Source organism: Thalassovita mangrovi (assembly GCF_009857745.1).
GTDB lineage: Bacteria > Pseudomonadota > Alphaproteobacteria > Rhodobacterales > Rhodobacteraceae > Thalassobius > Thalassobius mangrovi.
In genome coordinates, this window is the sequence record NZ_WWEN01000002.1 from 903327 (window position 1) to 958987 (window position 55661).

The following is a 55661-nucleotide window of genomic DNA, read 5'->3' on the forward strand; positions in this document are numbered from 1 at the left end:
ACCCTGCCGGTGATCCCGATGGAACAGACCGAAAAGGCCCAGCTGCTGCATACGCTGGGGCTGAGCGCGGTGAAACAGGGCGACATCCAGACCGCCAAGAGCCTGCTGCATGAAGCGATCGAAACCCATCCGCAGCATTTCGAGGCCGCCGTCCGCAGCCTGCAGGCACTGGAAAGCTGACGCCGCTCATGTCAATGCTGTCCTCCATCGCCCCGGCGCTGCAGATGCCGCAATCGGTGGCGCTCTGGCTGTTCCTTGCCAGCCTGCCCGCCTGTCTGTGGTCTGCCTGGAGCGATCTGAGCGCGATGAAGATCCGCAACAATGCGGTGCTGCTGCTGGCCGGGGTCTTCGTGATCGCCGCACCCTTCCTGATGCCGCTGGAACAGGTCGGATGGCAATTGCTGCAACTGATCGTGGTGCTGCTTGTCGGCATGGTGATGAACGGCGCCGGGCTGATCGGGGCGGGCGACGCGAAATTCACCGCCGCCGCCGCGCCCTACGTGATGCTGGGCGACTGGAAACTGGTGGTGATGCTGTTTGCCACGGTGACGCTGGCCGCGGTCGCATCGCACCGGCTGGCCGGTGTGACGCCGCTGCGCAAGCTGGCGCCGGAATGGGAAAGCTGGACCCGCAAGGGCGATTTCCCGATGGGCCTGCCGCTGGGGATCACCCTGTCGCTCTACCTGCTGATCGGGGCGGTCTACGGCGGCTAATGTAGCCGCCTTTAATTCAAATCGGCCCGATCCCGCGCGGTTTTCTCCCTTTTTTCGCCAAACTCTGCCGCCAATATCGCTGCGAACGCCTTCAGAGGCCGCACCGATGACATTGGCAGGACAGGACATGAATATTCAGGCTCAGCCCCAAACCGGCGTCACCCCGCCGCCGCCGCCCAGCAGTCTGGAAGACATGCGTCTACCGATCCCGATGATGCGGGATATCCTGCTGAAAACCCTGTTCCGCAAATCCGTGACCAACGTCACCGACACCGCCGCCGCGATCTGCCTGCCGCGGATGGTCACGCAGGAACTGATCGACATCGCCCGCGAACAGAAGCTGCTGGAAGCGACCGGCACGCTGAACGCCAATGCGGGCAATGAAATGGGTTACCAGCTGACCGATGCGGGCAAGGCGCGCGCGCTCGACGCGCTGGCGCAGTCGGAATATTACGGTGCGATGCCGGTGCCGCTGGACGTCTACCGCGAACAGATCAAGCGGCAGTCGATCCGCGACATTCAGATCACCCGGCAGCAGCTGACCGACGCGATGGGCCATCTGGTGCTGCCGCAGGACCTGCTGTCGAACCTCGGCCCCGCGGTCAGCTCGGGCCGGTCGATCCTGATGTACGGCCCGCCGGGCAACGGTAAATCCTCGATCTCCAACGGCATCCGCGACGCGATGGGCGACAAGATCTATGTCCCCCGCGCCATCGAATATTCCGGCCAGGTGATCACCGTCTACGACCCGATCGTCCATTCCAAGGCCGAAGCGGTCGAAGACGACCCGCATTCGCTGCGCCGAAAGAAGGGCTTCGACAGCCGCTATGTTCGCTGCGACCGCCCGACGGTGATCACCGGGGGCGAACTGACGCTCGACATGCTGGACCTGAAATACAACCCCACCGCCCGCACCTATCAGGCGCCCTTGCAGCTAAAGGCGACGGGCGGCATCTTCATCGTCGACGACCTTGGCCGCCAGTCGGAACCGCCGCAATCGCTGGTCAACCGCTGGATCGTGCCGCTGGAGGAAAACAAGGACATCCTGGCGCTGCAATCGGGCGAAAAATTCGAGGTGCCCTTCGACACGCTGGTGATCTTTTCCACCAACTTCCACCCGAACGAAATCTTCGACCAGGCCGCGCTGCGCCGGATCTTCTATAAGATCAAGATCGACGGGCCCTGCCAGGAAGATTACCTGAAAATCTTCGCCCTGGTGGCGCGCAAGAAGGGCATGCCGCTGGACGAGGACGCGCTGATCCACCTGATCCACGAAAAATACCCGACCATCGACAACATCTATGCCAATTACCAGCCGGTGTTCCTGATCGACCAGATGATTTCGATCTGCGACTTCGAAGGCATCCCCTATCAGATGTCGCCCGAACTGATCGACCGCGCCTGGTCGAACATGTTCGTGAAGGACGAAGTGATCGTGAAGTGATGCACCCGGTCAAGTTCCTCACCTCCCTGGTCTTGATCCTCACGCCCCAGACACTTGCCGCCGCGTCCCCGCAAAGGGACCTGGCCGCGCAGGTGGAGGCCGCCGGTTTCAACGACTTTGAAGACAGACGGCACGAAATCAGGATCGACCACTGCACGATGACCACCTTCGTCTACGAAGATTGGGACGAACACCCCAAGGTGCTGTGGTCTTCATTCGAGCTGAACCTCAAGGATCTGATCCTGCCGGACAGGCAGAAAGATGGTCTGCGCGTGTTCTGGCTTCCGAAATTCAAGGGCGATCGAGGAGCGGCCATGCTGACCTTCGAGATGGTTAAAGGCGCCACCGCCCGCCATGAAATGGCGATGCGCCGGAATCCGAAACCGCCGTTTGAACCGTCACCGCGCGAAGGCGTCGATGGCTATGTGTATAAGGAAAGTAAGAGCTTCTTCATCCTTCACGCGGGCCTTGAAGGCCCCGATCAAGGAGAACTTTTCATCAATCTGCTGGAACAATACAGATTGGAATACTGCTATCCTCTCGGTTGATGCAAACCGGCGGCAAGGCCCTGCCGGAAAAGTTGAGCCGCCGCGAACAGCTCCCTTGCACCGCCATCATGCCCGCCCGGCAGGGGCGCGGCGCGCAAAAGACCGCTGACGCGCGTAACCGACCGTCGCAGGGCCGATTCAGGGCTGGTCAATCCGCGAAAAACGCGCACGATGGGATTGTTGGAAACTACGGGCCATGTCCTTGAATATAACATGAACACCTATTCGCTGACCCTTTCTGGCGTGAAATTGGAAGCCTTGGAATCGGGGGCGCTATACTGGCCCGATCAGAAACTGCTTTGCGTTTCCGATCTGCACCTTGGCAAATCCGAACGGATCGTCCGGCAGGGGGGCGCCTTCCTGCCGCCGCACGACACCCGCGAAACGCTGGGGCGGCTGGAAAAGGACCTGCTGAGGACGGCGGCGAATTCGGTGATCTGCCTGGGCGACAGTTTCGATGCGTCCGCATCGTCGCGCGGGATCAGCGAACCCGAATTCATGTGGATCAGCCGGATGCAGGCGGGCCGACGCTGGGTCTGGATCGAAGGCAGCCACGATCCCGGCCCGCTGGCCATCGGCGGCACCCACCTGGCCGAATTGCCGCTGCCGCCGCTGCATTTTCGCCATATCGCGCGGCGCGGCGCCAGCGGCGAAATATCGGGGCATTTCCATCCCAGGGCGCGGGTCGACAGGGGCGGTCAGGCGGTCAGCCTGCCCTGTTTCCTGGTCGACAGCGACCGCATCATCATGCCTGCCTATGGCAGCCAGAGCGGCGGGTTGCACAGTTCGCACAAGGTGCTGACGCGGCTGATGCGCCCCGAGGCGCAGGCGATCCTGACGGGTCCGAAAATGCAGGCCATCCCGATGCCGCGGGATTGAGGCCGGGGCTCACAGCAGGCCCGCGGCCTCCAGCTCGGGGCGGAAGGTGCGGCTGACCGGAACCTCGGTCCCGTTGCTCAGCACCAGATACAGCTTGCCGCCGCCGCGCTTCGGCTCGCGGACCGCGTCCGCCGCGATCCAATGCGACCGGTGGGTGATATACCCCTCGACCCCGTCCATTTCCGCCACCGCGTCGGCAAAGCGCATCCGCAGGCTGTAAAGCGCGCTGCCGGTTTCGACGTCGACGAAATGATCGCGGGCGCTCAGATGCAGGATCGGGTCGCTGATTTCCGGCGGCAGGCGCAGGCGCAGACGGCACTCTTGTGCCGCCTCTTCGGCGTTGTCGGCCCCCTCCTCCGGCGGCGCGGCCGCCTCTTCGCTGGCCGCCATGAAGATGCTGCCGCTGCCCTCCTGCCCTGCTTCGGTCAATTGATGGAACCGGTGAATGCGCCGGATTGTGGTGATCAGGGCAGAGGTCAGCAGAACGAAACGCCCAATGCGCCAGAAATCGGGGTGCGTGCCCTGGATATTCGCCATCATGATCGAAGACAGGCCGAAGACGAACGGCGTCAGAACCAGCGTCATCACCATGATCGCCGCCACATCGAACCGCCAGCTGGTGTTGTCGTGGATATAGCGGCTGACCGTTCCGCGGACCAGTTGCGACAGGAAGACCGAACAGCCGCAGATCGTGAACCAATAGCACGTGCGCGGCACCCAGTCGTAATTGGAATAGGTGCCAAACGGCCCCATCACCGACGCCCCCACCGCGACCAGCACCCAGACCGCGACCGTCGGGTAGGAAAAGGTGTGTTTGGCCGCTTGGGTCACGAGGCTGATCATTCGGTTACCTGAAAATGGCTGGGATATATAAAATCTTGGCTGTCCAGTGGTTTACTTTGCATAATGCCATGTAACAACACCAAGCCGTCAATACGACCCTTTGGACGGCGGTGTTTACCTACGAAGTGATAAAAGCATGATGATAGACGACAGAATCAAGTCCAGTTTCGAAGCACAGGCGATGATGCAGACGCTCGGCGCGCGGCTGATTTCGGCGGGCGGCGGCGAATGCGTGATCGAAGCACCGATTCTGCCCGGATCGCGGCAGCAGCACGGCTACGGCCATGCCGGGCTGACCTTCGCGATCGGCGACAGCGCCGCGGGATATGCCGCGCTGTCGGTGATGCCCGAAGGTCACGAGGTCCTGACCTCGGAAATCAAGATCAACCTGCTGGCCCCGGCCAAGGGCGATCTGCTGATCGCGCGGGGCAAGGTGATCAAACCGGGGCGGCGGCTGATCGTTGTCACGTCCGAGGTGTTCGCCCGCGACGGCGGCGAGGAAAAGCAGATCGCGCTGATGCAGGGCACGATGGTGCCGGTGCAGGTCTGACACGCCCGCGAAATGAAAGAGCAGCCTTGCGGCTGCTCTTGAAGTCTCAGGCGGTCAGGCCCTCGGGTTCGGCCAGCCCGTGCGCCCGGCAGCAGGCGGTGACCGTGTTGGCCAGCAGGCAGGCGATGGTCATCGGCCCGACCCCGCCCGGCACCGGGGTGATCGCGCCGGCCACCTCGGCGGCGGTGTCGAAATCCACGTCGCCCACCAGACGGGTCTTGCCTTCGCCCTTTTCCGGCGCGTCGATGCGGTTGATGCCCACGTCGATCACCGTCGCGCCCGGCTTGATCCAGTCGCCCGGCACCATCTGAGGCCGGCCCACGGCGGCGACCACGATATCGGCGCGGCGTACCACTTCGGCCAGGTCCTTGGTCCGCGAATGGGCAATGGTCACCGTGCAACTGTCGCCCAGCAGCAATTGTGCCATCGGCTTGCCGACGATGTTGGACCGGCCGATGACGACCGCGTCCATCCCCGACAGCGACCCGTGATAATCGCGCAGCATCATCAGGCAGCCCAGCGGCGTGCAGGGCACCATCGCCTTCTGCCCGGTGCCCAGAAGGCCCACGTTGGAAATATGGAACCCGTCCACGTCCTTGGCCGGGTCGATGGTGTTGATCACCAGGTCTTCGTTCAGGTGCTTGGGCAGCGGCAGCTGCACCAGGATGCCATGCACGTCCGGATCGTTGTTCAGCCGGTCGATCAGCGCCAGCAGGTCCTCTTCGCTGGTCTCGGCGGGCAGCTTGTGCTCGTAGGAATTCATCCCCACCTCGACGGTCTGCTTGCCCTTGGAGCGGACATAGACCTGGCTGGCCGGATCTTCGCCCACCAGCACCACGGCAAGGCCAGGGGTGATCCCGTGCTCTTCCTTCAGCCGCGCCACATGGCCCGCCACCTTTTCCCGCACAGTGGCCGCAAAGGCCTTCCCGTCGATGATCTTCGCCGTCATGTATCGACCTTTCCTGATCCCGAACCGGGCCCGCACCCGGCCTGTCATACTGTTGTGATCTATTGCAGTGCTCTAACGCCCCGCCGCGGCAAACGCCAGACGGGCAAATCCGAAAAACGCCGTTTTGCGCCCGGCCCGGTTTCCCATCCGCACCAACGGCACCGCAACGGAAACCTGCTCAGAACAGCCCCTCGACCTCCCCGGCCTCGTTAAGCATGATCGCCTCGGCGCTCGGGTGGCGCGGCAGGCCGGGCATGGTCATGATCTCGCCGCAGATCACCACGATGAAGCCCGCGCCCGCGCTCAGCCGCACCTCGCGCACCGGCACTGAATGCCCCGTCGGCGCGCCGCGCAGGTTCGGATCGGTGGAAAAGCTGTATTGCGTCTTGGCCATGCAGATCGGCAGATGGCCGTAGCCTGCCTTTTCCCATTCGCGCAACTGGTCGCGGATCTTCTTGTCGGCCAGCACCTCGTCGGCGTGGTAAATCCGCTTGGCGATGGTTTCGACCTTTTCGAACAGCGGCATGTCATCGGGGTAAAGCGGCGCGAAATGCGACCAGCCGCCATCGGCCAGTTCCGCCACCCGCGTCGCCAGTTCCTCCGCGCCTTCGCCGCCCTTTTCCCAGTGCCGGCACAGGATCGCCTCGCTGCCCTGGCTGGCGACATAGTCCTTCACCGCCTGAATTTCGGCCTCGGTATCGGTGACGAAATGGTTGATCGCCACCACCACCGGCACGCCGAAGCCTTTGACGTTGGCGATATGGCGGCCGAGGTTCGGGCAGCCCTTTTGCACCGCCTCGACGTTTTCCGGACCAAGGTCGGCCTTGGCGACGCCGCCGTTCATCTTCATCGCCCGCACCGTGGCGACGATCACCACCGCGTCGGGCGCGATCCCGGCCTTCCGGCATTTGATATCGAAGAACTTCTCGGCCCCCAGATCGGCGCCGAAGCCCGCCTCGGTCACCACGTAATCGGCCAGTTTCAGCGCCGTCTTGGTGGCGATCACCGAATTGCAGCCATGGGCGATATTGGCGAACGGGCCGCCATGCACGAAGGCGGGGTTGTTTTCCAGCGTCTGCACCAGGTTGGGCTGCATCGCGTCCTTCAGCAGCACCGTCATCGCGCCGTCGGCCTTGATGTCGCGGGCATAGATCGGGGTCCGGTCGCGGCGATAGGCGACGATGATATCGCCCAGCCGCTTGCGCAGGTCGTCCAGGTCATCTGCCAGGCACAGGATCGCCATCACTTCCGACGCCACGGTGATGTCGAACCCACCCTGACGCGGGAAACCGTTGGCGACGCCGCCAAGGCTCACCACGATATCGCGCAGCGCCCGGTCGTTCATGTCCATTACCCGGCGCCAGACGATGCGGCGCTCATCGATTTCCAGCTCGTTGCCCCAATAGATATGGTTGTCGATCATCGCCGACAGCAGGTTATGGGCGCTGGTGATGGCGTGAAAATCGCCGGTGAAATGCAGGTTCATCTCCTCCATCGGCACCACCTGGGCGTAACCGCCTCCGGCCGCCCCGCCCTTCATCCCGAAACAGGGACCAAGCGAAGCCTCGCGGATGCAGATCGCGGCGTTCTTGCCGATCCGGTTCAGCCCGTCGCCCAGACCCACCGTGGTGGTGGTCTTGCCCTCGCCCGCAGGGGTCGGGTTGATCGCGGTCACCAGGATCAGCTTGCCGTTTTCGTGCCCGTTCAGCCCGGCGATGAAATCCTGTGAAACCTTGGCCTTGTCATGGCCATAGGGCAGCAGGTGATCGGCCCCGATGCCAAGCCGCGCGCCAATCTCCTGGATCGGTTTCTTATTGGCCTCGCGGGCGATCTCGATATCGGATTTATAGCTCATGGCACCCCTCCCCGGGTTCGCTGAAAACAGCTCTTATTCCGCCTTAACGCATACAGCCGCATACAAGGTGCCGCAAATCCGACATTTCCGCCCCGCGAAACGTCGCGTGCCCGGATTTGTCCGCCCCTGGCGCCTGCGCCACGGTCAGCCCCGCGCGGCGTCCAGATGCGCCCAGACAGGTTGGTCGGGCACATGCAGGGTCAGCGTGTCGCCCAGCTTCACCACGCCTTCGCGTTCGACCCAGGCGGTGACGCCGCGCTTGCCCCTGGCGGCCTGTTTGAACTTCTTGCCCGCCTCCGGCAGGTCCTCGGAAATCACCGGCGCAGGCAGGTGACAGGGCCGGTTTTCCATGTCGATCACCAAGGTCGCGCCCGACGGCGCCTGCAGCCGCGACGAGGGCGGCACATGGGTGAAATCGGGAATGCCCTCGATCACCATCGAGGCGCCGACCCAAGCGGGATCGAACCGCTCCGCCCCGATCGCCTGCGCGATCTTGGCCAGTTCTTCCTCGGACAGGATCGACAGTTGTCGTGTGTTGCGGATCTCGGTGCCCCTGGGATGTTGCAACACCACCCGGCTGCAGGACGGGCGCGTCACCCCGCCATGGGCCTCGCCCGCGATCCCGGCCCATGTCAGCATCGCGTCCTGCAGAGGGACCGAGCGCAAGTCGGCTTCACGGTCAGGCACGGAACCGAGCCAGGTGACACGGGCGGTGAATTGGGTGGGTTTCAGGGCAGGCATGGGCAATATCCGGTGCTAATTTTCGTCAGGATGGCGCAACCCGGCGGCACCCACAAATCATTTTCCGTGACGGTGCCAATTCCAATCGCTGTTCTCAAAATGCTCAGGCACGGTCGGCACTTACCACCCGTCTGCGTTCCGCCCCGCAAAGAAAAACCCCGCCGGAAAGGCGGGGTTTTCTGGGTCTGTTAAACGGTGGGTTCCGGTTCCATCCCGCCGTCGCCTTTCGGCTTCGACTTGGGCTTGGTCTTGGGGATGGCGGTGACCGACGGGGCGCTGCCCGCATCCGGCGTGTCGTCATCCGAACCGGCATGCGGCGGTTCGCCCTTCATCACCCGTTCGATTTCCTCGCCGGTCAGGGTTTCGTATTCCAAAAGCCCCTGCGCCAGACGTTCCCATTCTTCCTGCTTTTCGGTCAGGATGCGATAGGCGTTGTCGTAACCGTCCTGGATGAAGCGCTTGACCTCTTCCTCGATCATTTCCTTGGTATGGGCAGAGACCGAGAAACCGGGCGTCTGGCCGGAATAGCCTTCATGCGCTTCGGAATAGTCGATATTGCCGACCTTGTCCGACATGCCCCAACGCAGCACCATGGCACGCGCCAGGCCCGAGGCCTGCTGAATGTCGCCGGCCGGGCCGTTCGACACTTCGTCCTCGCCGTATTTCAGGATTTCGGCGGCCTTGCCGGCCATGGTCATGGCAAGCTTCTGCTCGCATTCCGACTTGTGCCAGTTCAGGCGGTCGATTTCCGGCAGGCTGACCACCATGCCCAACGCACCGCCGCGCGGGATGATCGTCGCCTTGTAGACCGGATCGCATTTCGGCAGGGCCAGGCCGACGATGGCGTGACCGGCTTCGTGATAGGCGGTCTTTTCCTTCTGGTCGGCGGTCAGCACCATCGACCGGCGCTCGGCCCCCATCATCACCTTGTCCTTGGCGTTCTCGAAATCTTCCATGGTGACGAAGCGGCGGCCGACACGGGCGGCCATCAGGGCGGCCTCGTTCACCAGGTTCATCAGGTCGGCGCCGGAAAACCCGGGCGTGCCGCGCGCGATGATGCGCATGTCGACATCGGGACCCAGCGGGGTCTTGCGCGCATGCACGTTGAGAATCTTTTCGCGGCCCTTGATGTCGGGGTTCGGCACGGTGACCTGACGGTCGAACCGGCCCGGACGCAGCAGCGCGGGGTCCAGAACGTCGCGGCGGTTGGTGGCGGCCAGGATGATGACGCCTTCATTGGCCTCGAACCCGTCCATTTCCACCAGCAGCTGGTTCAGCGTCTGTTCGCGTTCGTCGTTACCGCCGCCATAACCGGCACCACGGGCGCGGCCCACGGCATCGATTTCGTCGATGAAGACGATACAGGGGGCGTTCTTCTTGGCCTGTTCGAACATGTCGCGGACGCGGGACGCGCCGACGCCGACGAACATTTCAACGAAGTCCGAGCCCGAGATGGTGAAGAAGGGCACGCCCGCTTCGCCCGCGATGGCGCGCGCCAGCAGCGTCTTACCGGTGCCCGGAGGGCCCACCAGCAGCGCCCCCTTGGGGATCTTGCCGCCCAGGCGCGAAAATTTCTGCGGGTTGCGCAGGAATTCGACGATTTCTTCCAGTTCTTCCTTGGCTTCGTCGATACCTGCGACGTCGTCAAAGGTCACACGGCCCTGCTTTTCGGTCAGCAGCTTGGCCTTGGATTTGCCAAAGCCCATCGCGCCGCCTTTGCCGCCGCCCTGCATCCGGTTCATGAAGTAGATCCACACGCCGATCAGCAGCAGGAAGGGCAACAGGCTCAGGATGAAGGTCTGGAAACCCGACTGTTCCTGGCTTTCCGCCGAAACCGGGATGCCTTCTTTGAGCAGCATGTCAGTGACTGCGGCGTCTTCCGGCTTGATCGTCACGTAGTCGCGGCCATCGGTGCCACGGAAGCGAACCTTTTCGCCATCCAGCGTGACCTTGCTGACTTTTTCGTCCTGCACCGATTGAACGAAATCGGAATAGCTGGTGGTCTGGCTCTGCAGGGTGCTGCCCGACCCGCTGAACAGATTGAACAGCGCCAGGATCAGCAGGAACAGCACAACCCAAAAGGCGATATTTTTCGCGTTGCCCAAGGAAAATCTCCCAAATCTTCGATCCTCCCGCAGGTATCACAGGAGGCACCGTACTTAAATAGAGATCATGCGCCCATCTTCAATGAGATTAAAGGGCATTAACGAATTCGTCGCGCCCTTGGCCGAGCTTCGCCTGCCATCCCTCCGCCAATCCCGCCAGGGGAGCGGCGACCAGCCGGTCCTGACACCAGATCGCCGGATCGGCCATGACGGCGGCGGCCGGGCGGCCGCTGTCGCGCCAGTCGGGGCACATCGCCAGCCCGGCCTCGCCCAGGGCGGCGATCTGGACCCCTTCGGTTTCTGGGCCGCTCAGCGCCCACCTGCCGTCCCAATCTTCGGCCGGATCGCAGCTCAGTTCCTTCACCGCCTCGTATTCCCGAAACAGGTGCAGCCCGCCCTTGCGGACCATCATGCGGCAGCCCTGCAAGGTGGCGCCCCTGCCGTCGCGGGCGGCCTGCAGGAAATGCGCGACCTCGGCCCGCCGGGGCGCGTAACCGGCGCCGCTGATCCAGCGCAAAGCGGCGACCAGCACCCGGCGCGACAGTTCCTCGGGCAGGTCCAGGAAAGCGTCGCGCGCGACGATCAGATCGCCCGCCAGCATCTGCACGTGATCCCGTGCGAAACGCTGCGCGGCCCAGTTCAGCGCCTCGCGCGCCTGTGTCATGTTTTCCGCCACCAGCGACAGACGGTCCGGGTCGATCCCCAACGGGGCCAGTCCCGCCAGCGCCTGCCGCGCCTTCACCCGGTCGAAACTCGGATCGTCGTTCGAAGGGTCCTCGACCCAGTCCTGCCCGCGCTGCCGCAGATAGCTGCGCAACTCCTCCCGCCGCGCCTGCAACAAGGGGCGCAGGAAGGTCGCGCCGTGGCGGTCAAATCGCGGCGCGATTGCCGACAGCCCGTCGACCCCAGCCCCGCGCGCCAGCCGCATCAGCAGAGTTTCGGCCTGATCGTCGATGGTATGGGCCAGCAGCACCGCCCGCAGCCCGTGCCTTCCGGCCCAATCCGCAAGCAACCGGTAACGCGCCTGCCGTGCCTGATCCTGCAAATTGCCCTGCCCGTCCCAGCCGGTCCAGCGCAGCACCTCATGCGGCACCCCAAGCCCTTCCGCCGTTTCGCCGACAAACGCGGCCTCCTCGACGGCCTCGGCGCGCAACCCGTGATCGACCGTCGCGGCCAGAACCGGCCGGCCCGTTCGCCGCGCCCAATCCGCCGCCATCAACATCAGGGCCATGGAATCGCCGCCGCCTGACACGGCGACGCCAACGGGCCCCTCGGCAAGGGACCCGAGCGCGCTATCCAGCGCCGCGTCGAAATCGGCAGGGATCACTGGCAGGCGAACCGGGCGCGTTCGGCCTCGGCCTCGGCCACCGCATCGGCGCCGGGGAAACGCACGCCGACCTCGCCCAACGTGACGCAGGCTTCGGTCGTCTGGCCCAGTTCCCCAAGCGCGCGGCCCAGCTTGAACAGGGCCTCGGGGGCATCCGATCCTTCGGGCCCGGCACTGAACGCGTCGAGATAGGCGCGCGCCGCGCCGGTCTTTTCACCCATGTTGCCCAAGGCATCGCCGCGCCGCAGATGCGCGCGGGCGGTCAGCGGGGTGCCGGGATAGGCGTCCAGCAGACCTTCGAGGATCGAAATGGCCTCTTCGTTGCGGCCGTCCGCAAGCGCCGTGGTGGCGCGGTCGAAATCTGCCTGTTCGCCCACCGCCAGTTCCGGGCTGGTGGTTTCGGGCGTCAGCGCCACCGGGACCGATGTCGCGCCGGTATCGCCGCCCAGCGTGGTGGTTTCGCCCAGCTTGCCGATATCGCAATTGGGTTCCAATTCGCACAGGCGGAATTCCAGGTCGCCGATGCGGTTGCTGCCATCGCTGACGATCCGGTTGACCCGGTGTTCCAGCTGTTCGGTCTTGGCGGTCAACCGCTGCATCTGCGCCTCGATCGCGTCGACCCGCGCCAGGACCGCGCCGCCCGTGCCCCCCACCATCGGCGCGCCGGTGGTGCTGAGTTCCCGCTTCAGATGCTGGATATCGACGTAAAGAACCGACAGTTCCTGACGAATATCCGCCAGGGTCTGGTCCTGGTCCTGCGCCCAGCCCGCGGGGGCGGCGAAACTCAGCGCCGCAGCGCTGACGATGGCAGGAAGAAAGCGCATCGGCGTCTCAGCTCCTTAGCTCGACAGACCGGCCGAGAGGATCGTCACGGCGCGGCGATTCTTGGAATAGCAGGCCTCTTGCGAACAGATCTCGATCGGGCGTTCCTTGCCGTAGCTGACCACTTTCAGCCGGTTCGGCGCCACGCCGCGCGAAATCAGGTATTCCTGCACCGCGTTGGCGCGGCGTGCGCCAAGCGCGAGGTTGTATTCCCGGGTGCCCTGTTCGTCGGCATGGCCTTCGATGATGGCGGTGTAATCGGTGTTGGTCATCATCCATTCCGCCTGCCCGTCCAGCGTCAGCTGCGCGTCGCCCGACAGGGTCGACTGATCGACGGCGAAGAAGACGCGGTCGCCGACCGCCTGCTGGAAGTACAGCGGCGAGGTCGGATCATCGGCCGATCCGGCCACCCCGGCACCACCGCCGTTCAGGTAGACGTCATCGCCGAAACGGCCCGCATCGGTACAGGCCGCCAGCCCCAGGATGGAGGTTAGGAAAATTGCCTTTGCCACGAATTTCATTGGATTTGCCCCGCTCGATTTCGTGTTTCTTTCGCTATCAATATCATATCGTTTCCGCACTGGAAACGTGTTGCCTGTATACCGCCGGTCTTGGCGACTTCGCGCCAAGACCGGCATCCCTTGTCAGTTCTGCAGCGGCGACCAGGACGGGTCGGACGCGCCGCCCTCGGTCTTCACCCGTTTCAGGTTCCGCCCCGAAATATCCACCGAATAAAGGCTGGCCTCGCCGCCTGCGCCCTGGGTTTCGCGGGTGAACATGATCACCCGCCCATTGGGCGACCAGGTCGGACCCTCGTCAAGGAACGATGCCGTGAGCAGCCGTTCCTCGGACCCGTCGGTCCGCATCACGCCGATATGGAACCGGCCCTTGCTCTGCTTGGTGAAGGCGATCATGTCGCCGCGCGGCGACCAGACCGGCGTGCCGTAACGGCCCTTGCCGAAGCTGATCCGGCGCGGTTCGCCGCCATTTGCGTCCATGATGTAAAGCTGCTGGGTGCCGCTGCGGTCGCTTTCAAACACGATCTGCGATCCGTCCGGGCTGAAGCTGGGCGCGGTTTCGATCGACGGCGCGCTGGTCAGCCGCTTGGTCTGCCCGGTCGCGACATTCATCCGGAAAATATCCGTGTTGCCGCCCCGGGTGACCGAATAGACCACCGTCTGCCCATCCGGGGAGAAGCGGGGCGCGAAGCTCATCGTGCCTTCCTGGTCTTCCAACACCCGGCGGCGGACCGAAGCCACGTCGAGCAGGTAGATGCGCGGGAAGCCGGTTTCATAGCTGGTATAAAGGATACGGTCGCCGGTGGGCGAAAACCGCGGCGCCAGCACGATGGAGCTGCTGTCGGTCAGGTACTGCACATTGGCGCCGTCGTAATCCATGATCGCCAGCCGCTTCTTGCGGTCGCTCTTGGGCCCGGTTTCGCTGACATAGACGACGCGGCTGTCGAAATAACCGCCCTCGCCGGTGATCCGGCTGTAAACCGCATCGGCCACCTTGTGCGCCATCCGCCGCCAGCCGTCGCGGGTGCCCGCGAATTGCAGCCCCTGCCCCAGTTCCTGCCCGGCAAACACGTCGTAAAGGCGGAACTTGACCACCAGACGCCCGCCTGCCTGCAGATCGACCGCCCCGGTGATCAGCGCCTGCGCGTTGATCGCCTTCCAATCGGCGAACTGCACCGGGCTGGAAAAGCTGGAAATCTGGCTGATGAAGGCGCTGTCGGGGATTTGCCGGAACAGCCCGGTCCCGGCCAGGTCCTCGGCCACCACCTGCGCGATATCCTGCGCCAGCTGCCGCGCCGCGCCGCTTTCGGGAACGAAGCCGGGGGCGGCGAAGGGTAAGGGTTCGATCACCCCTTCGGTGATTTCGATCCGAAGCGGGCCGTTCTGCGCCGAGACCGGCAGGGACAGGGCCATCAGGGCCGCAAGGAGGGTCAGCAAGCGTTTCATCATTTGATCCTCATTTTCTCCGGATTGAAGGTCATTTCAATCTCGCGCCATTGTTCATATTTCTCGGGCGGCAGGTCAAAGCCGCGCGCGCCGCAGCGGATGATCGCCCGCCGCGCCGCCTGAAAGGCCTGATTGGCCGACCCGGTGGAGCCGCCTTGCGAATCCACCATGCGGATGGTGCCGGTTTCCGGCGTGCCGTCCTGATTCATCTGCACCGTCACCACAACGGTCGTGCGCAAAGCTTCCGTCGAAAGCGCGCCGGTGTTCCAGCATTTCTGCACCGCGACCCTTAACGCATCCTTTTCGCCCGAGGTCAGCGGCGGGCCGGAGGGCCGCGACGGGGTCGTCGGTTCCGCCGTGCCCCCGGCCAACGCCTGAGCCAGCGCATCGTTGACCGCGGCCTGCGTACCGGTGTCGGTTTCCGGTTCCGGCGCGGGTTGCGCCACCCGGGTCGGGCGGGTGCGCGGGCGGACCGAGGTGCTGGGCGCGCTGCTCGACGCTTCGGCCTCGGTCACGATTTCGGTCGCGGCCTCTTCCTCGGCCGTCTGTTCCTGTTGTTCGCGCTGGACCTCGGCGGCGCCGTCATCCACCGCTTCGTCCTGGGCGATATCGTCGATCTTCACATCCGGTTCCGGCGGTGCCACCGGTTCGGGGGCGACACGGGTGGTGGGCCGGGTCTGCGGCCGGTCGCTCAGATCGGGCGCGGCGGTGACCGGCGCCTCGACCGGCGGCACCAGAACCGGCGCCACGTCTTCGACCTCGGCGGGCGGCTCGGGCGGCAGCAGGGCCGCGACATCGGGCGCCTGTTCCGGTTCGGGGGGCGGCGCGGCCGCGTCGGGTTCCGCGATCACCGGGGCGGGGTCCGGGGCCTCGGCCTGCGGCGGTTCAGTTTCCGTCGCTTCCGGGTCCGGCGGGGTCAGCGCCACCATCTCGCTATCCAGGCTCGGCGCTTCGGTCGGGGCCATCATCGCGTCGAATTCCTCGGCCGAAATCATCGCCACCTCGGTCACCTCGAAAGGTTCCGGCGCGGGTTTGAACACCCCACCCAGCAGCGCCCAGCCAATGAGGCCGATATGCGCAGCACCCGAGATATACTGGCCGGTATTCATCCCCGCCTCAGTTTTCCGCCCCGTCCAACGCGGGGCCGCCGGTATCGGTCACCAGGCCGATATTGCCAAACCCGGCGCGGTTCAGCGCGCCCATCACCTGCACCACCTGTTCGTAAGGAACCGCTCCGTCGGCGCGCAGGAACACCCGGTCGCCTTCGCGTTCGGCAGCGATGGCGCGCAGGCGGTTGACCAGATCGGCGCGCGGCACCTCGGTTTTCTGGATCATCACAACGCCCCCTGCGGTGATCGTCACCGACAGCGGTTCTTCCTGTTCGCCGGGCAGCGCATTGGCCGCCGTTTTCGGCAACTCCACCGGCACGCCCACCGTCATCAAGGGCGCCGCGACCATGAAGATGATCAGCAGCACCAGCATGACGTCGACAAAGGGCGTCACGTTGATTTCCGACATCGGCCGGGCACCGCCGCGGCGGCTGCGCCGCCTGCGGTTGCCGCCGCCCGATTTCTGCATCACGCCCGCGCCCATGTCAGAGGTCCAGCTGACGGCTGAGGATGGTGGAGAATTCGTCGGCAAACGCCTCGTACCCGGCAATGATCCGGTCGGCATCGGCGGAAAGCTTGTTGTAGAAGATCACCGCCGGGATCGCCGCCAGCAGGCCAAGGCCCGTCGCCAGCAGCGCCTCGGCAATACCCGGGGCGACGACGGCGAGGTTGGTGTTCTGCTGTTCGGCGATATTGATGAAGGCGTGCATGATGCCCCAGACCGTGCCGAACAGCCCCACGAAAGGCGCGGTCGACCCGACCGTCGCCAGCACCGGCAATCCGTTCTGCAGCCCTTCGGCCTCTTTCGCGATCGCCACGTCCATCGACCGGTCGATCCGCGCCTGGGCGCCTGCGATCAGCCCGCCATCGTCGCGATGCGACCGGCGCCATTCGGTCATCCCGGCTGCAAAGATCTTTTCCGACTGGCCGCTGGGATCGGCGCCGATCTGTTCGAATAGCTGATCCAGCGGCTCGCCCGACCAGAAGGCGCGGTCGAACCGCGCCGCTTCGCGCCGGGCGGTGCGGTAGGTGATGATTTTCTGAAAGATGATCGACCACGACCAGAACGAGGCGGCGATCAGCAGGATCATCACCAGTTTCACGGTCAGCGTGGCGCGCGCGAAGAGGGCCCACAAGGAGAAATCAATCTCCTGCACCAGGGCGAGAGTTTCTGTTTCCATAAGCCTGCTCTGCTCTTGTCAGCCCTTTGTTTCCCGGGCTTTCTTGGCATCGACGCTATCCGATCCGAAAGCGGAAACCAACAGAATTGCCGCGTCATGACGGCGATTTGAGCGGATTATCGCGGGTTTGGGCGGCGTTTGGCGGACAAGGGCGGGTTTCGGACCGGGAAAACGCGCCAGGCGGGCGAGATTGCCACAACTCGCCCGATCCTGCGACCCGGAAGGGCGGCGGAGTTGAATTCCCTGCCCCGGCTGCCTAAGTCACTCTCAAAGACGTTTTCGCAGGAGGCATAATTGATGATTGTCGCAGTTCCCGCCAAAGGCCGCATCGCCGGTTAATCCGAGCCCCCGTTGAGGGATACCCGCCAGCAGGCGGCCTCCCCCGCGCGCTCACCCTTCACCGGTCCATGTTCGGCTGCACGCCCGGCACCTTTCCAGTGCCGTGACTTTTCACGTCTGCACGGATGCAGACGACTTTTGGCTGGTGAACTCCCAATGACAACTTCCAAACCCGGTCTGGCCGAACTCGGCTGGACGCCTTTCTTCAATTCGCAAACCTTCGACGACGACCTGTCGCGCCTGCTGCCCGTCCGGGTGATGGCGGTCCAGCGCGGACAGCTTTCGGTGGCCGGGGACGGTTTCGAAACCTCTATCCCCTCTCATCTGCCGGGGGCGGTCTCGGAGGACGATTACCCCACCGTCGGCGACTGGCTTCTGATCGACCGCGAAACCCACCGCCCCCACCGCCTGCTGAACCGGTCCAGCCTGTTCAAACGCCGCGCGCCGGGCAGCGGGCGCGGTGTGCAGCTGATCGCGGCCAACGTCGATACCGTCTTCATCGTTTCGTCCTGCAATCAGGATTTCAGCATCGCAAGGCTGGAACGCTACCTGGTCCTTGCGCGCGAGGCCGGCGTCACCCCGGTCATCGTCCTGACCAAGGCCGATCTGGCCGACGATCCCGGCGATTATGCCCGCCAAGCGCTCAGGCTGCAGCCCGGTCTGCTGGTCGAAACCGTGAACGCGCATGATCCGCAAAGCCTGGCCTGCCTGTCCGCCTGGTGCGGCAAGGGCCAGACGGTGGCCTTCATGGGGTCGTCGGGCGTCGGCAAATCCACGCTGATCAACACCCTGACCGGCACCGGCAACATCGCCACCGGCGCGATCCGCGAAGACGACGCCAAGGGCAGGCACACCACCTCGGCCCGGTCGTTTCACCGGCTGGAACAGGGCGGCTGGCTGCTCGACACGCCGGGGATGCGGGAATTGCAGCTGACCGATGCCGCCGCGGGGCTGGAGGAGGTATTCGACGACATCGTCGAACTGGCACATGCCTGCCGGTTTTCCGATTGCGGCCACGACAGCGAACCGGGCTGCGCCGTGCAGGCGGCGATTGCGGATGGCAGGCTCGATCCCGCCCGGCTCGATCGCTGGCGCAAACTGACGGCCGAGGACCGGTACAACACCGAAACCCTGGCCGAACGCCGCGCCCGCGACCGGGCTTTCGGGAAAATGGTCCGCTCGGTGAGCAAGGAGAAGCTCGGCAAACGCGGCATGGAGCCTTAAGAACAACTCTCAGGCCCGGCACCGCGCAAGGTGTCGGGCCTGAAACCTCAATGCACCCTTTGGCGGATGATCGCGGGCATCCGGGTCGGATGGCCGGTATCGGTCATCGTCACCACGGTGACCAGGGCCTGGAACAGCACATCCTCGCCCCGCTTGACCTTTTGTTCGAGAATCCAGCGCACCCCGGTCAGCTGCACCGTTTCGGTTTCCACCACCAGCAGATCGTCAAGCCGCGCCGGCGCCAGGTAATCCGCCTCGATCCGGCGCACCACGAAGACCAGCCCGTTTTCGTTCTTCATCTCGCGCTGATCGACACCCAGTTCGCGCACCCAGTCGCTGCGCGCCCGTTCGATATAGCGCAGGTAATTGGCGTGATAGACGATCCCGGCCATGTCGGTGTCTTCGTAATAGACGCGAATGGGCAATTGATGGGTCATGGTGATCGGGCTCCCCGCTGTGTCGGGCGCAGCCTAGCACCCCCGCAAGCGGGTGCAAGCCATGCCGGTCACGGTTGCCTGGTCAGCGGGTAGGTCGCCAGCGCCTCATAGACCGGCCCGTCCTCGCGCAGCCGCGAGCGGTAGAGTGAAAACGAGGTCGCCTCGCCGCCCTCCAGCGTGATCCCGCCCTGCCTGGCCATGTAGGCGGCGATGCGCTGGCGCGCCTCATAGGGCAAGGCGCGCGGGAAGCGCACCAAGGTCGCATGCGGCTTGAACCGCTGGCGCGGCAGGTCGATCCCGGCCATCCGCGCCGCCTGCGCCACCTTCTCCTGCAGCGCCGCCAGTTCCGGCACCTTTTCGAACAAGGCCGCCATCAGGCTGGGCTGCCTGCCGCCGAACAGTTCCAGCCCGGTCACCTTCAGCCGCACCGGCGCCATCTGGATCGCCCAGAGCATGTCGTGCAGCGGTTCGACCACCTGCGGGTTCTGCCCGGCGAGGAAGGCCAGGGTGATATGCAGGTTTTCCTCGTCCACCTCGCGGCCGACGCCCAGACCGTCCTGAATATCCATCAGGTCCTCGCGTAGGGGCTCCGGCAGGTCCAGCGCCACGAACAGCCGCAGATCGCCCCGGCTCATGACGCCGGTTCCTGCGCCTGCAGCCGGGCGAACAGCCGCAATGCGTGGCTGGCATCCGTTGCGGCGACCGGCAGCACCGGATCGTAAGCGGCCCGCACCACCCCGGCGATATCGGGGCGCAGAATGGTGGTGTCGCCCGCCACCGCCAGCGGCGAGGTTTCGGCGAAGGCCCGGTCCGACCACAGCAGCATCAGCTGCACCACCTGGCCCAGGGCCAGGGTTTCGGCGGGCATCCTGCCCAGTTGATCGTCGATCCGGATGAAGGCGAAGGCCGCCTGGATGCCACCCTGATCGTCGAACCGGAAGGCGCGGTACTGGTTGGCATCCGCCGCCTTCAGCCGCGCCACCAGCCCGGCCAGATCCGGGATCATCTTGTCCAGGTTCGGCACCCCGGGCAATTCATCCCAGTCGCGGAAGAAAAAGAACATCATGTTGGCGCCGAGCTCGGGATCGGTTTCCGCCAGCTCGTGCCCGGCCAGCTTTGCCACGGCCTCGATCGCGCCCTTGACGATCCGCAACGTGTCCTCCTCGACGCCGAAGACGATCGGCACGATGGGGCGGCCCCAGCGGGCGAATGCGTATTGTCCGTCTTTGCTGGTGAACAGGGTTTCGATCTCTTGCGGGGTCATGGCCGTTCCTTCAGATATTTGCCCCATTTTCTCTCGAATGCGTGGGCAAGGTCCACCCCCTGCCAATCGGCAAAGATCAAAAGAAAGCCGAAAAGATCGGCCAGCTCGTCCTCCAGCTCCCGACCCAGCGCCTCTGCGTCACCATCCGCCCCGCGCGACTTGCCCGCCAGCTTCAGATAGGCCGAGGCCACCTCGCCCAGCTCCTCGGTCAGCTTGCCAAGGTAAAACGCCCCGTCGCGTTCGATCCCGAAACTGTCGGCATAGATGCGCCCCACCTCGGCCGCGCGGGCCTGTAAAAACTCCAGATCCTTGTGCACCGCACCCCCCTTCTTCTTGGTAAAAATACTCAAATCCAAGGGCGAGGCCGGGAACCGCGCTAGTCGAACAGCGCGCCCTGCCCCGGCTCGCGCGGCGCCTCCAGCCCCAGATGCCGCCACGCCTTTTGCGCCAGCATCCGGCCGCGCGGGGTGCGCTGGATCAGGCCTTGCTGCAGCAGGAAGGGTTCGATCACCTCTTCCAAAGCATCGCGGCTTTCGCTCAGTGCCGCCGAAATCGTTTCGATCCCCACCGGCCCGCCGCCGTAATTTTCCGCGATCAGGGCCAGGTAACGCCGGTCGGCCCCGTCGAGCCCCAGGTGATCCACCCCCAGCCGGGTCAGCGCGTGATCGGCAATCGCCCGGGTCACCCGGCCGTCGCCCTCGACCAGCGCGAAATCGACTACCCGACGCAGCAGCCGCCCGGCGATCCGCGGCGTGCCGCGCGAGCGCTTGGCGATTTCGCGCGCGCCCTCCGCGTCGGCGGGCGCGCCCATCAGCCGGGCGTTGCGGGTGACGATCTCGTTCAGTTCCTCGACCGTGTAGAATTGCAGCCGGGTCGGAATGCCGAAGCGGTCGCGCAAAGGCGTGGTCAGCAAGCCCAGACGGGTGGTGGCGCCGACCAGCGTGAAGGGCTGCAATTCGATCCGCACGGTGCGCGCGGCGGGGCCTTCGCCGATCACCAGATCGAGCTCGTAATCTTCCAGCGCCGGATACAGCACTTCCTCGACCGCCGGGTTCAGCCGGTGGATTTCGTCGATGAACAAAACGTCGCGCGCTTCGAGATTGGTCAGGATCGCCGCCAGATCGCCCGCCTTGGCCAGAACCGGCCCCGAGGTCATGCGGAAATTCACCCCCAGCTCGCGCGCCATGATCTGCGCCAGCGTCGTCTTGCCAAGGCCCGGGGGCCCGTGAAACAGCGTGTGGTCCATCGCCTCGCCGCGCTGGCGGGCCGACTGGATGAAGACCTTGAGGTTGGCCCGCGCTTCGGCCTGGCCGATGAAATCGTCCAGCACCTGCGGCCGCAGCGCACGGTCGTTATCCTCGGGCTGGCGCTCGGGGCGCAGGGTGTTGTCGGGCTCGGTCATCGCGGCGCTTTCATGCAGGTGTCGACCATCCCCCTACCCTTTCGGCGCCAGCAGCTTCAAGGCCGCGCGGATCAGGTCCGACGTGCCCGCGTCGGGCGCGTCCTGCGCCGCCTGGGCCACCGCCGCGGCGGCCTCGGAGGGCGCATAGCCCAGGTTGGACAAGGCCGACAGCGCGTCGGATTGCGCGACCGCGCTGCTTTGCGGCCGCGGCGCCGGTTCGGCGGCGGGTTGGGAGGCGGCGATTTCCTCGATCACCTCGTCGGTCGAGGGCACTGCGCCCATCGCCGCGGGCAGCGATCCGGCCATCGCCATGACGGCGGGCGCCTTGTCCTTCAGCTCGATCACGACCCGCTGCGCCGTCTTGGGACCGACCCCCTTGGCCGCCTTGATCGCGTTGACGTCGCCCAGGGCGATCGCCCGGCTGACCCCGTCGGCGCCAAGCGCGCCGAGGATCGCCAGCGAGGCCTTGGCGCCGATGCCCTGCACGCTCATCAGCAGCCGGTGCCATTCCTTTTCCACCAGCGTCGGGAAACCGAACAGCTGCATCAGGTCCTCGCGCACCAGAAGATCGGTATAAAGCGCCACCGCCTCGCCCGGCCCCGGCAGGGCGGCAAGCGTGCGGTCGGAACAATAGACGATGTAGCCGACCCCGCGCACGTCGATCAGAACGTGATCCTCGCCGCGGTAATCGATCCGCCCGGAAACCTTGCCGATCATGCCCGAACCCTCTTTTCCTTCAGCATCGCGCCGGGGGCGCGGATGTAATGCGCGTGGCAAATGGCGATCGCCAATGCATCGGCGGCATCCGGACCGGCGATGACGACCCCGGGCAATTGCATCTTCACCATGTGATCGACCTGCTGCTTGGCGGCGTGGCCGACGCCGACCACGGTCTTCTTGACCTTGTTGGGGGCGTATTCGCCGACCGACACGCCCGCCTGCGCCGGCACCAGCAGGGCGATGCCCCGCGCCTGGCCCAGTTTCAGCGTGCCCACTGCATCCTTGTTGACGAAAGTCTGTTCCACCGCCGCCGTGTCGGGGGCGTATTGCGCGACCACTTCGGTCAGCTGCCGGTGCAAGGACAGCAGCCGCATCGCAAGATCTTCGCCCTCGGAATGGCAAACGCCGTTCGCGACATGCGCGATTCGGCTGCCTTCGACCTCGATCACGCCCCATCCGAGGTTGCGCAAGCCGGGATCGATCCCCAAAACCCGCATCTCTGCCCCCTGCCCTGTTGCTTTTCTGTTGCTTTTGGTGAGCATTAGCACGAAACGTGAACAAACGCCAAGCTTTAACAATCCGCCTAATAATTAGGCGTTTTCATAAATCTGTGCCAAGCAACGTCTGTTTTCGTCAAAATCACGTCCAAAAACGACGTTTGCGGCAATACCCGTTGCCCAATTTTTTAACGCTTCAACCCATGCCAGACTGCCATGCATAAACCGCATAGATACTATGCAATCAACGCCCATTGTGCGGCTAAAACCGGCATTCTATGTGCCGTCTCAGGAAAACGAACCACACTTTTTACACCGAGGAACCTGAAATGTCTGTCTATGACAACAACACCCAGTATCGGTCCGGCGCGATCGCCAGCCTGATTTCGCGCGGCGCCCTGGGCATCGCAAACACCATCATCGCCCTGCGCGATGCCGTCGTCGAATGGAACGCAACCCGCGTGACCATGAACGAACTGTCGAAACTGTCGAACCGCGAGCTGGAAGACATCGGCCTGTGCCGTGCCGACATCGCAGCGGTCGCGCGCCAGCGTTGATCCGCATGCCCGCCCCGAAAAGAAACGGCCGCGTCTGACTGGACGCGGCCGTTTCCGTTTTGAGAGAGTTTTTCGAACGTCACTTCAGGTAGGGACGCAGCTGGATCGCGAGAAATTGCGACACCGGGTCGGGCGTCATCAACAGGGCGCCGCCCTGCTCCACCATGCCACCCTTTGCCAGGTCTTCGACACGGTCCAGGTAAACGCCAAAGCCAAGATGCGCCATCAGCAGCGCCTTGAAGCCCAAGAACCCCACGACAAGTATCGCGATACCACGGGCCGGCACGCCGCGCCGAACGCGCCGTGGCCGGGTGACGATCAACCCGTCGCGCCCGACAACGGTGACATAGCCACGCCGCAGCCGTTTGCGCTTGCGACCAATCCGGCGCAGCCGCTCGTCAAACTCGTTAAAAGCATCGGCCATAGCAGCCTCCACTGGTTGAGCCCCCACTCAACACCGGAAAAAGCTACCGCCGAATTGTGGCGAAAAAGGGGCATTTGCCTCAAATTGGGCTAAATTCCCCCTTTAAATACCCTTATTTCTGGAGCGTCAGCGTCGTCCATTCACCAATCTCTTCACGATGGACCAGATTGATGCCGTTACGTGCATAAACCGCGATCACCTCGTCGGCCTGTTCGTTCAGAATCCCCGACAGAATCGCGTATCCGCCATCCTGCAGATGCGATGCCATGTCGGGCGCCAGGTCGATCAGCGGCGCTTTCAGGATATTGGCAAAGACCAGATCGAAAGGCGCGGCCTGTTCCAGTTCGGGATTGTCGAAACCAGCGGCGACGACGCATTTCACCCGGCCCTCCAGCCCGTTCACCGTGACATTGGCCGCGGCCACTTCGACCGCGACCGGGTCGATGTCGCCCGCCAGTACCGGGTTGGGCCAGATCCGCGCCGCGCCCATTGCCAGCACGGCGGTGCCGCAGCCGATATCGGCCACGTTCTGCCCGGTGAAACCGTCGTTATCCAGCCGGTCCAGCGCCCGCAGGCAGCCCTGGGTGGTGCCGTGATGGCCGGTGCCGAACGCCATCGCCGCCTCGATAAGCAGCGGCTCGGTGCCCTCGGGCACCTTGTCGGCGTCATGGCTGCCATAGACGAAGAAGCGGCCCGCCTCGACCGGGGCCAGTTCGCGTTTGACCTTGGCGACCCAGTCGGTTTCGGGCAGTTCGGAAATCACGAAGGGCTTGGCGCCGAAGGCGGCGGCCAGAACCGCCAGCCCGGCCTCGTCCGGGGCTTCGATGAAATAGCCGCCCACTTCCCACAGGCCCGATCCGTCCTCGATCTCGAACACGCCGACGCCGGTGGGTTCGGGGTTCAGCCGCTCCATCGCCTCGCCCAGTTTCTCGGCGGGCTCTTTTCCGGGCAGGGTGGTCAGGGCGGTAAAGGTGGGCATGGCTTTCTCCGGCTTGTCTCTGGCCTTGCGCCTAAGCGCGCAAAGCTCCCGGGTCAAGCCTTAGCGCGTTCCCGCGTCACGATCCCGCGCCCGGCCCGGACATAGCGCCAGCCGATCAGCGCCGCGCCGATGCCGATCAGCGTGTTGGCAAGGGCCTGCGCCATGACCACGCCGCCCGCGCCCCAGATCAGCCCCATGCCGAAGGCCAGCGGCGCCATCAGGATGCCGTCGCGCAGCCAGTTGCTGACCGTCGCCCAGACCGGGCGGCCCAGGTTGTTGAAGGCCGAATTGGACACGAACAGCGCCCCGGTGAACACGAAGGACCCGGCGGCGTAATGGGAAAACAGCCGCACGATATGGGCGCCCTCGGGGCTGAGCCCGAAACCGGCGGCGATCGTGTCGGCGAAGGCCGCCATCAGCGCCCAGGTGACGCCGGTGTAAATCGCACAGAATTTCAACGCATCGACATAGGACTGCGCCACCCGGTCGCGCAGCCCCGCGCCCGCATTCTGCCCGATGATGCCGCCGATCGCGCCGGACAGAGCGAAGATGCCGCCAAAGCCCAGGATGGTCAGCCGCGACACCACACCGAACCCCGCCACGGCGCTGTCGCCATGTTCGGCCATTGCGCGGATCAGGATCCAGTTGCCAAACGGCGTCGATAATTGCGTCGCCACCGCAGGCAGGGCGATCGCCAGATAGGGTTTGAGGAACGCCACCATGTCCCATTGCCGCGGCTTGGCCAGCATCTTGTGGCTGACGCCCAGCCAATACAGCCCGATCACCGCCATGGTCAGCCGCGACAGCACGATCACCATCGCCGCGCCATCGACGCCAAGCCCCAGGAACAGGATGAACAACGGATCAAGAAACACCGCCACCGCCCCGCCGGTCATCGTCACCAGCATCGAACGCCAGGCATCGCCCACCGCCCGCAACACCGCCGAGGCGCACATACCCATCGCGATGAACGGCAGCGACGGCAGCGAGATCGACAAGAACTGCACCGCCACCTCGAGCGTTTCGCCCTCGGCCCCGGACCAGACCAGGATGTCGCGCCGGAAGAAGAACACCAGCAGCGCCAGCAGCGTCTGCATCCCGGTGGCATAGATCAGCACCACCGACGCGATCCGACGCGCCCGCGCGCCCTTGCCCATGCCCAGCGACCGGCTGACCAGGGCCACGCCCGCGATCATCATCCCGATCGCTACCGAGACGACGAAGAACTGGATCGTGGCGGCAAATCCGACCGCCGATATCAGCACTTCCTGATGCAGCCGGCTGACCCAGAACAGGGTCAGGAAATCGACCAGGAACATGAAGCTGAGCCCAAGCGCCCCGGTCATCGTCATCACGACAACATGGCGCATGGTCGACCCGGTGGTGAACTTCGCCTGGGGATGCGCCATTGGCTTACTCCGCCGGTGCCGGAAGGAAACGGTTGAACACGGTCTCATTCCCCGGTTCTGGATGGCGCGGGATCAGCAGCGCCAGGCTCAGCGAGGTCGCCGCCATCCCGGCGGCCAGGAAGAACACCGCGCCCGGCGACACCAGCCACAGGTAGCCCAGGGCGGCGGGCAGGAACACCGCGGCGATATGGTTGATGGTGAAGGCCACGGCGGCGGTGGGCGCGATATCGCCCGGGTCCGCGATCTTCTGGAAATAGGTCTTCAGCGCCAGCGCCAGGGCAAAGAACATGTGGTCGATCACGTAAAGCGCCGAGGCCAGCAACACGCCCCAGCCGAACCAGTAGATACCACCATAGGCCAGGAACACGATCACCAGCCCGACATATTCGAAGACCAGCGCCCGGCGTTCGCCGAACCGCGCCACCACCTTGCCGAAGACCGGCGCCAGAACCATGTTCAGCACCAGGTTGATCAGGTAGAGCCCGGTCACTTCGTGCACGTCGAAGCCGAAGCGTTCGACCATCATGAAGCCCGCGAAGACGGTGAAGATCTGCCGCCGCGCGCCCGCCATGAATTGCAGCGCGTAATACAGCCAGTAACGGCGGCGCAGCACGAATTTCTTCACCTGCGGATTTGGTGCCTCGAACTGCGGATAGGCCAGCAGGCAGAACACCGCGACCACGGCGGTGAAGCCGCCCGCCAGCATGTAGACGATGTTATAAGTCAGCCCCAGCGATTCCCAGCTCAGCACGATCAGTACGTAAGCGACCAGCGTCGCCGCCGACCCGGTCGCCAGCAGCCAGCCCAGCATCTGCGGCGCGCGTTCCTTGGGCAGCCATTGCAGCTGCAGCGACTGGTTCACCGTCTCGTAATAGTGAAACCCGATGGAGCTGAGCATGGTGATGGTCAGGATCCCACCCAGCGACGGGAACCAGGCGGTCATCGCCGTGGCCACCCCCAGCAGGATCAGCGACACGATGCCCAGCACCTGTTCGCGGATCACCATGATCAGGGCGATCACTCCGATCGCCAGGAAGCCGGGAATTTCGCGCACCGTATGCAGCCAGCCGATATCGGAGCCGTCGAAATTCGCCACCTCGATGACGAAATTGTTCAGCAGCGCCGACCAGGTGAAGAACGCCACCGGCATCGCCATTGCCATCACGAATAAAAGGCTGATCGGACGGCGCCAGAACGGCAGGTCGCGCGCTTGCGCCAGGGGGATCGGGGTGGGGGTCGGAAACAGGCTCATGCCGTTGCTATACGCCCCCGCCCCGACCTTGGCGAGACGGAAAGCACCGCCGCTCTGTGCGGCAGCGCTCAGGCCAGCCTGCGTCAGGGCGCTGACGCTCAGGCGGCCGAGAAGCGGTATTCCACCTCGCCGAAGCGATCACGCGGGAAACCGTAGAGGAATTGCAGCCCCTCTTCACCGGCGACGACGCCGTGTTCCACGTCGCCCGGGATATACAGCGCGATGCCCGGCGCGATCTTGTGCGCCACGCCCTCGATGGTCACCACGCCCGATCCGGTGAGGCCGAAATAGAACTCCGACGGCGCGTGGCGATGCGGCAGCAAGGTGCCCCCGGCCTCGAATTCGGCCACGCCCAGAACCAGCTGGCTGGTCGGCGTGCGGTCGGCGCAGAACAGCGTCCGCCAGCGCACCGTGCCGAAGGCCGGATCGGTGCCGCCTTCGAGTATCTGATTGGCCACATCGACCAGAACCGGGCTGCCCGCCAGCATCATCGCCATCGCCGCGAAGGCCTGCGCCTGATCGCCCTCGGCCCCGGTCAGAGCGTTGAGGCCCGGCTGATTGTCGCGCTGTTCCATGCCGCGTCTCCTTGTCCGGCGTGACTGCATGACAGCTTCCGGACGGCGTGAGATTCGGTCTGGTTTATGCGCGACCCTCGCCGGTCGTTTTCCGGGCGCCGGAACGCGACAGGCCGATGTCGATTTCAGACCGAAGCGGCGCAAAAACGCTGCGGAGCGGCCTTATTTCACGGGCAATCCGGCCTGACCTGATCTGAATCAATGAAATTTGAATATATTTGTGACACTGACACGCGGAAGAAAGACTAAGGAGCCGCGCCATGGATTTGCTGAGCATCGTAGAACGGATCGGGGAACAACCCACCGCCGCCCTTTTCGGGCTGATCACCGGCATGGTTTTCGGGATTGCTGCGCAGCGGTCGCAATTCTGCCTGCGCGCCGCCACGGTGGAATTCGCCCGCGGCCACATGAACGACCGGGTCGCGGTCTGGCTGCTGACCTTTTCCACCGCCGTCGTCTGGGTGCAGGGGGCGCAGTTGCTGGGGCTGATGCGGGCCGAGGACGCGCGCATCATGGCCGTGCCCGGCAGCTGGTCCGGCGCGATCATCGGCGGCACCCTGTTCGGCATCGGCATGGTGCTGGCCAAGGGCTGTTCCGGCCGCTTGCTGGTGCTGGCGGCGACGGGCAACCTGCGCTCGGTCGTGTCGGGGCTGATCTTCGCCGTGGTGGCGCAGATGAGCCTGCACGGTGTCCTGGCCGGATGGCGCGACAAGCTGGCCGCGATGTGGATCACCGATGGCGGCCGCAACATGGACCTGCTGGCGTTTTTCCACCTGCCCGACTGGGCCGGGCTGGCCTTCGGCATCGCCACCGCCGCGCTGGCGCTGGAACTGTCGCGCCGCAACCGGATCGGCTTTTCCCGTCTTGTCTTCGCCTCGGGCGTCGGGTTTTCGGTTGCCCTGGGCTGGGTGCTGACCTTCGGGCTGAGCCAGATCGCCTTCGACCCGGTGCAGATCGAAAGCGCCACCTTCACCGGCCCCTCGGCCAATACGCTGATGTTCTTCCTCGAACCCAACCCGATCCTGGAATTCGACGTGGGCCTGGTGCCGGGCGTGTTCCTGGGCTCGTTCCTGGCCTCCTCGCTGGCGGGTGAATTCAAGTTCCAGGGGTTCGAGGGATCCTCGCCGATGCGCCGGGCGATGATCGGCGCGGCGCTGATGGGGTTCGGCGGTATGCTGGCCGGCGGCTGCGCCATCGGCAACGGCGTGACCGGCGGGTCGGTCTTTGCCGGAACCGCCTGGGTGGCGCTGTTCTTCATGTGGGTGGGCGCGATGGCCACCGACATCCTGATCGACCAGCCCGGGCTGCGCCGGCTGGCGGCGTGATTTTTTTCACGTGTCGGGGATTATTCTTCCAGTCCCTGCGTCTTTTATCGTGACCGTACCACAAAGGGCGGTCGCGATTTGACGCAAAGGACCGACACGATGACCATCAAATCCGTATTCGCAACCGCACTTGTCCTGACCACCCTGGGCGCCGCCGCCATGGCCGCCCCGGTGATCCAGACCGGCGACAGCGCCAAGGGCAAGATCCTGACCGACAGCGAGGGCATGTCGCTTTACACCTTCGACAACGACAAGGCCGCCGTCTCGAACTGCTATGACGATTGCGCCGCCAAATGGCCGCCGCTGTTCGCCAGCAACACCAGCCGCCCCGACGGCGATTTCGGCATCGTGCTGCGCGCCGACGGCAAGCGGCAATGGGCCTACAAGGGCCAGCCGCTTTATGCCTGGTTCCAGGACCAGCAGGCGGGCGACATCACCGGTGACGGCGTCAAGGGCGTCTGGCACCTGGCCCGCCCGTGATCTGACGAGGACCCGAAGCGATGGCTTTCCTGGACGAGGTAGAAGCGCAGATACCCGACCTGCGACGCTACGCGCATGCCTTGCTGCGCGATGCCGAGGCGGGCGACGACCTGGTCCAGGATTGCCTGGAACGCGCCGTGGCGCGGCAAGGCCAGAAGCGCCCGGACGGGTCGCTGCGGGCCTGGCTGTTCCGCATCCTGATCAACCGCCACCGCGACCTGATGCGCCGCGCCCCGCGGCCGGGGCATCTGGTGGCGGTTGACGACCTGAGCTTCGAACCCGCCCTGCCCGCCAGCCAGGATCAGCACCTGGCCCTGCGCGAAACCGAAGCGGCGATCGCGCGGCTGCCCGAGGATCAAAAACGCGCGCTGTTGCTGGTCGCCCTGCACGGCGCAAGCTTTGACGAAGCCGCCGAAGCGCTGGATATTCCCAAGGGCACGCTGATGTCGCGGCTGGCCCGCGCCCGCGCCAGCCTGCGCGACATGACCGGCCGAAACGCCGACCCCGCCCACCAGATGCGAAACAAGAGGTAGCCAATGCCCCAGGATCGTCCCCCCCTCACCGAGCAAGAGCTGATCGCCTATTTCGAAGGCGCGCTGGACGCGCCCGCCCAGCAGGAGATCGAAAACCGCCTGCCCCACGATCCCGCCGCCCAAGCGCTGCTGGAAGACTGGGCGCAGCAGAACGAAGATATCCGGCGGCTCTTCCCTGCCGGAAGCGACCCGGTGCCGGAGCGGCTGACCGAAGCGTTGCGGGTCAGGACAGCCCGCCCCGCTTCCGCGCCCTGGCTCCGGGTCGCGGCAATGGCGGGGCTGTTGCTGCTGGGCGGCGGCGCGGGATGGCTGTCGCATGCGCAATTCGCCCCCGCTGCGCAAATGCGCCCCATGGCGCAGGCCGCTTTGGCCGCCCATGCCACCTATGTCGTCGAGGTCGCCCATCCGGTCGAGGTCCGCGCCTCGGAGCGCGAACATATGGACACCTGGATGTCGCGCCGGATCGGGGCGCATGTATCGCCGCCCGATCTGGCGGGGTCCGGTTTCGTGCTGATGGGCGGGCGCATCTTGCCCGCCGACACGGGCACCGCCGGGCTTTACATGTACGAAAACGCCGAAGGGCAGCGTATCACTCTTTACGTGTCGCGCCAGACCGACCCCGAAGACAGCGCCTTCCGCTTTGCCAGCTCCGGGGCGACCCAGGGGCTGCACTGGAACGAAAACGGCATCGGCTATGTGGTCGTGGGGGATTTGCCGCGCGACGAGCTGAAATCGCTGGGCACCAGCGCCTATGAACAGCTCCTCTGACCCGAGCCCGGGTCAGAGGAAGCTTTGCGGATCGATATCGACGCTCAGGCGGACCTGATTTGACAGCTTGAACTGGCCCACCCATTTGGCGAGCGCCGCCTGCAGCGGCGCGCCCTTGTCCGCCTTGACCAGCAATCGCACCCGGTGCCGTCCGCGGATGCGGGCGATGGGCGCCGGGGCGGGGCCGAAAACCTGCGCCCCGATCTGCCGCAAGGGCGCGCTGCGCCGCGCCATCTCGGTACCCAGGTCGAACACTTCCTGCACGTCCGGCGACGACAGCACGATCCCGGCCATGCGCCCGAAGGGCGGCACACCGGCCTGGCGGCGTTCCTCGGCCTCGGCGCGCCAGAAGCCTTCTTCGTCGCCCGCCAGGATGGCGCGGATCACCGGGTGTTCGGGCTGGTAGCTTTGCAGCAGCGCCAGCCCCTTGCGTTCCGACCGCCCAGCCCGGCCCGCAACCTGCCGCATCAGCTGGAACGTGCGTTCGGCGGCGCGCAGGTCCGACCCCTGCAGCCCCAGATCGGCGTCGATCACCCCCACCAGCGTCAGCAGTGGGAAATTGTGCCCCTTGGCGACCAACTGCGTGCCGATGATGATGTCGGCGCCGCCCTTCGCGATCTCCTCGATCTGCGCCTTCAGCGCGCGGGCCGATCCGAACAGGTCCGACGACAGCGTCACCACCCGCGCGTCGGGGAACAGCTTCTCCGCCTCCTCGGTCAGCCGCTCCACTCCCGGGCCCACCGGTGCCATGCGGCCCTCCGCCCCGCAATTCGGACAGACCTCAGGCATCGGTTTGCTTTCGCCGCATTGATGGCAGACCAGCCGCTTCTGGAACCGGTGCTCCACCATCCGCGCATCGCAGTGATCGCAGGCGATCTGATGGCCGCAGGCCCGGCAGATCGTCACCGGCGCATAGCCGCGCCGGTTGATGAACAACAGCGCCTGTTCGCCCTTTTCGATCCTCTCCAGCACCGCCCTTTGCAGGGTGCCGGAAATCCAGCGATCCGAGGGCAGCTTTTCGCCGCGCATGTCGATCGCCTTCATGTCCGGCAGGACGGATTCGCCGAAGCGGCTGGTCAGGGTCAGCTTGTCGTATTTACCGGCTTCGGCATTGGTCCAGCTTTCAAGCGATGGCGTGGCCGAGGCCAGAACCACCCGCGCGCCACAAATGCTGGCGCGCAACACGGCCATGTCGCGGGCGTTGTACAACACCCCGTCTTCCTGCTTGTAGGAGGTGTCGTGTTCCTCATCCACCACGATCAGGCCAAGGTTCTGGAACGGCAGGAACAGGGCAGACCGCGCGCCGATCACCATCTGCGCGCCGCCCTGTCCGACCATTTTCCAGATTCGGCGGCGTTCGGTCATGGTGACGCCGGAATGCCATTCGGCGGGCTTGGCGCCGAACCGCGCCTCCACCCTCGTCAGGAATTCCGCCGTCAGCGCGATTTCCGGCAGCAGCACCAGCGCCTGCCGCCCCTGGCGCAGGCATTCGGCGATGGCTTCCAGGTACACTTCGGTCTTGCCCGATCCGGTGACGCCGCGCAGAAGCGTGGTGCCATAGGTGCCGGTTCGGACCGAGGCGCGCAACGCCTCGGCCGCTTCGGCCTGATCGTCGGCCAAGGCCTTGCCGCCGTGATCGGGGTCGAGCGTCGGAAAGGGCAGATCGCGCGGCCGGTCTTCTTCAAGCACCGCGCCCTGTTTCACCAATCCCTTGACCACGCCGGTCGACACGCCCGCCATTTCGGCCAGTTCCTTCAGCGTGAAGGCCAGCCCGCCGTAATCGCGCAGCACTTCCAGCACCCGGGTGCGGGCATCGGTCATCCGGTCGGGTTCCGTGCTGCCCAGCCGGTAGATTTTCTGCATCGACGGCGGATCGCCCAGCCCCGGCGCCCGTGTCGCCAGCCGCAGCATCGCCGGGCGCGGCGTCAGCGTGTAATCGCCCGCCCGCTTCAGGAAACTGCGCATTTCCTCGCGCATGGGGGCCACGTCCAGCACCCGGATCACCGACCGCACCCTTGAGCGGTCGTAATCGCCCTTGCCCCGGCCCCAGACCACGCCCAGCACCTTGCGCGGGCCCAGCGGCACCTCGACGAACGCGCCGCGCCAGCAGCCGCCCTCGGGCGCCTTGTAATCCAGCACACGATCCAGCGGCTGGGTGGTCAGCACGCCGACAAGATCGCCTTCGTCGAAGAAATCGGGTTCGGTCACGGGTCGCCTTTTATGGGTTTCGGGTTCAGACACTATGCGGTAAAGCCAAGCCGAGCAAAACCCAACCCATTCGAGGCTCAGACATGAAATTCTTCGTTGATACCGCCGATTTCGACGCCATCGCCGAGTTGCACGAGCTGGGCATGGTCGACGGCGTGACCACCAACCCGTCGCTGGTCAAGAAATCCGGCCGCGACATCCTGGAAGTGACCAAGCAGATTTGCGACCTGATCGACGGCCCGGTTTCCGCCGAAGTCACCGCCACCGATGCCGACACGATGATCGCCGAGGGCCGCAAGCTGGGCGAGATCGCGGAAAACATCGCCATCAAGGTGCCGCTGACCTGGGACGGTCTGAAGGCCTGCAAGGTGCTGAGCGACGAAGGCCGGATGGTCAACGTGACCCTGTGCTTCAGCGCCAACCAGGCGCTGCTGGCCGCCAAGGCGGGGGCGAGCTTCATCAGCCCCTTCATCGGCCGTCTGGACGATATCGCGCTGGACGGGATGGAAGTGATCGAAGACATCCGCACCATCTATGACAATTACGGGTTCGAAACCGAAGTGCTGGCCGCCTCGATCCGCTCGGTCAACCACGTTCTGGAATGCGCCCGGATCGGCGCCGACGTGGCGACGGTGCCGCCTGCGGTGATCAAATCGCTGGTCAACCACCCGCTGACCGACAAGGGCCTGGCCACCTTCCTGGCCGATATCGAAGCCGCGAAGATCAAGATCCTGTAACCGGGCACAGCCCCCGGACAGGCAAAAGGCGCGCCCCCTGGCGCGCCTTTTTTCGTTTCGCGAGTTATCCACAGGCACCGGGCGTCACAAGCCCATGGCGCCCTGTCTGGATTCGATTTTATCCACAGAACCTGCGCCGACCCGCCGTGCCACCGGCGGGTTCACGCCCAGTATCGCCTGAAAAACTTGAAGCAATCGCCGGAACCTTCTGCTAATATTCCGAAAAAAGACGAATGACGGATACATGAGCAGCAAACCCAAGATCGACGACGCCCTGCGCGAAAAAATCATCGCGCAGCCCGACGTAATCCTTGATGATCAGGACCTTATGCAGGCGCTGATCGCCGCGAACGAACGCGCGATGGGGGGCAATATCGTCGATCTGCGCGGCATCGCGATGGAACGGCTGGAATCCCGCTTCGACCGGCTCGAAGACACCCATCGCAGCGTCATCGCCGCCGCTTACGAAAACCTTGCCGGCACCAACCAGGTGCACCGCGCCATCCTGCGGATGCTGGACCCGATGGAATTCGAGGTCTTCCTGCGCGATCTGGGCGGGCCGGTGGCCGACACGCTGCGGGTCGATTGCATGAAGCTGGTGCTGGAATCGGTGCAGAACGACGACGAACCGGCGGTTCAGCGGCTGGGCGACGTATTGTCGGTGGCCGAACCCGGCTTCATCGCCGATTACCTGACCCAGGGGCGCAACATCCCGCTGCGCCAAGTCACCCTGCGCCAGATGCACGAAGGCGCCCCCGAAATTTACGGCGACAAGGCCGGATGGATCCGCTCCGAAGCCTGCCTGAAACTCGATTTCGGCACCGGCCGCCTGCCCGGGATGCTGGTGATGGGCTCCGAAGACCCGCATCAGTTCACCCCGCAGCAGGGCACCGACCTTCTGGCCTTCTTCGCCGGCGTGTTCGAACGCTCGATGCGCCGCTGGCTGTCATGACCCTGATTTCTCCGGCCGCGCGGGACGCCCTGCAGACCTGGCTGGAGGGGCAGAAGGCGTTGAAGGACGCCTCGGACCACACCATCGCGGCCTATTCCCGCGACGTCGCCGGTTTTCTGGGCTTCATCACCGAACACAAGGGACAGGCGCAGGGGCTTGGCGCGCTGTCGCAGATCACCGTGTCGGACATGCGCGCCTGGATGGCCTTTACCCGGGGCCAGGGCGTCGGGTCGCGGTCCTTGGCGCGCAAGCTGTCGGCGGTGAAAAGCTTCTATCGCTGGCTGGCCGAGCGCGAAGGGTTCGAACCCACTGCCGTGCTGTCCGCCCGAACGCCCAAATTCACCGCCAAGCTGCCCCGTCCGCTGGCCGAGGACGCCGCGCGCGACATGATCGAAACGGTGGAAATGCAATCGGACACGGATTGGGTTGGCGCCCGCGACATGGCGGTGGTGACGCTGCTCTACGGCTGCGGCCTGCGGATTTCCGAAGCCTTGGGGCTCAAGGGCCGCGATGTCCCGCTGGCCGAAACCCTGCGGATCATCGGCAAGGGCAACAAGGAACGCATCGTCCCGGTTCTGCCCGCGGCGCAGGCGGCGGTTGCCCGTTACATGCGCCTTTGCCCCTTCCCCGCCGAACCCGACGCGCCGCTGTTTCGCGGCGTGCGCGGCGGCGCCCTGTCCCCGCGCGCGATCCAGAAGGTGATGGAACAGGCGCGTATGCAGTTGGGCCTGCCCGCCAGCGCCACGCCGCACGCGATGCGCCACAGCTTCGCCACCCATCTGCTGAACGCGGGCGGCGATCTGCGCGCGATCCAGGAACTGCTTGGCCATGCGTCGCTATCGACCACCCAGGCCTATACCGCGGTGGACTTGAACCGCATTCTGGAAGTATACGAAAAGACCCATCCGAAAGCCGGATAACGCGCGCAACAGGGGTCTGGAATGGTTATCACGAACGAATTCAAGGCGTTGTCTGTCCACCTGCTGACCGCCACCGGCGCGGTTTTCGCGATGCTCGCGATGCTTGCCGCGGTCGACGAAAAATGGAGCCTGATGTACCTGTGGCTGGTCGTGGCCTTCGCGGTGGACGGCATCGACGGGCCGCTGGCGCGGCGCTATCACGTCAAGCATTACGCGGCGCAATTCGACGGCGTGCTGCTGGACCTGATCATCGATTACCTGACTTACGTCTTCATCCCGGCCTTCGCCCTGTTCAAATCCGGCCTGCTGCCCGGCTGGACCGGCTGGTTCGCGATCATCATCATCACCTTCGCCAGCGCGATGTATTTCGCCGACACCCGGATGAAGACCAAGGACAATTCCTTTGCCGGTTTCCCCGGCTGCTGGAACATGCTGGTGATCGTGCTGTTCGCGCTGACGCCGAATTTCTGGGTCATCCTGTCGCTGGTCACCGTGCTGGCGGTGGCGATGTTCACGCCGCTGAAATTCATCCACCCGGTGCGCACGATGCGCTGGCGCAGGCTGTCGCTGCCGGTGGCTCTGGCCTGGACCTGCTTTGCCGGATGGTCGGCCTGGGTCGATTTCCACCCCGACAGCTGGGCCCATTGGGGGCTGGTGGTGACCTCGATCTATCTGCTGCTGGTCGGGATCGTGCAGCAGATCGTTCCGGAGAAAGTGCAACAGGTCGTTGCGGGGAAATCCGCAGCCTGACTTATCCACATAATGTTGCAATAGGATAAGAAATCTGCCGATTTCTGTGGATAACTTTTGAAAAACGACTCATTCAGCCCAGGGATCGCATCGCGATCTATCAGGCCTAAACCTTCGATCAGGGACGGCACAGCCCGAACCAATACGAAAGGTTATGCACAAAAGATCGCAATACATCAAAAGGTATAGGGTTTTCTGTGGATAACTCCTGTATAAGAGTCCGTTTCGTGCAAAACCGCCCGAAACCGGCTCAGATCAGCAGCCCGGCGGCCCCTTCGTGCTTCAGCAGCCAGACCTTGGTTTCCACCCCGCCGCGGCCGGAAAAGCCGCCCAGCCCGGCGCTGCCCAGCACCCGGTGACAGGGGATCAGGATCGGGATGGGATTGCCGCCGCAGCCCTGCCCGATGGCCTGCGCCGGAACGCCAAGCTCGCGGGCCAGATCGCCATAGGTCCTTGTTTCCCCGAACGGAATCGCGGCAATCGCATCGCAGACCCGGCGCTGGAAATCCGACCCGTCCACCCGCAGCGGCAGGTCGAATTCGGTGCGGCTGCCATCGAAATATTCGTCCAGCTGACGAGACGCCTCCGCCAGGAGCGGCGAGGTGTCGGAAAACGCCCCGCCCCAGTCCAGGCCGGTGATTGCGCCGTCTTCCTCGCTCAGGGTGACCGCGCCGGTTGGAGTCTCAACAGTCAGCCGCAACATTCTGTCACCCCTTGCAAAAACGGCCCTGAACCGGGTTCAGGGCCGTCTCTCTCATTCAGCTCAGCGCCTCGTTGCACCGCTTACAGGTGCCCGGATGGCTGTGCAGGCCCACATCGGGCAGTATTTTCCAGCAGCGCTGGCACTTCTGACCCTCGGCCTTTTCGAACACCACGCCGACGCCCTCGACCTCCGGCAGGCGGAAGGCCTCGTTGGGCAGCGGATCGCCGGTCAGCTGGATATCGGAGGTGATGCAGATGTCGTCGAAGCTCACCGTTTTCAGCGCCGCCAGCATGTCGGCGTCGCGCACATGCACCACCGGCGCCGCTTCCAGCGAGGCGCCGATCACCTTGTCGGTGCGCTGCACCTCCAGAGCGGCGGTGACCACGCGGCGGGCCTGGCGCACCTGCGCCCATTTCGCCGCCAGCGGTTCGTTCAGCCAATCGGCCGGGGTTTCCGGGATATCGACCAGGTGGACCGAGCTGTCATCGCCCGGGAACCGTTCCAGCCACACCTCTTCCATGGTGAAAACCAGGATCGGCGCCAGCCAGGTGGTCAGCCGGTGGAACAGGATGTCCAGCACGGTGCGCGCCGAACGGCTGCGCAGCGTGTCGCCGTCGCAGTAAAGCGCGTCCTTGCGGATGTCGAAATAGAAGGCCGACAGGTCCACCGTGGCGAAGTTGAAGATCGCCGAGAACACGCCCTGGAAGTCGAAGGACTGGTAGCCCGAACGCACCTTGTGATCCAGTTCGGCCAGGCGGTGCAGCACCCATTGTTCCAGTTCCGGCATCTCCGCCGGGTCGACGCGGTCGGCCTCGGTGAACCCGCTCAGCGATCCCAGCATGAAGCGCAAGGTGTTGCGCAGCCGGCGATAGCTGTCGGCGACCCCTTTCAGGATCTCCGGCCCGATCCGCTGGTCGGCGGTGTAATCGGTCTGCGCCACCCAAAGCCGCAGGATGTCGGCGCCGTATTGCTTGATCACCTCTTCCGGCACGATGGTGTTGCCGAGCGATTTGGACATCTTGTTGCCCTTCTCGTCCAGGGTGAACCCGTGGGTGACCACGTTGCGGTAGGGCGCGCGCCCCTTGGTGCCGCAGGCCTGCAGCAGCGAGCTGTGGAACCAGCCGCGGTGCTGGTCGGTGCCTTCCATGTACACGTCGGCGATACCGTCCTCGGTGCCGTCCTCGCGGTCGCGCAGAACGAAGGCATGGGTCGATCCGGAATCGAACCACACGTCCAGCACGTCGAACACCTGGTCCCATTCCTCGGCATTGTAATCGTTGCCGAGGAAGCGTTCCTTGGCGCCCTCTTCATACCAGCAATCCGCGCCCTCGGCCTCGAAGGCCGCGAAGATGCGCTTGTTCACCGCCTCGTCGCGCAGCAGGAAATCGGGATCGGTCGGCAACGCGCCCTTCTTGGTGAAGCAGGTCAGCGGCACGCCCCAGGCGCGCTGACGGCTCAGCACCCAGTCGGGGCGGCTTTCGATCATCGAATAAAGCCGGTTGCGCCCGGTCTGCGGCGTCCATTTCACCAGTTGGTCGATGGAATTCAGCGCCCGTTCGCGGATCGTCTTGCCATAGGTATCCTGGCCGTCGCCGACTTCCTTGTCGACGCTGGCGAACCATTGCGGCGTGTTGCGGAAGATCACCGGCGCTTTCGACCGCCACGAATGCGGATAGCTGTGGGTGATCCGGCCGCGCGCGATGATGCCGCCAACCTCGACCAGCTTGTCGATCACGGCGGCGTTGGCCTTGTCTTCCTTGCCCTTGTGGTTGAACACCTTGAGCCCGGCGAAGAACGGCACATGCGGCAGGAATTCGCTTTCCTCTCCCACGTTATGGGTCATCCGGTCGAGCCAGTTGCGCTTGACGAAACATTCATAGTCATCGGCGCCGTGGCTCGGCGCGGTGTGCACGAAACCGGTCCCGGCATCGTCGGTGACGTGATCGCCGTCGATCATCGGCACGTCGTAATCCCAGAAGCCGTTTGCGCCGTCGATCCCGGCGAAGGGGTGCGACAGGGTCAAATCAGCCAACGCTCCGGAACCAAGCTCAGAAATTAGCTTATATTTTTCAACACGCGCCGCGTTGAAAACATCCTCAGCCAAGTTTGTGGCAAGCACATATCTATCGCCACGCTTTGCCCAATTATCAGGAGCGGCATCAGTGACTTCATATAGACCGTAATTTATCTTCGGATTATAAGCGACGGCCTTGTTCGACGGGATGGTCCAGGGAGTCGTGGTCCAGATCACCACAGAGAAAGGCTTCTCAAACAGGTTTGGGAACTGATCACTACCTTCACCAGCATTCGCCACTTTAAACGGCACCCAGATCGTGTGCGACTTGTGATCGTGATATTCGATCTCGGCCTCGGCCAGGGCGGTCTTTTCCACCGGCGACCACATCACGGGCTTCGATCCCTGATACAGCGTGCCGTTCATCAGGAATTTCATGAACTCGTCGGAAATCACCGCCTCGGCGTGATAATCCATCGTCAGGTAGGGATCGGCCCAGTTGCCGGTGATGCCCAGCCGCTTGAATTCCTCGCGCTGGATATCGACCCATTCATCGGCAAAGGCGCGGCATTCGCGGCGGAAATCCACCACGTTCACCTCGTCCTTGTTCTTGCCCTTGGCGCGGTACTGTTCCTCGATCTTCCATTCGATCGGCAGCCCGTGACAATCCCAGCCCGGCACATAGCGGCTGTCATAGCCCATCATCTGGTGGCTGCGCACGATCATGTCCTTGATCGTCTTGTTCAGCGCGTGACCGATATGCAGGTGGCCGTTGGCGTAGGGCGGGCCGTCATGCAGGGTGAAGGGCTTGCGGCTGCCATCCTTGGCCTTGTCGCGCAGACGGTCGTAAACGCCGATCTCGTTCCAGCGGTCCAGCCAGGCGGGTTCGCGCTTGGGCAGACCGGCGCGCATCGGGAAATCGGTCTGCGGCAGGTTCAGCGTGTCTTTATAGTCGGGGGTCTCGGGGGTATCGGCGCACATTCCGGGCGTCCTTCAGGATATAGTCGTCTGTCTGGGTTCAGGGCGGCGCGGTATCCCATACGCCTTGTCCCGGCGGCTCGTCTGGATCAGAGCGCCGGGCATGTAATTCGAATAATGATGGCAAAGCGTTGCATCATGCGCCGCTTATACGGCGCTGAAAGGCGGGGGTAAACCCGTCTCGGCCGCCCCGCGCGCGACAAAAAAGGGGACCGCCACAGGCGTCCCCTTCTGTTCGGCTCGATCTGTCTGGCTGGCTGGACCGGGCTGCGGAGCTGGCGATAAGCGCGCTGCGTTGCTGGACCTTGCTTGCGGGATGGATCATGCGGGCTGGACGGCGTCTCTCCTTCGCCATCTGGCTTTGATCCCTACCTAGGGCGTGAAATCGCCAAGGTCAAGATTTTTTCTTTTATTTCACATACTTGATATGTTTAGTCGGGTATGGTTTCCGATGTTTTCCATCGGGTTTCGCCGCCCGCCCGGCGGCTTGCGATTGTCCCCGCCGCCGCGCCCCCCTATCTATGGGATAGACGTTCTTCACAAGGCACCGCCATGACAGCCCTCCCGCCCCGCTTCGACGTCACCCGCGATGATATCGACCGAGTGGTGACGCATTTCTACGACTTGGTGCGCCAGCATCCCGGGCTCGGCCCGGTCTTCGCCGTGCATGTCACCGACTGGCCCGCGCATGAAGAACGGGTCGCCGATTTCTGGGCCAACGCGATCCTGCACGACCGCGGCTATGACGGCAATCCGGTGCAGGTCCATCGCGCCGCCGGTAATGTCCGCCCCGGCATGTTCGACGCCTGGCTCGCCCTGTTCGACAAGGTGCTGCGCGAAGACCTCCGCCCCGATCAGGCCGAGGCCTGGTCAGCGCTCGCCCACAAGATCGGCCGCACCTTCCGCGCCGGCGTGATGGAGAAAATGAAGGGCCCCGGCGGCGTGCCGATCCTGCGCTGACGCGCCCCACAGCCAACAATCCCATCCCGAGACCCTTGCCTGCGGGACCGCCTCCGGCGGGAGTATTTGAACCAAGAAGAAACAGCTTCTTCTTTTCACAAATATCCCGGGGGTGAATGGGCCGAAGGCCCAGAGGGGGCAGCGCCCCCTGCCCCGCTTCGCCACAGGCGAAGCACATGCTGCGCGCCCGGTACGGGCGCTCATTGTCCTAGCCCTTGGAAAACAGCCCCGCCAGCGCCCGCGACACCAGCGCCGACACCGACGGGCGCCGCTTGCGGGTGAACGGCACCGGCCGGCAGACCTCCATCGCCGCCACGCCCACGCGGGCGGTCAGCGCGCCGTTCACCACGCCTTCGCCAAAGCGCCGCGACAGTTTCGACAGCAACCCGCCACCGGCCAGCGTGCCCAGCATATCGTCGCCCGCCGCCACCGCGCCGGTCGCCACCAGATGGGTCATCACCGCCCGCATCAGCCGCCAGCTGCCCAGGGTGCCGGACCGGCCGCCATAGATCTCCGCCACCCGCCGGATCATCCGCAGGTTGCTGGTCAGCGCCGCCGCCACATCGGCCAACGCCAGCGGCACGATCGCCGTCACCGCCGCCACCTGCCGCGCCGCCGCTTGCACCTCGGCCTGTGCCGCCTTGTCCAGCGACGCCAGCAGCTCCACCTCGGCCAGGTCCATCAGGGCTGAGGCGTCGAATTGTTCGCCCTGCCGTTCCTCGAACCGTGCCCGCGCCCAGTCCATCTCGGACCGCGCTGCATAAAGCCGCATCAGCCCGCCGGTGACAGCCCGCGCCTTTTCGATGTCGTCCTCGCTCAGCGCCTCCTCGGCCCGCTTGTGCAGCGTGTCGATCCGCGCCAGCCGCGAAAACGCCGCCAGTTCGCGGATCACCGCGATCGCGACGGCCAGCAACAGCGCAATCCCCAGCACCGCCACCGCCATGCCCAGCACCGGCGAGCGGCTGATCAGCCCGGTGACGAAATCCCAGGCCGCCACCGACACCACCGCGCCGATGAAGGACAGCGCCAGCCCCAATATCCAGCGCCCCAGCCGCGACGGTTTGCGCGCCGCCACCCCCAGCACCGATTGCATCGCCGTCCCCTGCGGCAGCCCCTCGTCGCCGATCGCCGGCGCTTCGTCGGGGCCCGGCGCCTCGGGGGCGCCTTCCAGGTCGATCAGGATCGGTCCGTTGGTCATCGGCTCATCTCCTTGCGCCAGATCATCTGCATGTCGGGCAGGTTTTCGTCGTTATGCGCCCCGTCGCTGCGGGCGATTTCGGTGAAGCCTTCGCGGGCATAGAAGCGCTGCGCGCCCTCGTTGGCCTGGAACACCCAAAGCTGCAGGTAATCGCTTTCGGATTTCGCCCTGTCCAGCAGGTGCTTGCCAACCCCCTGCCCGGTTTCCCCCGGGCGCAGGTAGAGCGAACAGATATCGACGCCATCGCGGGCCAGGAACCCGATCACCCGGCCGTCGCGTTCGGCCACCGTGACCCAGCCGCGATCGATCATCGTGCCGCAAAACCCGATGGTTTCGGCCTGCGAATGCAGCTTCGGCATCCACTCGGTGCCGGTGTTGAACAGGTGCAGGATTTCCCCCGCCTGCCGCGCATCGAGCACCCGCGCCGGGCGCAAGCAAACCGTCACAACCGATCCCCGATCAGGAATTGCGCCGCCCGGTCAAGCCGGATATGCGGCGGCCCCTCGCCGGGTTTCAGGCTCAGCGCCGCCGGGGCGAACTTCATCACCTCATAATCGGCATCAAGCCATTTTTCCGCCCCCTTGCGCGCCGGCGACAGCAGCCGCGCAGGGTCTTCGGGCAGGGCGCCGGGATAGAACGCCGCCTGCTTGCCGGTGTCCAGCAGACGCCCACGCACGCAATCGACCTGCCGCCCGTCATGGGTCAGGGTTTCCTCGGTGGTGGCGCGCAGCGACGCGATGGCCAGCGCCTGGGTTTCGGCGCCCGCGAAATCGGCCCGGTCGCGCGCCTCGCGCAAAAGCGCCTGCATGATGGCGCTCAGCCGGGCGTGCTGGCTTTGATGCAGGTGATCGGACTTGGTGGCGGCGAACAGGATCTTCTCCACCCGTTTCGCGCCCAACAGCCGCGTCAGGAACGCCGTCCGCCCTGGCCGGAACGCGCCCAGGATATCGCCCATCGCCAGCCGCAAATCCTCCACCGCGCGCGGCCCGGAATGGATCGCGCCCAGGGCATCGACCAGAACCACCTGCCGGTCGATCCGGGCGAAATGATCGCGGAAAAACGGCTTCACCACCCGGGACTTGTAGGCGTCGAAGCGCCGTTCCATTTCCCGCAGCAAGGACCCGCGCTTCGACGCCTCCGTCACCGGCAGCGGCGCAAAGGTCAGCACCGGCGACCCGGCCAGGTCGCCCGGCAGCAGGAACCGCCCCGGGGTGCAGTCGGAAAACCCTTCCGCCCGCGCCCGGTGCAGGTAGTCGGTGTAGGTGCGCGCCAGCTCCTGCGCCACCGCCTCGTCATGCGGTGCCCCAACTTCCGCCACCCCGGCGCGCGCTAGGAATTCCTGCGCCGACGCCCGTCCGGCCAGCCGCCCGAGCATGTCGCGCGACCACTCGCCATAGCTTTTTTCCAGCAGCCCCAGATCAAGCAGCCACTCGCCCGGATAATCGACGATATCGAGATGCACCGTGCGCAGCCCCTGCAGCCCAGACAGCAGCCCCTTGGGGCGCACCTTGAGCGACAGGCGCAGTTCGGAAATCGTGCGAGTGCTTTCGGGCCAATGCGGTTCCGGCCCGGTCAGTGCCGCCAGGTGATTTTCATACTCGAAGCGCGGGATCGTGTCGTCGGGCTGCGGCTGCAGATAGGCCGCCTCGATCCGCCCGTCGGCGGCGGCGACCAGCTGCGGCATCCGCCCGCGATCCATCAGGTTGGCGATCAGCGAGGTGATGAAAACCGTCTTGCCCGAGCGCGCCAGCCCGGTCACCCCGAGCCGGATCACCGGTTCGAACAGCGTTTCGGAAATCGCGTCGCCGACCGCTTCGACCTGCCTCGTCAATCCGTCCGCCAATGTGCCGATCACCAAGGGCCCTGCCTTTCAAATCTCTCGTTCTCTGCAACATAAGCACAGGAGGGGGGCAGAAAAACCACCTGTGTTTCTTCTTGGCAAAAATACTCAAAATGCCCCGCCGCTTCCCAAGCCCCCGAATTTGCGGTAAGGGCGCGCCATGCCCAGATTTGCCCTCGAAGTCGAATATCACGGTGCCCCTTTCGCCGGCTGGCAGCGCCAGGCCGATCAGCCCTCGGTGCAGGGCGCGATCGAGGACGCGCTGGCGCGTCTGGAACCGGGGCCGCATACCATCGCCGCCGCCGGGCGCACCGATGCGGGGGTGCATGCGATCGGGCAGGTCGCGCATTGCGACCTGCAAAAGGATTGGGACCCGTTCCGCCTGTCCGAGGCGCTGAATTTCCACCTGAAACCGCAACCGGTGGCGATCCGCCGCGCGGCGCTTGTACCCGACGACTGGCATGCGCGGTTTTCGGCGCTGGAACGGCGTTACGTGTTCCGGCTGCTGATGCGCCGCGCCCCCGCCACCCACGATGCCGGGCTGGTCTGGCAGGTGTCGCAGCGGCTCGATCCCGAACCGATGCGTCGGGCCGCGGCCTACCTGATCGGCAAGCACGATTTCACCACCTTCCGCTCCTCGATCTGTCAGGCGGCCAGCCCGGTCAAGACGCTCGGCGAACTGCGTATCGAAGAGGTCGAGGGCTGGTCCGGTCCGGAACTCCGCTTCTTCCTGCGCGCGCGATCCTTCCTGCACAACCAGGTGCGCAGCTTCGTTGGCACGCTGGAACGGGTCGGCGCCGGGGCCTGGACGCCCGAGGACGTGCGCGACGCGCTAGAGGCCCGCGACCGCGCCGCCTGCGGTCCTGTCTGCCCGCCGCAGGGGCTTTACCTGGCCGGGGTGCAATATCCCGAGGACCCGTTCGTCTGAGGCAGAGTCAAAAGCCGGGACAGCGCCAGTCCGCGGGATGGCGCTGCGACCTTTAAGAATGGCAGTTTATGCCAGCCAAACCCGCGCTTCCTATCAGTAGCCGCACAAGCCTCTCCAAAGCGCCAGCCCGTGCGGGCGGACTGGCGCTGGCCCGGCGGCCTTCGGCCTTGTTCCGGGCCGGAACATGATCGGGTCGTAAGACGCCTAACTCACTTTCCGAAGGTCTTCACCGCGACGCCCTCGCCTTCCAGCGCCGCGCGCACCGAACGGGCGATGCCGATCGCCTCGGGCGTATCGCCATGCAGGCAGATCGTGTCGATCTTCGTTTCGATCCGCTTGCCGCTTTCGGTGATGATCGCCCCTTCGCCGACCATCCGCGCCATCCGTTCCCCGGCGACCTCCGCGTCATGGATCACCGCGCCGGGTTTCGACCGGTCGACCAGCGTGGCGTCATCGTTATAGGCGCGGTCGGCGAAAATCTCGCCCACCCAATTCGCGCCCAGCTCCTCGGCCGCCTGCTGCTGCTGCGTCGCGGCCAGCACCATGATCGCGATATCGGGGGCCACCGACAGCGCCGCCTCGTAACAGGCGCGCGCCAGACCGGCGTCTTCCGAGGCCATATTGGCCAAAGCGCCATGCAGCTTCAGATGCCGCACCTCGCCGCCCGCCGCGCGGGCCATCGCCTGCGCCGCGCCGACCTGATAGCGGATCTGGTTGGCTAGCGTCGCCTGCGGAACATGCAGCCGGTGGCGGCCGAAGCCGCGCAGGTCGTCAAACCCGGGATGCGCGCCGATGCCGACACCGTTTTCCACCGCTTTGCGCATCACCTGCATCATCACGTCCGGATCGCCGGCATGATAGCCGCAAGCGATATTGGCCGAGGTCACGATATCCAGCAGGGCGGCATCGTCGCCCATCTGCCAGGGGCCGAAGCTTTCGCCCATATCGGCGTTGAGATCGACTGAAAGGGTCATGGGTCTCCTTACTCCGCCCCCGTCGCGCGGCGGTTGGACAAAGCGTTCATCGTTCCTTACCTCGTGATTTCAGGGCCAAATTTCAAGCCCTGAAACGGCCCGGGGCATAGGGCGACATGTCGATATTGGGGGTCTTGCCGCCGATCATCTGGGCCAGCAGACGCCCGGTCTTGGCCCCGCCGGTCAGCCCGATATGCTGGTGCCCGAAGCCCATGAACACCCCCGGATGGCCCGGCACCGGACCGATCACCGGCACGGAATCGCTCAGCGTCGGGCGATGGCCCATCCATTCGGTCGCCCGATCCCAGGTCAGCCCGGGCATCGCCGCCTTGACCTGTTTCATCTGCAATTTGAACGGCGCCCGCGACGGTCCCGCCTCAAGCCCGCCGAATTCGACAATGCCCGCCAGCCGCAAGCGGCCTTCCATCGGGGTGATCACGAAGGACCCGGTCGTCATCATCACCGGCGACCGGGGCATGACGGACGGGTTCCACAGCTCGATATGATAGCCGCGCTCGGATTCCAGCGGCATCTTCAGCCCCAGCATCTTCGACAACGGCCCCGACCAGGCGCCAGTGGCGATCAGCACCGCGTCGCCGCACAGATCACCGGTGCTGCTTTGCACCCCGACGACCCTGTCGCCGTCGCGGATCAGCCCGGTCACATCGGCTGTCACCAGTTGCCCGCCCTGCGCGACGACATGGGCGGCCAAATCCTTCACATATTGGCCGGGATCGGAAATCCGGCCGTGATTGGGCATCGCCGCGCCGAACCCCATCGTGTCGCCGAAGGCCGGGTCGTAGGCGCGCAGGGCGTCGCCTTCGTATTCGACCGGCGCAAATCCGTAGGCCCGGTTGAAATCCCACTCATAGGCATCGGCCAGATAATCGCGGCGCGATCGGTACAGATAGACGAAATCGGCCTCCGAAATCCATTTCTCGGCCCCGGTCCCTGCGGCCAGCGCCCGGTGATCGGCCAGGCTGTCGCCGACAATCGGATAAAGCGCCTTCGCGGTGCGGCGCACGTCGCGGTCGTTAGCGTGGGACAGGTAGCGCGCCAGCCAGGGCAGCATCCGCGGCAGGTAGGACCAGCGCAGGAACAGCGGGCTGTCGGGGTCCAGCACCATGCGCGGGGCTCTGCGCCACAGCCCCGGCGTGGTCACCGGCACCACCGAGGCCGAGGCCAGCACGCCGCCATTGCCGAAGGACGCGCCTTCCGCCGGGCCCGCGCGGTCGACCAGAACCACCTCATGCCCGTCGCGTTGCAGCCAGACGGCGGTGGACACGCCGACGATCCCCGCCCCGACAACGATGACCCGATTTGCAGCCATGGCTTTCCCTTTCGATTCCGCGTGAACCGTAGCGGCAAAGACCGGCGGGTGAAATACGGGCGCAATCCCGCGACACGGTTTTTTCGCCGGGCGCGAAAGACTTGGCACATGAATTGCTCAATCCCTGATGCAGCAAGGATGTTACGCGCGTGGCCCGGGATGTTCCGGGACTTACGACCGGCGCCTCAACTCTATCTCTCCTTAACGGGGGGTCGGCCGCCTCGAACAGATCGACGGTCACGCGCGTCATCCAATGCTTTGCCTCTCTTCTGACCGGCAGGGATCGGGCGGACCTTCCCCCGTGCCCTGCCGATGAGCGCCCATTTTGACGGAAATTCTCCAAAAACCGCCGGATGTATCCGATCGGAAAGTTCCGGCCTCGTTTATTCGGGCAATACCGGCTTATCGCCCCGTCAGAGGTCATTTCCGCGATTGCCGCGCCAAACCGCGCCTTTTACCACGAAGGCTGACCCAAAACAGCGGCCCCTCGGGCCGGAACGCATGGAACACCGATGACCGACTACGCCCTTACCGTGAAATGCAAATCCACCCGCGGCATTGTCGCCGCGATTGCCAATTTCCTGTCCGATAACGGCTGCAACCTGACCGACAGTTCGCAATTCGACGACGCGGAAACCGGCAATTTCTTCATGCGCGTCAGTTTCCGCAGCGAAAAGGGCAAGGGGATGGAGGACCTGTCCCAGGCTTTCCAAAGCGTCGCCGGAGACAAGGGCATGACCTATGCCTTCCACAACGAGAACGAAAAGATGAAGGTCGTGATCATGGTGTCGCGCTTCGGGCATTGCCTGAACGACCTGCTGTATCGCTGGCGGATCGGGGCGCTGCCGATCGACATCGTGGCGGTGATTTCCAATCACCTGGAATACCAGAAGGTCGTGGTGAACCACGACATCCCGTTCCACTACATCAAGGTCACCAAGGACAATAAAGCGCAAGCCGAAGCGCAGCAGATGGCGATCGTCGAGGACAGCGGGGCGGAACTGATCGTGCTGGCGCGCTACATGCAGGTGCTGTCGGACGAGATGTGCCAGAAGATGTCGGGCCGGATCATCAATATCCACCATTCCTTCCTGCCGTCCTTCAAGGGCGCCAACCCCTACAAGCAAGCGTTCGAACGCGGGGTGAAGCTGATCGGGGCAACGTCGCATTACGTCACCGCCGATCTGGACGAGGGGCCGATCATCGAACAGGACATCGTGCGCGTCACCCATGCCCAAAGCCCGGCCGATTACGTGTCCTTGGGCCGCGACGTGGAAAGCCAGGTGCTGGCCCGAGCGATCCACGCGCATATCCATCACCGGGTGTTCCTGAACGGTAATAAAACGGTGGTCTTCCCGGCCTCGCCCGGGTCCTATGCATCGGAACGGATGGGCTAAGCGCCCGTCCGGACCTCAGGCGAAGGAGGTTTCCAGCGCCGGGTGGTCCAGAACCGTGCTGACCTGTTCCGCCGTCGGCTGGGTGCCGTCGATCCGCAGCACAGGATAGGGGATCGATTGCAGCCAGTCTTCGTGCTGGGCGCGGTTGCGGCCGGAAAAATCGGGATCGTCATAACGCGACGCCCAGGCCATGAAGCCGGTATGGATCGCGGCCATGTCGCCGCCCGCCTTGATCCGCTCGCCGAACCGGGCCCGTTCGCGGGCGCGCAACCGGGCTAGCCGGATGCCCGTCGGCGCGGTGACGAAGATCACCAGGTCGACCTTGGACAACAGCGGATCGCCCCAGCGGTCGAAGGCCCCGCTCAGCACCCAGCCGCCGCGCCCCAGGGCGCGTTTCAGCAGGCTCAGTCTTTCGTTGACGCGGCGTTTCTGGCTGAACGGCGGATCGGCGGGCAGCCAGTAGAAATCATCGACATCCGCATGCGGCACGTCCAGAACCCGTGCCAGTTCCCGCCCCAAGGTGGATACTCCTGCCCCGGAAGCACCGGTGATATAGATCCTACGCCCCATATCCGTCCTCAGCCCCAATCTCCGTTCCCCTTGGGGTTTCAGGCTAATGCTGCACCTGCGAAATGCTCAAACTTTTTTTACAGATTTCTAACAAAATCGGCACAATTGCCGTTATAAAACCCTCATAAGGCGAAATAAACAGGCCCATCATCCCGTGCAGGTGCAGCATTTCCCGATTCGGAGCCGCCTTGATGATTCGTCCGCTCAGTTCCGCCTGCGCTCATCCAGCCCCAGACCACGGCCGATGATTTCGCGCATGATCTCGGAGGTGCCGGCATAGATCCGGCTGATCCGCGCATCGCTGTAGAGCCGCGAAATTTCGTATTCGTCCATATACCCGGCGCCGCCATGCAGCTGCAGGCATTCGTCGACCACCCGGCCTTCGACCTCGGAGGTATAGAGCTTCGCCTCGGCCGCCATTTCCGCGCTCAGCTGACCGGACAGGTGTTCGCGCGCGCAATGATCGGTCAGCGCCCAGGCGGCATCCAGTTCGGTCCGCATCGAAGCCATCTTGAAGCGCGAATTCTGGAACGTGCCGATCGGCTGACCGAAGGCGCGCCGGTCCATCACGTAATCCATCGTGATGCCAAACGCGTATTCCGCCCGCGCCACGAAGCCCAGGGCGCCGATGATCCGTTCCTCGGCCAGGTTCATCATCATCGTCTTGAAGCCGCGGCTGGGATCGCCCAGCACGTTTTCCTTCGGCACTTTCACGTTGTCGAAGAAAAGCTCCGCCGTGTCCTGCGATTTCAGCCCCATCTTCTTCAGGTTGCGACCGCGTTCGAACCCTTCCATGCCCTCTTCGACCAGGAACAGCCCGATTTCGTGCCCATCCCCGGTGCGCGCGGCGACCACGACCAGACCGGCCAGCAGCCCGTTGGAAATGAAGGTCTTGGACCCGTTCAGCACCCAGTGATCGCCCATGTCGGTGGCGCGCGTCCTGACCCCGCCCAGATCAGACCCGGTGCCCGGTTCGGTCATCGCGATGGCCAGGATGGTTTCCCCCGACACCACGCCCGGCATGAAGCGCTCGCGCTGTTCCTCGGTCCCCAGCTTGTGCAGGTAGGGGCCGACGATACGGTTGTGCAGCCCGATGAAGAACCCCGGTTCGCGCGGGTTGATTTCCTCGCACAGGATCATGTCGTAGCGGAAATCGTCCAGCCCCAGCCCGCCGTATTTTTCATCCGCATACATGCACAGGAACCCCTGTTCGCCCGCCTTGCGCCAGACCTCGCGGCTGACGCATCCGGCGGCGCGCCAGTCTTCGATATGCGGGAACACCTCGGCCTCGGCCCATTTGCGCACCGAGTTGCGGAAAATTTCGTGTTCTTCGTCGTAAAGGGTCCGTTTCAGCACGGGTATCTCCTGCCTCGTCGTATGTCTTGTTTTTGTGGGGAAAGGTGGCGGGGCGATCGAACGCCCCGCCGGTCAGACCGTCATTCGATGGTCTTGATCAGCTTCCACGATCCGTTATCGACCGCCGACACATAGATCGAGGTCGCAGCGACGTGGTTGTCGGGGCTCATCGACACCTTGCTGCCGGCGATCACATCGTCGTAGTTCAGCCCTTCCAGCGCCTTGATGAAACCTTCGCGGGTCAGGTCGGGACCGGCCGCTTCCAGCCCGCGCACCATCAGCTCCGCCGCCGAACGGCCCAGCAGGGCGCCGGTGCCCGGGAACTTCTCGCCGGTGGCTTCGGTATAGGATTTGACCCAGGCCGCCACTTCCGGATTGCCCATACGCGCCTCAAGGTCCTGCCAGCCGGCCCCGGCATAGACGCCGCCCATGACGCCCTGCGCCGCCAGACCCTTGGCCACCACGGTGTGGAACCCGGCCGAGGACAGCACGAATTTCAGGTCGCTCATGCCCAGCTTGTTGGCGGTGGCGATCACGTTGATGACCTGGCTGACGCCAAGCGCCAAACCGACCGTGTCGCAGCCGCCTTCCTTGATCTTGCCCAGAGCACCGGAAAAATCGGTCTCATCCGGCTTGTGCTTGGTTTCCACGCCGTAAGACACGCCCGCCGCAGCGGCGCCGTCCTTCAGCCCTTCCTGGATTTCCACCCCGAAATCGGTGGGCAGGTACATCAGGCAGAACATCTTCGATCCCTGTTCGGCGGCCATGTATTCGGTGGTCGCCTTGACCGCGTCGTAATAGGCGGCGGTGCCCGCGAATTTCCACGGCGCGGGCGGATCGACCATCTGCCGCGCGGCGGTCAGCGGGTTGATGTTGGGGATGCCCTTGGGCTCCATCAGCTTGAACATCGCGATATTGTGCGGCGTGCCGAGGCTCAGCAGCATGGCAAAGACACCGTCGCGGTTAATCAGCTTGTTGGCCGCCTGCACCGCCTTGGGCACCTGGTAGCCGTGATCTTCGACGATATAGGTGATCTTGCGCCCGTTGACGCCGCCCTTGGCGTTGATTTCGTCGAAGTAAAGCTGCGCGGCCTTCACCGCGGGGACCGAAAACGGCGCGAAGATGCCCGACAGGTCATGCGCCCCGCCGATCTTGATTTCGGTGTCGGTCACCCCGGTTTCGGCCCGCACCGCAGGCGCGGCAAGCCCCAGAGACAGCGCCGCAGCGGCGGCAATTCCTTTCCAGATTTTCATTGGTCTTCCTCCCTTATCATACTTCAAATCACTGCCCCGGCCCTCCCCGGCCGGGTCAATACATGCTTTCGATCAAGGCGGCGTGTCGCGTGTTCACGAAATTCCGCTTGAGTTTCATCGTCGGAGTAAGTTCCTCATCTTCCGCCGTAAGCAGAATGTCGATCAAGCGGAAATCCTTGATCTGTTCGACCTGGGCGAAGGATTTGTTGACCTCCTTCACCACGTCGCCGATCAGGTCGACCACTTCCTTGGCGCGGGTGAGCGAGGCGAAATCGGCATAGGGGATTTGCCGGTCCTGTGCGAAGCGTTCGACGTTTTCCTGGTCGATCATGATCAGGCAGGTCAGGTATTTGCGCCGGTCGCCGATCACCACCGCATCGGAAATATAGGGCGAAAACTTCAGTTTGCTTTCGATCTCGGCGGGGGTGATGTTCTTGCCGCCTGCGGTGATGATGATGTCCTTCAGCCGCCCGGTGATCTTCAGCGCGCCGTGATTGTCGATCATGCCGACATCGCCGGTCTTCAGCCATCCGTCCTCGGTAAAGGTCTCGGCGCTCTTTTCCGGCTTCTTCCAGTAACCGGCAAAGATGCCCGGCCCCTTGAGCTGAATTTCCCCGTCCGGCGCGATGCGCATCTGCGTGCCCGGCAACACCTCACCCACGGTGCCGACGAAGTTGCAAGCCAGCGTGTTGACCGTGGCGACGCCTGCGGTTTCGGTCATGCCGTAGCCTTCCAGCAGATGCACCCCGATCGCTTCGAACCAGCGCAGCAGGTCGGGCGAAATCGGCGCCGCCCCGGTGGTGCAGCGGCGGGTACGCGAAAGCCCCACCAGGTTGCGCAGGTTGCGCAGCACCAGAAGATCGGCCAGCGCCAGGTTCAGGCTGTCGACGGGGCCCAGCCGCCGTCCGTCTTCCTTGGCCAGCGCCTTCTTCATCCCCGCCGCGACGGCCCAGTCGAAGGCCTTGCGCCCGACCCATCCCGCCTCGGACCGCATGATGCTGATCCGGCTGTAGATCTTTTCCCAGATCCGCGGCACCCCGGTGAAGGAATGCGGGCTGACCTCGCGCAGGTTGTCGAAGACGGTTTCGGGGCTTTCGGCGAAATTCACCTTGCAGCCCGCGAGGATCGGGAAGTCGACCGAAATCAGCCGTTCCAGCACGTGGCACAGCGGCAGGAAGCACAGCAATTCGTCAGTCGGGAAGAATTCCAGCGTCTGTTCACCGGCAAAGCCCTGATACATCATGTTGCGATGGGTGATCATCGCCCCCTTGGGCGGCCCTGTGGTGCCCGAGGTATAGATCAGCATCCGCGCGTCCTGCGGCGTCACCGCTTCCAGCGCGGCCTCGAACTTCTTCGGATTGGCCTGTTCCTCGGCCTGCCCCAGTTCGATCAACTCGTCCCAGAACATCACCTGCGGATCGCTGAAACTGGCCAGCCCGTCGCGGTCGAAGACGATGACCTTGTGCAGCCCCGGCATCCGATCACGGACTTCCAGAAATTTGTCGAGCTGTTCGTCGTTTTCCACGAACAGGAACGGCGCGCCGGAATCGTTGATCAGATAGGCCAGCTGTTCGGCGCTGTCGGTGGTATAGACGCCCGAGGGGATGCCGCCCACCGCAGCCACGCCCAGATCTACGTACAGCCATTCGCGCCGGTCCTCGGACAGGATCTGCACCGGCTGGCCCTTTTCCAGCCCCATCGACAGCAAAGCCAGCCCGGCCCATTTGCCGCCCTGATAATAATCGGTCCAGCTATAGGCCTGCCAGACGCCCAGTTCCTTTTCCCGATGCGCGGTCTGATCGCCCAACTCGTGACAGCGCTTGGCCCAGAGCTTCACCATCGTGTCGCAGCCATCCATCGCGATGGGCGCGTCGTCGGGGATGATCATGTCCTGTGTCATCTCGACCATCGCTCACCTCCACGTCTTGCGCCGTTTCCAGCGCTTTTGCCCGCGTTGGGTTTCTTCCTGCCGGCCCAGGTAGAATTCCTGGATATCGTCGCTGGCGCGCAGGTCTTCGCAGCTGCCCGCCATCACGATCCGGCCCATTTCCAGAACGTAGCCCTTATGCGCCGTGTGCAGCGCCACATTGGCGTTCTGTTCCACCAAGAGCATGGTCACGCCCTGTTCGGCATTCAGCCGCTTGATGATGGCGAAAATTTCCTGCGTCAGCAGCGGCGACAGGCCCAATGATGGCTCATCCAGCAGCATCAGCTTGGGCCGCGCCATCAGGCCCCGGCCGATCGCCAGCATCTGCTGCTGGCCGCCCGACAGGAACCCGGCCGACTGCGCCCGGCGTTCCTTCAGGATCGGGAAATAGCTGTAGACCATGTCGATATCGTCGCGGATATCGGCGCCGCGCCTTGTATAGGCGCCCATGCGCAGGTTTTCCTCGATGCTCAGATAGGGAAACACCTCGCGCCCCTCGGGGACATGGGCCAGCCCCATGGCGACGATCTTGTCGGGTTCCATCCCTTCGATGCGCACCCCGTTGAAGTCTATGCTGCCCTTTTCGGGGTCCATCAGCCCGGAAATCGTTTTCATCAGCGTCGTCTTGCCCGCCCCGTTGGCGCCGAGAATGGTGACGATTTCGCCCTGTTCCACCGTCAAAGACACGCCGCGCAGGGCCATGATCGCGCCATAGAAGGTTTCGACGTTGCGGATATCCAAAACGCTCATGCATCCACCTCCGTACCAAGATAGGCGGCCTTGACCTGCGGGTCGGCCTGCACCTCTGCGGGGGTTCCCATCGCCAGCGGTTCGCCATTGGCCACGGCCAGAACCCGGTCGCTGACCTGGTTCACCAGACCCATGTCATGTTCGACCATCAGCACGGTCAGCCCCATGTCGCGGCGCATGTCCTCGACCCAGTAGGCGACGTCCTGGCTTTCCTCAACCGACAGGCCGGATGCCGGTTCGTCCAGCAGGATCATCTTCGGTCCCATCGCCAAGGCGCGGCCGATTTCCACCACCTTGCGCACGCCGTAGGGCAGACCCGCGATCAGCTTGTCGCGATAGGCTTCGAGTTCGAGAAACTCGATCACCTCCTCGACCTTTTGCCGGTGGCCCCGTTCGGCCCGGCGCACCTTGGGCAGGAACATCATGTCCTGCACCCAGTTGGTGGACCGGTGCGTGTGCCGCCCCATCAGCAGGTTGTCGAGCACGGTGGAATGATCGAACAGTTCGATATTCTGGAAGGTCCGCGCGATGCCCAGCGGCGCGATCTGATGCGCCGACAGGTGGGTGATGTCCTGCCCGTCGAAGCGGATGGTGCCGCGCGTCGGTTTGTAGAAACGCGAGATCAGGTTGAAGATCGTCGATTTCCCCGCCCCGTTCGGGCCGATGATGGAAAACACCTCGCCCGGCTCGACGCTGAAGGA

General features: G+C 64.5%; 57 protein-coding genes (2 of these 57 cut by a window edge). 19 read left to right on the top strand and 38 right to left on the bottom strand.

What is annotated here, in order from left to right:
• From GR167_RS06125 to pdeM, 5 genes are all read left to right on the top strand, one after another.
• Positions 1–180: the 3' portion of a tetratricopeptide repeat protein gene (locus tag GR167_RS06125; RefSeq protein ID WP_160972533.1), read on the top strand. It extends 669 nt beyond the left edge of the window; the window shows 180 of its 849 coding nt (coding positions 670–849); the start codon falls outside the window, past its left edge; its stop codon occupies positions 178–180.
• Positions 181–188: 8 nt separating this feature from the next.
• Positions 189–713 (top strand): prepilin peptidase, encoded by a 525-nt coding sequence (locus GR167_RS06130; protein WP_235915849.1) that lies wholly within the window; start codon positions 189–191, stop codon positions 711–713.
• Positions 714–840: 127 nt separating this feature from the next.
• Positions 841–2157 (top strand): DUF8689 domain-containing protein, encoded by a 1317-nt coding sequence (locus tag GR167_RS06135; RefSeq protein ID WP_160972534.1) that lies wholly within the window; start codon positions 841–843, stop codon positions 2155–2157.
• Positions 2157–2705, top strand: coding sequence for a hypothetical protein (locus tag GR167_RS06140; protein WP_160972535.1), 549 nt, complete (start codon positions 2157–2159; stop codon positions 2703–2705). Before GR167_RS06135 ends, GR167_RS06140 begins: the two co-directional genes overlap by 1 nt.
• A gap of 213 nt (positions 2706–2918) precedes the next feature.
• Positions 2919–3584 (top strand): ligase-associated DNA damage response endonuclease PdeM, encoded by a 666-nt coding sequence (pdeM, locus tag GR167_RS06145; RefSeq protein ID WP_160972536.1) that lies wholly within the window; start codon positions 2919–2921, stop codon positions 3582–3584.
• Between the two features lie 9 nt (positions 3585–3593).
• Here the strand turns inward: pdeM and GR167_RS06150 are convergent, their stop codons facing one another.
• Entirely contained in the window at positions 3594–4427 is an 834-nt protein-coding gene (locus GR167_RS06150; protein ID WP_160972537.1) for a LytTR family DNA-binding domain-containing protein, read from the bottom strand.
• 139 nt (positions 4428–4566) lie between these two features.
• Between GR167_RS06150 and GR167_RS06155 the strand changes: the two genes are divergently transcribed.
• On the top strand, positions 4567–4977 hold the full coding sequence (locus GR167_RS06155; RefSeq protein ID WP_160972667.1) for a PaaI family thioesterase: 411 nt from the start codon (positions 4567–4569) through the stop codon (positions 4975–4977).
• Positions 4978–5023: 46 nt separating this feature from the next.
• Here GR167_RS06155 and folD read toward each other — a convergent pair whose 3' ends face one another.
• The 11 genes from folD to tolQ form a co-directional block, all read right to left on the bottom strand.
• Positions 5024–5926: a bifunctional methylenetetrahydrofolate dehydrogenase/methenyltetrahydrofolate cyclohydrolase FolD gene (gene folD, locus GR167_RS06160; protein WP_160972538.1), complete on the bottom strand. Its 903-nt coding sequence runs from the start codon at positions 5924–5926 to the stop codon at positions 5024–5026.
• 178 nt (positions 5927–6104) lie between these two features.
• Positions 6105–7781 carry a formate--tetrahydrofolate ligase gene (locus GR167_RS06165; RefSeq protein WP_160972539.1) on the bottom strand — a complete coding sequence of 559 codons (1677 nt, stop codon included), beginning with the start codon at positions 7779–7781 and terminating at the stop codon, positions 6105–6107.
• A gap of 144 nt (positions 7782–7925) precedes the next feature.
• Positions 7926–8522, bottom strand: coding sequence for an MOSC domain-containing protein (locus tag GR167_RS06170; protein ID WP_160972540.1), 597 nt, complete (start codon positions 8520–8522; stop codon positions 7926–7928).
• Between the two features lie 188 nt (positions 8523–8710).
• Entirely contained in the window at positions 8711–10627 is a 1917-nt protein-coding gene (ftsH, locus tag GR167_RS06175) for an ATP-dependent zinc metalloprotease FtsH (RefSeq protein ID WP_160972541.1), read from the bottom strand.
• Between the two features lie 88 nt (positions 10628–10715).
• Entirely contained in the window at positions 10716–11954 is a 1239-nt protein-coding gene (tilS, locus tag GR167_RS06180) for a tRNA lysidine(34) synthetase TilS (protein WP_370741252.1), read from the bottom strand.
• Entirely contained in the window at positions 11951–12778 is an 828-nt protein-coding gene (locus tag GR167_RS06185) for a tetratricopeptide repeat protein (RefSeq protein ID WP_160972542.1), read from the bottom strand. The genes tilS and GR167_RS06185 overlap by 4 nt, the downstream gene beginning before the upstream one ends.
• Before the next feature lie 15 nt (positions 12779–12793).
• Entirely contained in the window at positions 12794–13297 is a 504-nt protein-coding gene (gene pal / locus GR167_RS06190) for a peptidoglycan-associated lipoprotein Pal (RefSeq protein WP_160972543.1), read from the bottom strand.
• A 123-nt stretch (positions 13298–13420) separates the two neighbouring features.
• A complete protein-coding gene (gene tolB / locus GR167_RS06195) occupies positions 13421–14743 on the bottom strand; it encodes a Tol-Pal system beta propeller repeat protein TolB (protein WP_160972544.1) in 1323 nt (440 codons plus the stop codon).
• A complete protein-coding gene (gene tolA / locus GR167_RS06200) occupies positions 14740–15849 on the bottom strand; it encodes a cell envelope integrity protein TolA (protein WP_160972545.1) in 1110 nt (369 codons plus the stop codon). The genes tolB and tolA overlap by 4 nt, the downstream gene beginning before the upstream one ends.
• 7 nt (positions 15850–15856) lie before the next feature.
• Positions 15857–16333: a protein TolR gene (gene tolR / locus GR167_RS06205; RefSeq protein ID WP_160972546.1), complete on the bottom strand. Its 477-nt coding sequence runs from the start codon at positions 16331–16333 to the stop codon at positions 15857–15859.
• Position 16334: 1 nt separating this feature from the next.
• Complete coding sequence (gene tolQ, locus GR167_RS06210) at positions 16335–17030, bottom strand: protein TolQ (RefSeq protein WP_160972547.1); 696 nt, start codon at positions 17028–17030, stop codon at positions 16335–16337.
• Positions 17031–17525: 495 nt separating this feature from the next.
• Here tolQ and rsgA point away from each other — a divergent pair, with 495 nt between their 5' ends.
• On the top strand, positions 17526–18593 hold the full coding sequence (gene rsgA / locus GR167_RS06215) for a ribosome small subunit-dependent GTPase A (protein WP_160972548.1): 1068 nt from the start codon (positions 17526–17528) through the stop codon (positions 18591–18593).
• Between the two features lie 47 nt (positions 18594–18640).
• On the opposite strand, the gene ybgC is transcribed toward rsgA, so the two are convergent.
• From ybgC to ruvC, 7 genes are all read right to left on the bottom strand, one after another.
• The gene (gene ybgC / locus GR167_RS06220; protein ID WP_160972549.1) at positions 18641–19030 is read right to left on the bottom strand and encodes a tol-pal system-associated acyl-CoA thioesterase; all 390 of its coding nucleotides are present in this window, start codon (positions 19028–19030) and stop codon (positions 18641–18643) included.
• 68 nt (positions 19031–19098) lie between these two features.
• Positions 19099–19665 carry an RNA 2',3'-cyclic phosphodiesterase gene (gene thpR, locus GR167_RS06225; RefSeq protein WP_160972550.1) on the bottom strand — a complete coding sequence of 189 codons (567 nt, stop codon included), beginning with the start codon at positions 19663–19665 and terminating at the stop codon, positions 19099–19101.
• Entirely contained in the window at positions 19662–20294 is a 633-nt protein-coding gene (locus tag GR167_RS06230; protein WP_160972551.1) for a type 2 periplasmic-binding domain-containing protein, read from the bottom strand. The genes thpR and GR167_RS06230 overlap by 4 nt, the downstream gene beginning before the upstream one ends.
• Positions 20291–20611, bottom strand: a complete 321-nt coding sequence (locus tag GR167_RS06235) for a nucleoside triphosphate pyrophosphohydrolase family protein (RefSeq protein ID WP_160972552.1) — start codon at positions 20609–20611, stop codon at positions 20291–20293. The genes GR167_RS06230 and GR167_RS06235 overlap by 4 nt, the downstream gene beginning before the upstream one ends.
• A 59-nt stretch (positions 20612–20670) precedes the next feature.
• On the bottom strand, positions 20671–21696 hold the full coding sequence (gene ruvB, locus GR167_RS06240; protein ID WP_160972553.1) for a Holliday junction branch migration DNA helicase RuvB: 1026 nt from the start codon (positions 21694–21696) through the stop codon (positions 20671–20673).
• Between the two features lie 33 nt (positions 21697–21729).
• Positions 21730–22413 (bottom strand): Holliday junction branch migration protein RuvA, encoded by a 684-nt coding sequence (ruvA, locus tag GR167_RS06245; RefSeq protein WP_160972554.1) that lies wholly within the window; start codon positions 22411–22413, stop codon positions 21730–21732.
• On the bottom strand, positions 22410–22913 hold the full coding sequence (ruvC, locus tag GR167_RS06250; protein WP_160972555.1) for a crossover junction endodeoxyribonuclease RuvC: 504 nt from the start codon (positions 22911–22913) through the stop codon (positions 22410–22412). Before ruvC ends, ruvA begins: the two co-directional genes overlap by 4 nt.
• Positions 22914–23242: 329 nt before the next feature.
• Between ruvC and GR167_RS06255 the strand changes: the two genes are divergently transcribed.
• Positions 23243–23470: a DUF1127 domain-containing protein gene (locus GR167_RS06255; protein WP_160972556.1), complete on the top strand. Its 228-nt coding sequence runs from the start codon at positions 23243–23245 to the stop codon at positions 23468–23470.
• A 79-nt stretch (positions 23471–23549) separates the two neighbouring features.
• Here the strand turns inward: GR167_RS06255 and GR167_RS06260 are convergent, their stop codons facing one another.
• The 5 genes from GR167_RS06260 to GR167_RS06280 all read right to left on the bottom strand — a co-directional run bounded on the left by GR167_RS06260 (position 23550) and on the right by GR167_RS06280 (position 28109).
• Positions 23550–23894 (bottom strand): hypothetical protein, encoded by a 345-nt coding sequence (locus GR167_RS06260; RefSeq protein ID WP_160972557.1) that lies wholly within the window; start codon positions 23892–23894, stop codon positions 23550–23552.
• Positions 23895–24006: 112 nt separating this feature from the next.
• The gene (locus GR167_RS06265) at positions 24007–24873 is read right to left on the bottom strand and encodes a 50S ribosomal protein L11 methyltransferase (RefSeq protein ID WP_160972558.1); all 867 of its coding nucleotides are present in this window, start codon (positions 24871–24873) and stop codon (positions 24007–24009) included.
• Positions 24874–24926: 53 nt separating this feature from the next.
• Entirely contained in the window at positions 24927–26282 is a 1356-nt protein-coding gene (locus GR167_RS06270) for an MATE family efflux transporter (protein WP_160972559.1), read from the bottom strand.
• A gap of 4 nt (positions 26283–26286) precedes the next feature.
• Positions 26287–27534: an MFS transporter gene (locus GR167_RS06275; protein ID WP_160972560.1), complete on the bottom strand. Its 1248-nt coding sequence runs from the start codon at positions 27532–27534 to the stop codon at positions 26287–26289.
• A 98-nt stretch (positions 27535–27632) separates the two neighbouring features.
• A complete protein-coding gene (locus GR167_RS06280; RefSeq protein WP_235915850.1) occupies positions 27633–28109 on the bottom strand; it encodes a cupin domain-containing protein in 477 nt (158 codons plus the stop codon).
• Between the two features lie 260 nt (positions 28110–28369).
• Between GR167_RS06280 and GR167_RS06285 the strand changes: the two genes are divergently transcribed.
• The 4 genes from GR167_RS06285 (at position 28370) to GR167_RS06300 (ending at position 31215) form a co-directional block, all read left to right on the top strand.
• Entirely contained in the window at positions 28370–29434 is a 1065-nt protein-coding gene (locus GR167_RS06285) for a YeeE/YedE family protein (protein WP_160972561.1), read from the top strand.
• A 99-nt stretch (positions 29435–29533) separates the two neighbouring features.
• On the top strand, positions 29534–29914 hold the full coding sequence (locus GR167_RS06290; protein ID WP_160972562.1) for a COG4315 family predicted lipoprotein: 381 nt from the start codon (positions 29534–29536) through the stop codon (positions 29912–29914).
• A gap of 20 nt (positions 29915–29934) precedes the next feature.
• Positions 29935–30447, top strand: coding sequence for a sigma-70 family RNA polymerase sigma factor (locus GR167_RS06295; RefSeq protein WP_160972563.1), 513 nt, complete (start codon positions 29935–29937; stop codon positions 30445–30447).
• A 3-nt stretch (positions 30448–30450) separates the two neighbouring features.
• Complete coding sequence (locus GR167_RS06300) at positions 30451–31215, top strand: anti-sigma factor family protein (protein WP_160972564.1); 765 nt, start codon at positions 30451–30453, stop codon at positions 31213–31215.
• A 12-nt stretch (positions 31216–31227) separates the two neighbouring features.
• Here GR167_RS06300 and GR167_RS06305 read toward each other — a convergent pair whose 3' ends face one another.
• Positions 31228–33423 (bottom strand): primosomal protein N', encoded by a 2196-nt coding sequence (locus tag GR167_RS06305; protein ID WP_160972565.1) that lies wholly within the window; start codon positions 33421–33423, stop codon positions 31228–31230.
• Between the two features lie 83 nt (positions 33424–33506).
• On the opposite strand from GR167_RS06305, the gene fsa reads away from it, so the two are divergent.
• The 4 genes from fsa to GR167_RS06325 all read left to right on the top strand — a co-directional run bounded on the left by fsa (position 33507) and on the right by GR167_RS06325 (position 36782).
• Positions 33507–34160 (top strand): fructose-6-phosphate aldolase, encoded by a 654-nt coding sequence (gene fsa, locus GR167_RS06310; protein WP_160972566.1) that lies wholly within the window; start codon positions 33507–33509, stop codon positions 34158–34160.
• 244 nt (positions 34161–34404) lie between these two features.
• A complete protein-coding gene (locus GR167_RS06315) occupies positions 34405–35112 on the top strand; it encodes a DUF484 family protein (RefSeq protein WP_160972567.1) in 708 nt (235 codons plus the stop codon).
• Entirely contained in the window at positions 35109–36032 is a 924-nt protein-coding gene (locus GR167_RS06320) for a tyrosine recombinase XerC (protein WP_160972568.1), read from the top strand. The genes GR167_RS06315 and GR167_RS06320 overlap by 4 nt, the downstream gene beginning before the upstream one ends.
• 21 nt (positions 36033–36053) lie before the next feature.
• Positions 36054–36782: a CDP-alcohol phosphatidyltransferase family protein gene (locus GR167_RS06325; protein ID WP_212769839.1), complete on the top strand. Its 729-nt coding sequence runs from the start codon at positions 36054–36056 to the stop codon at positions 36780–36782.
• Between the two features lie 250 nt (positions 36783–37032).
• On the opposite strand, the gene GR167_RS06330 is transcribed toward GR167_RS06325, so the two are convergent.
• Positions 37033–37485, bottom strand: coding sequence for a methylated-DNA--[protein]-cysteine S-methyltransferase (locus tag GR167_RS06330; RefSeq protein WP_160972569.1), 453 nt, complete (start codon positions 37483–37485; stop codon positions 37033–37035).
• Positions 37486–37540: 55 nt separating this feature from the next.
• Complete coding sequence (gene ileS, locus GR167_RS06335) at positions 37541–40480, bottom strand: isoleucine--tRNA ligase (protein WP_160972570.1); 2940 nt, start codon at positions 40478–40480, stop codon at positions 37541–37543.
• Between the two features lie 549 nt (positions 40481–41029).
• Between ileS and GR167_RS06340 the strand changes: the two genes are divergently transcribed.
• Entirely contained in the window at positions 41030–41437 is a 408-nt protein-coding gene (locus GR167_RS06340; RefSeq protein WP_160972571.1) for a group III truncated hemoglobin, read from the top strand.
• A 208-nt stretch (positions 41438–41645) separates the two neighbouring features.
• Here GR167_RS06340 and GR167_RS06345 read toward each other — a convergent pair whose 3' ends face one another.
• The 3 genes from GR167_RS06345 to GR167_RS06355 are packed head-to-tail and all read right to left on the bottom strand — an operon-like array spanning position 41646 to position 44493.
• Positions 41646–42635 (bottom strand): YcjF family protein, encoded by a 990-nt coding sequence (locus GR167_RS06345; RefSeq protein ID WP_160972572.1) that lies wholly within the window; start codon positions 42633–42635, stop codon positions 41646–41648.
• Positions 42632–43081, bottom strand: coding sequence for a GNAT family N-acetyltransferase (locus GR167_RS06350; protein ID WP_370741254.1), 450 nt, complete (start codon positions 43079–43081; stop codon positions 42632–42634). The genes GR167_RS06345 and GR167_RS06350 overlap by 4 nt, the downstream gene beginning before the upstream one ends.
• Positions 43078–44493, bottom strand: coding sequence for a YcjX family GTP-binding protein (locus GR167_RS06355; RefSeq protein ID WP_160972573.1), 1416 nt, complete (start codon positions 44491–44493; stop codon positions 43078–43080). The genes GR167_RS06350 and GR167_RS06355 overlap by 4 nt, the downstream gene beginning before the upstream one ends.
• Before the next feature lie 142 nt (positions 44494–44635).
• Here GR167_RS06355 and truA point away from each other — a divergent pair, with 142 nt between their 5' ends.
• Positions 44636–45403 (top strand): tRNA pseudouridine(38-40) synthase TruA, encoded by a 768-nt coding sequence (gene truA, locus GR167_RS06360; protein WP_160972574.1) that lies wholly within the window; start codon positions 44636–44638, stop codon positions 45401–45403.
• A 209-nt stretch (positions 45404–45612) separates the two neighbouring features.
• Here the strand turns inward: truA and GR167_RS06365 are convergent, their stop codons facing one another.
• Together GR167_RS06365 and GR167_RS06370 are read right to left on the bottom strand one after the other, a co-directional pair.
• Positions 45613–46377 carry a LamB/YcsF family protein gene (locus tag GR167_RS06365; RefSeq protein WP_160972575.1) on the bottom strand — a complete coding sequence of 255 codons (765 nt, stop codon included), beginning with the start codon at positions 46375–46377 and terminating at the stop codon, positions 45613–45615.
• Positions 46378–46459: 82 nt separating this feature from the next.
• Entirely contained in the window at positions 46460–47707 is a 1248-nt protein-coding gene (locus GR167_RS06370; protein WP_160972576.1) for an NAD(P)/FAD-dependent oxidoreductase, read from the bottom strand.
• Positions 47708–48219: 512 nt separating this feature from the next.
• Here GR167_RS06370 and purU point away from each other — a divergent pair.
• The gene (gene purU, locus GR167_RS06375) at positions 48220–49104 is read left to right on the top strand and encodes a formyltetrahydrofolate deformylase (RefSeq protein WP_160972577.1); all 885 of its coding nucleotides are present in this window, start codon (positions 48220–48222) and stop codon (positions 49102–49104) included.
• A gap of 15 nt (positions 49105–49119) precedes the next feature.
• Here the strand turns inward: purU and GR167_RS06380 are convergent, their stop codons facing one another.
• From GR167_RS06380 to GR167_RS06405, 6 genes are all read right to left on the bottom strand, one after another.
• On the bottom strand, positions 49120–49674 hold the full coding sequence (locus GR167_RS06380) for a P-loop NTPase family protein (RefSeq protein ID WP_160972578.1): 555 nt from the start codon (positions 49672–49674) through the stop codon (positions 49120–49122).
• Between the two features lie 204 nt (positions 49675–49878).
• The gene (locus GR167_RS06385; protein WP_370741256.1) at positions 49879–51030 is read right to left on the bottom strand and encodes an acyl-CoA dehydrogenase family protein; all 1152 of its coding nucleotides are present in this window, start codon (positions 51028–51030) and stop codon (positions 49879–49881) included.
• Between the two features lie 80 nt (positions 51031–51110).
• Positions 51111–52283, bottom strand: a complete 1173-nt coding sequence (locus GR167_RS06390; protein WP_160972579.1) for an ABC transporter substrate-binding protein — start codon at positions 52281–52283, stop codon at positions 51111–51113.
• 55 nt (positions 52284–52338) lie between these two features.
• Positions 52339–54192, bottom strand: a complete 1854-nt coding sequence (locus GR167_RS06395) for an AMP-dependent synthetase/ligase (RefSeq protein WP_160972580.1) — start codon at positions 54190–54192, stop codon at positions 52339–52341.
• 3 nt (positions 54193–54195) lie between these two features.
• On the bottom strand, positions 54196–54960 hold the full coding sequence (locus GR167_RS06400; RefSeq protein WP_160972581.1) for an ABC transporter ATP-binding protein: 765 nt from the start codon (positions 54958–54960) through the stop codon (positions 54196–54198).
• A protein-coding gene (locus GR167_RS06405) for an ABC transporter ATP-binding protein (RefSeq protein WP_160972582.1) crosses the window boundary here: on the bottom strand, positions 54957–55661 show its 3' portion. The gene runs 66 nt beyond the window's last position; the window shows 705 of its 771 coding nt (coding positions 67–771); its start codon lies beyond the right edge, outside the window; it ends in the stop codon at positions 54957–54959. The genes GR167_RS06400 and GR167_RS06405 overlap by 4 nt, the downstream gene beginning before the upstream one ends.

Bases quoted from the DNA above. Each gene is read 5' to 3' on its own strand.
- pdeM (WP_160972536.1), top strand. From the start codon at position 2,919: ATGAACACCTATTCGCTGACCCTTTCTGGCGTGAAATTGGAAGCCTTG.
- GR167_RS06260 (WP_160972557.1), bottom strand. From the start codon at position 23,894: ATGGCCGATGCTTTTAACGAGTTTGACGAGCGGCTGCGCCGGATTGGT.
- GR167_RS06395 (WP_160972580.1), bottom strand. From the start codon at position 54,192: ATGGTCGAGATGACACAGGACATGATCATCCCCGACGACGCGCCCATC.
- GR167_RS06370 (WP_160972576.1), bottom strand. From the start codon at position 47,707: ATGGCTGCAAATCGGGTCATCGTTGTCGGGGCGGGGATCGTCGGCGTG.
- tolB (WP_160972544.1), bottom strand. From the start codon at position 14,743: ATGATGAAACGCTTGCTGACCCTCCTTGCGGCCCTGATGGCCCTGTCC.
- GR167_RS06140 (WP_160972535.1), top strand. From the start codon at position 2,157: ATGCACCCGGTCAAGTTCCTCACCTCCCTGGTCTTGATCCTCACGCCC.
- ruvC (WP_160972555.1), bottom strand. From the start codon at position 22,913: ATGCGGGTTTTGGGGATCGATCCCGGCTTGCGCAACCTCGGATGGGGC.
- GR167_RS06270 (WP_160972559.1), bottom strand. From the start codon at position 26,282: ATGGCGCATCCCCAGGCGAAGTTCACCACCGGGTCGACCATGCGCCAT.
- GR167_RS06380 (WP_160972578.1), bottom strand. From the start codon at position 49,674: ATGGGGCGTAGGATCTATATCACCGGTGCTTCCGGGGCAGGAGTATCC.
- pal (WP_160972543.1), bottom strand. From the start codon at position 13,297: ATGAAATTCGTGGCAAAGGCAATTTTCCTAACCTCCATCCTGGGGCTG.
- GR167_RS06165 (WP_160972539.1), bottom strand. From the start codon at position 7,781: ATGAGCTATAAATCCGATATCGAGATCGCCCGCGAGGCCAATAAGAAA.
- GR167_RS06400 (WP_160972581.1), bottom strand. From the start codon at position 54,960: ATGAGCGTTTTGGATATCCGCAACGTCGAAACCTTCTATGGCGCGATC.
- GR167_RS06135 (WP_160972534.1), top strand. From the start codon at position 841: ATGAATATTCAGGCTCAGCCCCAAACCGGCGTCACCCCGCCGCCGCCG.
- GR167_RS06345 (WP_160972572.1), bottom strand. From the start codon at position 42,635: ATGACCAACGGACCGATCCTGATCGACCTGGAAGGCGCCCCCGAGGCG.
- folD (WP_160972538.1), bottom strand. From the start codon at position 5,926: ATGACGGCGAAGATCATCGACGGGAAGGCCTTTGCGGCCACTGTGCGG.
- GR167_RS06295 (WP_160972563.1), top strand. From the start codon at position 29,935: ATGGCTTTCCTGGACGAGGTAGAAGCGCAGATACCCGACCTGCGACGC.
- GR167_RS06280 (WP_235915850.1), bottom strand. From the start codon at position 28,109: ATGGAACAGCGCGACAATCAGCCGGGCCTCAACGCTCTGACCGGGGCC.
- ileS (WP_160972570.1), bottom strand. From the start codon at position 40,480: ATGTGCGCCGATACCCCCGAGACCCCCGACTATAAAGACACGCTGAAC.
- GR167_RS06325 (WP_212769839.1), top strand. From the start codon at position 36,054: ATGGTTATCACGAACGAATTCAAGGCGTTGTCTGTCCACCTGCTGACC.
- GR167_RS06390 (WP_160972579.1), bottom strand. From the start codon at position 52,283: ATGAAAATCTGGAAAGGAATTGCCGCCGCTGCGGCGCTGTCTCTGGGG.
- GR167_RS06130 (WP_235915849.1), top strand. From the start codon at position 189: ATGTCAATGCTGTCCTCCATCGCCCCGGCGCTGCAGATGCCGCAATCG.
- purU (WP_160972577.1), top strand. From the start codon at position 48,220: ATGACCGACTACGCCCTTACCGTGAAATGCAAATCCACCCGCGGCATT.
- tolR (WP_160972546.1), bottom strand. From the start codon at position 16,333: ATGGGCGCGGGCGTGATGCAGAAATCGGGCGGCGGCAACCGCAGGCGG.
- GR167_RS06320 (WP_160972568.1), top strand. From the start codon at position 35,109: ATGACCCTGATTTCTCCGGCCGCGCGGGACGCCCTGCAGACCTGGCTG.
- GR167_RS06365 (WP_160972575.1), bottom strand. From the start codon at position 46,377: ATGACCCTTTCAGTCGATCTCAACGCCGATATGGGCGAAAGCTTCGGC.
- rsgA (WP_160972548.1), top strand. From the start codon at position 17,526: ATGACAACTTCCAAACCCGGTCTGGCCGAACTCGGCTGGACGCCTTTC.
- GR167_RS06285 (WP_160972561.1), top strand. From the start codon at position 28,370: ATGGATTTGCTGAGCATCGTAGAACGGATCGGGGAACAACCCACCGCC.
- GR167_RS06290 (WP_160972562.1), top strand. From the start codon at position 29,534: ATGACCATCAAATCCGTATTCGCAACCGCACTTGTCCTGACCACCCTG.
- tolQ (WP_160972547.1), bottom strand. From the start codon at position 17,030: ATGGAAACAGAAACTCTCGCCCTGGTGCAGGAGATTGATTTCTCCTTG.
- ruvA (WP_160972554.1), bottom strand. From the start codon at position 22,413: ATGATCGGCAAGGTTTCCGGGCGGATCGATTACCGCGGCGAGGATCAC.
- ybgC (WP_160972549.1), bottom strand. From the start codon at position 19,030: ATGACCCATCAATTGCCCATTCGCGTCTATTACGAAGACACCGACATG.
- ruvB (WP_160972553.1), bottom strand. From the start codon at position 21,696: ATGACCGAGCCCGACAACACCCTGCGCCCCGAGCGCCAGCCCGAGGAT.
- GR167_RS06150 (WP_160972537.1), bottom strand. From the start codon at position 4,427: ATGATCAGCCTCGTGACCCAAGCGGCCAAACACACCTTTTCCTACCCG.
- GR167_RS06340 (WP_160972571.1), top strand. From the start codon at position 41,030: ATGACAGCCCTCCCGCCCCGCTTCGACGTCACCCGCGATGATATCGAC.
- GR167_RS06185 (WP_160972542.1), bottom strand. From the start codon at position 12,778: ATGCGCTTTCTTCCTGCCATCGTCAGCGCTGCGGCGCTGAGTTTCGCC.
- GR167_RS06230 (WP_160972551.1), bottom strand. From the start codon at position 20,294: ATGACCCCGCAAGAGATCGAAACCCTGTTCACCAGCAAAGACGGACAA.
- truA (WP_160972574.1), top strand. From the start codon at position 44,636: ATGCCCAGATTTGCCCTCGAAGTCGAATATCACGGTGCCCCTTTCGCC.
- GR167_RS06330 (WP_160972569.1), bottom strand. From the start codon at position 37,485: ATGTTGCGGCTGACTGTTGAGACTCCAACCGGCGCGGTCACCCTGAGC.
- GR167_RS06275 (WP_160972560.1), bottom strand. From the start codon at position 27,534: ATGAGCCTGTTTCCGACCCCCACCCCGATCCCCCTGGCGCAAGCGCGC.
- tolA (WP_160972545.1), bottom strand. From the start codon at position 15,849: ATGAATACCGGCCAGTATATCTCGGGTGCTGCGCATATCGGCCTCATT.
- GR167_RS06170 (WP_160972540.1), bottom strand. From the start codon at position 8,522: ATGCCTGCCCTGAAACCCACCCAATTCACCGCCCGTGTCACCTGGCTC.
- fsa (WP_160972566.1), top strand. From the start codon at position 33,507: ATGAAATTCTTCGTTGATACCGCCGATTTCGACGCCATCGCCGAGTTG.
- GR167_RS06255 (WP_160972556.1), top strand. From the start codon at position 23,243: ATGTCTGTCTATGACAACAACACCCAGTATCGGTCCGGCGCGATCGCC.
- thpR (WP_160972550.1), bottom strand. From the start codon at position 19,665: ATGAGCCGGGGCGATCTGCGGCTGTTCGTGGCGCTGGACCTGCCGGAG.
- GR167_RS06315 (WP_160972567.1), top strand. From the start codon at position 34,405: ATGAGCAGCAAACCCAAGATCGACGACGCCCTGCGCGAAAAAATCATC.
- GR167_RS06300 (WP_160972564.1), top strand. From the start codon at position 30,451: ATGCCCCAGGATCGTCCCCCCCTCACCGAGCAAGAGCTGATCGCCTAT.
- GR167_RS06155 (WP_160972667.1), top strand. From the start codon at position 4,567: ATGATAGACGACAGAATCAAGTCCAGTTTCGAAGCACAGGCGATGATG.
- GR167_RS06265 (WP_160972558.1), bottom strand. From the start codon at position 24,873: ATGCCCACCTTTACCGCCCTGACCACCCTGCCCGGAAAAGAGCCCGCC.